Annotated in this window: 46 protein-coding genes and 1 pseudogene; 19 read left to right on the forward strand and 28 right to left on the reverse strand. The window is 60.4% G+C overall.

Translation table 11 applies throughout. From position 1 onward, the window contains the following. Nucleotides 1-77: 77 nt before the first annotated feature. Nucleotides 78-422 (forward strand): annotated as a pseudogene (locus NKH01_RS26690) (transposase); the annotation flags it as partial. Between the two features lie 322 nt (nt 423-744). On the opposite strand, the gene NKH01_RS26695 reads toward NKH01_RS26690, so the two are convergent. The 3 genes from NKH01_RS26695 to NKH01_RS26705 all read right to left on the reverse strand — a co-directional run bounded on the left by NKH01_RS26695 (nt 745) and on the right by NKH01_RS26705 (nt 9,938). After that, entirely contained in the window at nt 745-5,124 is a 4,380-nt protein-coding gene (locus NKH01_RS26695; RefSeq protein WP_353023238.1) for an NACHT domain-containing protein, read from the reverse strand. A 16-nt stretch (nt 5,125-5,140) separates the two neighbouring features. Beyond that, a complete protein-coding gene (locus NKH01_RS26700; protein WP_353023272.1) occupies nt 5,141-8,911 on the reverse strand; it encodes a hypothetical protein in 3,771 nt (1,256 codons plus the stop codon). A gap of 496 nt (nt 8,912-9,407) precedes the next feature. Beyond that, complete coding sequence (locus NKH01_RS26705) at nt 9,408-9,938, reverse strand: gamma-glutamylcyclotransferase (RefSeq protein ID WP_353016608.1); 531 nt, start codon at nt 9,936-9,938, stop codon at nt 9,408-9,410. A 513-nt stretch (nt 9,939-10,451) separates the two neighbouring features. Here NKH01_RS26705 and NKH01_RS26710 point away from each other — a divergent pair. Further along, nucleotides 10,452-14,366 carry an NACHT domain-containing protein gene (locus NKH01_RS26710; RefSeq protein ID WP_353016611.1) on the forward strand — a complete coding sequence of 1,305 codons (3,915 nt, stop codon included), beginning with the start codon at nt 10,452-10,454 and terminating at the stop codon, nt 14,364-14,366. Nucleotides 14,367-14,660: 294 nt separating this feature from the next. Here the strand turns inward: NKH01_RS26710 and NKH01_RS26715 are convergent, their stop codons facing one another. The 13 genes from NKH01_RS26715 to NKH01_RS26780 all read right to left on the reverse strand — a co-directional run bounded on the left by NKH01_RS26715 (nt 14,661) and on the right by NKH01_RS26780 (nt 27,773). Then, nucleotides 14,661-14,933, reverse strand: coding sequence for a DUF2274 domain-containing protein (locus NKH01_RS26715; protein ID WP_353016614.1), 273 nt, complete (start codon nt 14,931-14,933; stop codon nt 14,661-14,663). A gap of 11 nt (nt 14,934-14,944) precedes the next feature. After that, nucleotides 14,945-16,162 carry a TraB/TrbI/VirB10 family type IV secretion system protein gene (locus tag NKH01_RS26720; RefSeq protein WP_352805916.1) on the reverse strand — a complete coding sequence of 406 codons (1,218 nt, stop codon included), beginning with the start codon at nt 16,160-16,162 and terminating at the stop codon, nt 14,945-14,947. 10 nt (nt 16,163-16,172) lie between these two features. Next, nucleotides 16,173-17,201, reverse strand: coding sequence for a P-type conjugative transfer protein TrbG (gene trbG / locus NKH01_RS26725; RefSeq protein WP_352567554.1), 1,029 nt, complete (start codon nt 17,199-17,201; stop codon nt 16,173-16,175). Then, nucleotides 17,191-17,922 (reverse strand): conjugal transfer protein TrbF, encoded by a 732-nt coding sequence (gene trbF, locus NKH01_RS26730; RefSeq protein WP_352567553.1) that lies wholly within the window; start codon nt 17,920-17,922, stop codon nt 17,191-17,193. Before trbF ends, trbG begins: the two co-directional genes overlap by 11 nt. Next, the gene (trbL, locus tag NKH01_RS26735; protein ID WP_352856615.1) at nt 17,923-19,245 is read right to left on the reverse strand and encodes a P-type conjugative transfer protein TrbL; all 1,323 of its coding nucleotides are present in this window, start codon (nt 19,243-19,245) and stop codon (nt 17,923-17,925) included. It lies immediately after the preceding gene. 35 nt (nt 19,246-19,280) lie between these two features. After that, nucleotides 19,281-20,006 carry a P-type conjugative transfer protein TrbJ gene (gene trbJ / locus NKH01_RS26740; RefSeq protein WP_353016618.1) on the reverse strand — a complete coding sequence of 242 codons (726 nt, stop codon included), beginning with the start codon at nt 20,004-20,006 and terminating at the stop codon, nt 19,281-19,283. Further along, entirely contained in the window at nt 20,003-22,453 is a 2,451-nt protein-coding gene (gene trbE, locus NKH01_RS26745) for a conjugal transfer protein TrbE (protein ID WP_353023240.1), read from the reverse strand. Before trbE ends, trbJ begins: the two co-directional genes overlap by 4 nt. Then, entirely contained in the window at nt 22,447-22,719 is a 273-nt protein-coding gene (locus tag NKH01_RS26750) for a VirB3 family type IV secretion system protein (protein WP_353016624.1), read from the reverse strand. The genes trbE and NKH01_RS26750 overlap by 7 nt, the downstream gene beginning before the upstream one ends. After that, entirely contained in the window at nt 22,719-23,027 is a 309-nt protein-coding gene (locus NKH01_RS26755; protein ID WP_352706199.1) for a TrbC/VirB2 family type IV secretion system protein, read from the reverse strand. Before NKH01_RS26755 ends, NKH01_RS26750 begins: the two co-directional genes overlap by 1 nt. 11 nt (nt 23,028-23,038) lie before the next feature. After that, nucleotides 23,039-24,007, reverse strand: coding sequence for a P-type conjugative transfer ATPase TrbB (trbB, locus tag NKH01_RS26760; RefSeq protein WP_353023242.1), 969 nt, complete (start codon nt 24,005-24,007; stop codon nt 23,039-23,041). Then, a complete protein-coding gene (locus NKH01_RS26765; protein WP_353023244.1) occupies nt 24,004-24,417 on the reverse strand; it encodes a CopG family transcriptional regulator in 414 nt (137 codons plus the stop codon). The genes trbB and NKH01_RS26765 overlap by 4 nt, the downstream gene beginning before the upstream one ends. A gap of 119 nt (nt 24,418-24,536) precedes the next feature. Continuing rightward, nucleotides 24,537-26,564, reverse strand: coding sequence for a conjugal transfer protein TraG (locus NKH01_RS26770; RefSeq protein ID WP_353016633.1), 2,028 nt, complete (start codon nt 26,562-26,564; stop codon nt 24,537-24,539). A 975-nt stretch (nt 26,565-27,539) separates the two neighbouring features. Beyond that, nucleotides 27,540-27,773, reverse strand: coding sequence for a hypothetical protein (locus NKH01_RS26780; RefSeq protein ID WP_352467844.1), 234 nt, complete (start codon nt 27,771-27,773; stop codon nt 27,540-27,542). Nucleotides 27,774-28,043: 270 nt separating this feature from the next. Here NKH01_RS26780 and NKH01_RS26785 point away from each other — a divergent pair, with 270 nt between their 5' ends. Further along, nucleotides 28,044-28,262, forward strand: coding sequence for a KTSC domain-containing protein (locus NKH01_RS26785; RefSeq protein ID WP_023722567.1), 219 nt, complete (start codon nt 28,044-28,046; stop codon nt 28,260-28,262). Nucleotides 28,263-28,749: 487 nt separating this feature from the next. Here NKH01_RS26785 and NKH01_RS26790 read toward each other — a convergent pair whose 3' ends face one another. Beyond that, complete coding sequence (locus NKH01_RS26790; RefSeq protein ID WP_353016637.1) at nt 28,750-29,052, reverse strand: hypothetical protein; 303 nt, start codon at nt 29,050-29,052, stop codon at nt 28,750-28,752. 175 nt (nt 29,053-29,227) lie between these two features. On the opposite strand from NKH01_RS26790, the gene NKH01_RS26795 reads away from it, so the two are divergent. Further along, nucleotides 29,228-29,593 carry a hypothetical protein gene (locus NKH01_RS26795; protein WP_352492307.1) on the forward strand — a complete coding sequence of 122 codons (366 nt, stop codon included), beginning with the start codon at nt 29,228-29,230 and terminating at the stop codon, nt 29,591-29,593. 666 nt (nt 29,594-30,259) lie between these two features. Here NKH01_RS26795 and NKH01_RS26800 read toward each other — a convergent pair. After that, on the reverse strand, nt 30,260-31,117 hold the full coding sequence (locus NKH01_RS26800; protein WP_352690959.1) for an alpha/beta fold hydrolase: 858 nt from the start codon (nt 31,115-31,117) through the stop codon (nt 30,260-30,262). Nucleotides 31,118-31,370: 253 nt separating this feature from the next. On the opposite strand from NKH01_RS26800, the gene NKH01_RS26805 reads away from it, so the two are divergent. The 6 genes from NKH01_RS26805 (at nt 31,371) to NKH01_RS26830 (ending at nt 35,655) form a co-directional block, all read left to right on the forward strand. After that, a complete protein-coding gene (locus NKH01_RS26805; RefSeq protein WP_352467848.1) occupies nt 31,371-32,420 on the forward strand; it encodes a YihY/virulence factor BrkB family protein in 1,050 nt (349 codons plus the stop codon). Between the two features lie 308 nt (nt 32,421-32,728). Further along, on the forward strand, nt 32,729-33,028 hold the full coding sequence (locus tag NKH01_RS26810; protein WP_352637597.1) for a transposase: 300 nt from the start codon (nt 32,729-32,731) through the stop codon (nt 33,026-33,028). Nucleotides 33,029-33,265: 237 nt separating this feature from the next. Further along, complete coding sequence (locus NKH01_RS26815) at nt 33,266-33,613, forward strand: hypothetical protein (protein WP_352467850.1); 348 nt, start codon at nt 33,266-33,268, stop codon at nt 33,611-33,613. 4 nt (nt 33,614-33,617) lie between these two features. Continuing rightward, entirely contained in the window at nt 33,618-34,013 is a 396-nt protein-coding gene (locus NKH01_RS26820) for a phage holin family protein (protein ID WP_352690960.1), read from the forward strand. After that, nucleotides 34,010-34,894, forward strand: coding sequence for a hypothetical protein (locus tag NKH01_RS26825; RefSeq protein WP_352690962.1), 885 nt, complete (start codon nt 34,010-34,012; stop codon nt 34,892-34,894). The genes NKH01_RS26820 and NKH01_RS26825 overlap by 4 nt, the downstream gene beginning before the upstream one ends. Continuing rightward, nucleotides 34,891-35,655 (forward strand): hypothetical protein, encoded by a 765-nt coding sequence (locus tag NKH01_RS26830; RefSeq protein WP_352467852.1) that lies wholly within the window; start codon nt 34,891-34,893, stop codon nt 35,653-35,655. The genes NKH01_RS26825 and NKH01_RS26830 overlap by 4 nt, the downstream gene beginning before the upstream one ends. Nucleotides 35,656-36,373: 718 nt before the next feature. Here the strand turns inward: NKH01_RS26830 and NKH01_RS26835 are convergent. Further along, the gene (locus tag NKH01_RS26835; RefSeq protein WP_353023247.1) at nt 36,374-36,883 is read right to left on the reverse strand and encodes a ferritin-like domain-containing protein; all 510 of its coding nucleotides are present in this window, start codon (nt 36,881-36,883) and stop codon (nt 36,374-36,376) included. A 145-nt stretch (nt 36,884-37,028) separates the two neighbouring features. Between NKH01_RS26835 and NKH01_RS26840 the strand changes: the two genes are divergently transcribed. From NKH01_RS26840 to NKH01_RS26865, 6 genes are all read left to right on the forward strand, one after another. Next, nucleotides 37,029-37,409, forward strand: a complete 381-nt coding sequence (locus tag NKH01_RS26840) for a hypothetical protein (protein ID WP_353023249.1) — start codon at nt 37,029-37,031, stop codon at nt 37,407-37,409. A gap of 130 nt (nt 37,410-37,539) precedes the next feature. Then, nucleotides 37,540-37,893 (forward strand): hypothetical protein, encoded by a 354-nt coding sequence (locus NKH01_RS26845; RefSeq protein ID WP_353023251.1) that lies wholly within the window; start codon nt 37,540-37,542, stop codon nt 37,891-37,893. 998 nt (nt 37,894-38,891) lie between these two features. Beyond that, nucleotides 38,892-39,275 (forward strand): hypothetical protein, encoded by a 384-nt coding sequence (locus tag NKH01_RS26850; RefSeq protein ID WP_352778292.1) that lies wholly within the window; start codon nt 38,892-38,894, stop codon nt 39,273-39,275. 394 nt (nt 39,276-39,669) lie between these two features. Continuing rightward, nucleotides 39,670-40,035 carry a hypothetical protein gene (locus tag NKH01_RS26855; protein WP_023677855.1) on the forward strand — a complete coding sequence of 122 codons (366 nt, stop codon included), beginning with the start codon at nt 39,670-39,672 and terminating at the stop codon, nt 40,033-40,035. A gap of 1,091 nt (nt 40,036-41,126) precedes the next feature. Then, nucleotides 41,127-41,651 carry a YciE/YciF ferroxidase family protein gene (locus NKH01_RS26860; protein WP_023677856.1) on the forward strand — a complete coding sequence of 175 codons (525 nt, stop codon included), beginning with the start codon at nt 41,127-41,129 and terminating at the stop codon, nt 41,649-41,651. A gap of 206 nt (nt 41,652-41,857) precedes the next feature. Continuing rightward, nucleotides 41,858-43,024: a glycoside hydrolase family 1 protein gene (locus tag NKH01_RS26865; protein WP_023677857.1), complete on the forward strand. Its 1,167-nt coding sequence runs from the start codon at nt 41,858-41,860 to the stop codon at nt 43,022-43,024. A 139-nt stretch (nt 43,025-43,163) separates the two neighbouring features. On the opposite strand, the gene glf is transcribed toward NKH01_RS26865, so the two are convergent. Both glf and NKH01_RS26875 read right to left on the reverse strand, forming a co-directional pair. Next, complete coding sequence (glf, locus tag NKH01_RS26870; RefSeq protein WP_353023274.1) at nt 43,164-44,306, reverse strand: UDP-galactopyranose mutase; 1,143 nt, start codon at nt 44,304-44,306, stop codon at nt 43,164-43,166. A 2-nt stretch (nt 44,307-44,308) separates the two neighbouring features. Then, nucleotides 44,309-45,481 (reverse strand): glycosyltransferase family 1 protein, encoded by a 1,173-nt coding sequence (locus tag NKH01_RS26875; protein WP_353023253.1) that lies wholly within the window; start codon nt 45,479-45,481, stop codon nt 44,309-44,311. A gap of 399 nt (nt 45,482-45,880) precedes the next feature. On the opposite strand from NKH01_RS26875, the gene NKH01_RS26880 reads away from it, so the two are divergent. Continuing rightward, nucleotides 45,881-46,804, forward strand: a complete 924-nt coding sequence (locus NKH01_RS26880; protein ID WP_353023255.1) for a glycoside hydrolase family protein — start codon at nt 45,881-45,883, stop codon at nt 46,802-46,804. 232 nt (nt 46,805-47,036) lie between these two features. Here the strand turns inward: NKH01_RS26880 and NKH01_RS26885 are convergent, their stop codons facing one another. Both NKH01_RS26885 and NKH01_RS26890 read right to left on the reverse strand, forming a co-directional pair. Further along, on the reverse strand, nt 47,037-47,957 hold the full coding sequence (locus NKH01_RS26885; protein WP_353023257.1) for an ArsR/SmtB family transcription factor: 921 nt from the start codon (nt 47,955-47,957) through the stop codon (nt 47,037-47,039). Between the two features lie 430 nt (nt 47,958-48,387). Next, nucleotides 48,388-48,975 (reverse strand): alpha/beta fold hydrolase, encoded by a 588-nt coding sequence (locus tag NKH01_RS26890; protein WP_352457920.1) that lies wholly within the window; start codon nt 48,973-48,975, stop codon nt 48,388-48,390. Nucleotides 48,976-49,216: 241 nt separating this feature from the next. Here NKH01_RS26890 and NKH01_RS26895 point away from each other — a divergent pair, with 241 nt between their 5' ends. After that, nucleotides 49,217-49,543, forward strand: coding sequence for a hypothetical protein (locus NKH01_RS26895; protein ID WP_352457919.1), 327 nt, complete (start codon nt 49,217-49,219; stop codon nt 49,541-49,543). 83 nt (nt 49,544-49,626) lie between these two features. Here NKH01_RS26895 and NKH01_RS26900 read toward each other — a convergent pair whose 3' ends face one another. The 3 genes from NKH01_RS26900 to NKH01_RS26910 all read right to left on the reverse strand — a co-directional run bounded on the left by NKH01_RS26900 (nt 49,627) and on the right by NKH01_RS26910 (nt 52,775). After that, on the reverse strand, nt 49,627-50,079 hold the full coding sequence (locus NKH01_RS26900; RefSeq protein ID WP_352457918.1) for a YidB family protein: 453 nt from the start codon (nt 50,077-50,079) through the stop codon (nt 49,627-49,629). A gap of 345 nt (nt 50,080-50,424) precedes the next feature. Continuing rightward, nucleotides 50,425-51,294 (reverse strand): MBL fold metallo-hydrolase, encoded by an 870-nt coding sequence (locus NKH01_RS26905; protein ID WP_353016662.1) that lies wholly within the window; start codon nt 51,292-51,294, stop codon nt 50,425-50,427. 1,166 nt (nt 51,295-52,460) lie between these two features. After that, on the reverse strand, nt 52,461-52,775 hold the full coding sequence (locus tag NKH01_RS26910; protein WP_353023259.1) for an alpha/beta fold hydrolase: 315 nt from the start codon (nt 52,773-52,775) through the stop codon (nt 52,461-52,463). Nucleotides 52,776-53,145: 370 nt separating this feature from the next. Between NKH01_RS26910 and NKH01_RS26915 the strand changes: the two genes are divergently transcribed. Then, on the forward strand, nt 53,146-53,784 hold the full coding sequence (locus tag NKH01_RS26915; protein ID WP_353023261.1) for a hypothetical protein: 639 nt from the start codon (nt 53,146-53,148) through the stop codon (nt 53,782-53,784). 21 nt (nt 53,785-53,805) lie between these two features. On the opposite strand, the gene NKH01_RS26920 is transcribed toward NKH01_RS26915, so the two are convergent. Together NKH01_RS26920 and ligD are read right to left on the reverse strand one after the other, a co-directional pair. Next, a complete protein-coding gene (locus NKH01_RS26920) occupies nt 53,806-55,467 on the reverse strand; it encodes a DNA polymerase/3'-5' exonuclease PolX (RefSeq protein ID WP_353016668.1) in 1,662 nt (553 codons plus the stop codon). A 107-nt stretch (nt 55,468-55,574) separates the two neighbouring features. Next, nucleotides 55,575-57,473, reverse strand: a complete 1,899-nt coding sequence (ligD, locus tag NKH01_RS26925; protein WP_353016671.1) for a DNA ligase D — start codon at nt 57,471-57,473, stop codon at nt 55,575-55,577. Nucleotides 57,474-57,671: the final 198 nt, after the last annotated feature.

A 57,671-nucleotide genomic window follows, 5' to 3' on the forward strand; every position in this document is an offset into this window, starting at 1 on the left:
GACCGTGGATGCCGTCTCCGAATTAGGAACGCAAAATGTCGCCATGACGCCCCGACTTGACGTGATGACCCTCATGTGAGGACTACCGCCGCGACGGCGCCGATCGGCAGCAGGTCATGACGCTCGCCACCGACGAGTTCATCCGCCGATTCCTGTTCCACATCCTGCCACGTGGCTTGCACCGCATCCGGCACTACGGCCTGCTCGCCGGCTCTGCTCGCAAGACCAGCCTCGCACGCGCCCGCGAACTGCTGAACGTCGCTGCGCCGTCGGAGGACGACAACTCGGTAGAACCGACTGACTTCCGTCCGCCATGCCGGTGCTGCGGCGGAAGCATGATCATCATCGAGACGTTCGAACGGTGGCGACAGCCGCGCGGACCGCCGGACACCACGGCGACGAACCGGGAGAACTCTCCATGACCCGGCATGGCATGCTCCAGCCTTCAGCCGCAGGCACTCAGCCTCCGGCAACGGACCCACGCGTGTCCATGGTGATTATCGACGCCGAACGGGTCGCGTCCGGCCGCGCGACGAGCCGACAATACCGCGTGGCTGAAACGCGAAACGGTCCGTCCGCATCAAACCCGCCGCTTCCCAGCGGCGGTCGCGCCATCGCCGACACCAGCCGCAAATCGAAATCCCCATAACCATCGCCTGTGGCCCGCGGGTTCCTTCCTCGGGGACTTTCGTACGCCTGCCGGCGCCCGAAGCCGACATTTTGCCTGGATCGTGCGCCTACCGATCAGCTCCCGTCCTCTGCGTCGGGATCGGGCGTCAGGATTGGCCACGAACGCCCTGACGCAAGATCGGGATGGCGCGGTTCCGATTCTGGAGCGCCGTAGTCGTCCCTAAGCTTGTCGATGAGGTTGAGGTAGCGGGCGGCGGGGTCATCCTTCCCACCGCGGCCCGTCTTCGCCAACAACTTCCGGCGCAGCTCGATCGCCGGGACGGGCACGACATTGTAGGCACCTTCCCAGTTCTCCGCCGGGACGTGCTCCGTGACAACGCTTTGGATCGATTGCCACGTCATGAACGAGCGTCCGGTTTTCATCTCGAAATCAATCAGCATCAGCACGCCGTCCTCGCGGGGGGCTTCGGCGACCGCGTTTGCGAGCAAGGCGAGTTGCTTGGAAGTCGGTCCATCCTTCAGGAGGTCGTAGACATAGGCGCGGACCTCGGAGAATTCCGAATTCAAGCCACTCAATTCGCGTTGCCAACGCCACCCGTCGTATGACTTGCCGTCGAGCGCGCCGCTGACGATCAAATCAACGAGGCGGCGCGCGGCGGATATGGTGCCGAGGCGCAACGCCGCCGCGCGCCACTGATAGTTCTGATAGAGCCGCGGGTCTTCTTCGGCGAGCGTGAAGATCACGCCTTCTGCGTCGTCCGAGGACGAGTTGCCGAGGCCGCCGACCATTTCCTCGAGCATGCGCGGATCACGCTGAGCGTCCGGCATGCCGCGCACGATGGCGGGCAGATTGGTGATGGGCGTGGCGAAGGGTAAAAGGCGCAACCACGCGCGGAGCTGATACGCGTCGCTCTGAGTTAGAATCCAAGTCTCTTTCTTGGCCGCCTCAAAGGTCTCTGCGATGCCTTGGGCCACGAGCTTGATGTCGATGTCCTCGCCGGAGAGGATCAGCGACAAGAGCAAGCCTGCGCGCGCCTGCCTCGGCGCGAGAGAAATGAGCCTCTGGATTGTCGGTTCACGCTGGCCATGCGGGAGCCGCGCTCCGACAATGCCAAGCGCAATCCCCAGCTTCATTTGCGCATCCGTCGCACCATCGGCAATCAACGAGTCAATTGCGCCGAAGATTGCTTCCGCCTCGGCAGATGTTCCGGCAGGATCGGCGGCACGGGCCTCGCGACGCGCTTCGACGCGCGAGAAATCTTCGCCACTGCGGAATTTCCTCTCGTCCTTGGGTTCGTTCGCCTCGAACCACCGGAAGGCCAGAACACGTGCCGCCAGCTCGCCAAAATGCTCGTCCGTCAGGTATTCGCCCATCAGTGCGGCGGTTTCCGGGGCATTGATGGCCAAGAACGCGCGTTGATACTCGTGCATATGCGGGTGTTGCGCTTCGTGCACAGCGTCGCGATCTTTCCAGCCGCTCGCGGTCGCTTTCTCGCGGAAGGCCCGATAGCGAAGCAAATTGTCGTCGAGCAGTCTCTTCAATAGCGGAAGATGCGCGACAGATGGAGCATGGCTCAACATCGTTGCAATAGTAGCCACTTGCCAGCGCTTCTCATCGCCAGCGGCGAGCATGCGCTCGCCCCAATCCTGCGCCAGCACTCCAATCGCGGCCAAGCCTTCCTCATTGAAGGGCCGGGCTCGCTCCTCGTCGCCGTAGGTCTCGCGGGAAAACAGCTCGGCCAGTTGGGCGATTTCTTCATTGTCGGCGTTTGCCGCGCGCGCCCGAACGGCGGCCACCAAACTTGCCCCCGGCGTATGGCCAATACGCGCGCGCAGGCCGTGATAGCGATCACCCGACACCTCGCCGTACTTCCCGTTGGCGTCGCGCACAACCTTCCGGGCGGCAAGATACGCGTCGATCATCCGGCCAACGGCGTTTGGCCCCAGCACTGAAGCGGCGGCCTCGGCGCGATCATCGTGGCGGCTTGTCTCTTCGAGAGCGATCCCGAGCAATGTGTCGTCCTCAAGGGTAAACCCGGCGGCCGCGAGAATATTGTCTGCGCCGTAGAAGAGTTCGCGGTGCTCGCGCACGCGGCGCAGCAGCCCGTCAGCGAGCGCCTGCGGGTAGCGCTTTCGCACTTCGTATAACAGGTGCATTTCGCCGTCGCGCTTCCGGTCGATCTCCATTTCGGCGATGATCTCGGCAACTTCGGCGTCGGAGTCTTCTCCGTTCCGCGCGTGGACGAGCGAGCGCAGGCGCTGGAAGTGCGAAACGCCGGCGGTCATGCGTCGTTCGCGCGCTCGCTGGAGTTGTTCCTGCTGAATGGCATTGATCGCAATGTCGTCGAGGTGACCCTTCTCGGCGAGGATGTCGTAAGTCGCGTCGCCCGCATCGGCGAGCAAGTCGGCGACGTGGCGATCCGCCCGCCGAAATGAAAGCGCATCGGCCACCGTCGCTTTCACATCAGGGTCGCTCTCGGTTTTCGCAATTTCGGTCGCGAGGTCGAGGCCGTCAATTGCGCCGCGCGATGCAATTTCATGCAGCACATTCTTTCGGATTTCCGGAGGCAACGCCCCGATCCGCGCGGGGGCGTCGCTGCCGAGCACGGATGGACGAAATCGCTGTGCCGCCCGGAGGGCGGCCAAGTGTACCTGAGTGTTTGCGTGCGAAATTAGGGGCCAAAGAAGATCGCCGAACTCTGGCCTGCCTGAAGCGATCATGAAACGCACGGCGCGATCCACCTTGCCGGGCGCGTGCCACTTTTCGGTGAGGCTGCGAATCTCGGCTCCGATCGGCGCCCAAACGTCGTCGGTGGCGCGGAAGATCATTTCGCCCGCGAGGACGGGGTCGACCTCAAAGGCCGCGAGAATAGCGGCGCTGCATGCGGCCTTCTGCGCGGCGTCGCCGCGAGCGCTCCGTTCGACAGCGAACAGGATTGCTTCTTCCCACGGGCGCTGATCGAGCACGTTGGCCTTCAGTTTATCGCGCGCTGCCGGATCGCTGACGGCCTGTAGCATCAGTCGTTCGACGTGGTGCGATGCGTACCATTCCTGAAATTGCTGGTGCTGGAACGAATAACCCGGCGTGTCGCCGGAGCGCGTCAGAACGTGATTGCTGACAAGCGTGTCAAGCAGCGTGTCGGGCTGTGTGGCGATGGTCATCTGCCCCTCGGCCACCAGGATGCGCGCGGTCTCGGCAACCGATTTGCGCGCGTTGCTGTCCGTGATCGCCGTGTTGGCCGTTGTCGTGGCAAACACGGCGAGATTGTCCAAATAGTCCTGCTGGAAGCCGAGGGCCACGGCATGAAGCGCCGCCGCACCGCGGGCTTCCTGCTCGTGCGCGGCAACGAAGCGCCGTAGCACTTCTTCCTTTGTGGTCGGAAAAGGCGCGCCCTCCGGCAGTGACAGCAGCGCCGTGAGATAGAGGGGGATGGTGACGAGTTCGCGGACGCCCGCTGTCCGCCACGCCTGATCTATGAGCTGTGCGCCAGCCTCGCCACGCATGGCGCGCGCAATCTCCATTTGCTGCTCGTCGTCAAGCGGCAGCAAATCGACCCGCGTCCCGGCGAAAGGAATGTCGAGGGCCTGCCTGCGCGTGGAAATGACGAGACCGAGTTCGGGCAATTCAGTCTTGAGGACCGTGATTTGCACGCGCGCACGTTCGCGTGCTGCGGCATCCAGTTCGTTCCAGCCGTCAAGAAGCAGCACGACGCCGGGCTTCGCCGCGACAGTGCGGAAATCCTGCTCTGAAATTCCGTTGAACGCGGGGCGTTTCAGGATGGATACGAGCAGCGCCTCGCTTTCGGTGGTCCAATCCCCCAACGGCACGATAAGAGGCGTGCCGTTGCCGATCTCCAAAACGCCGTCGGCGACCTGAAAGAGGGTTGTTGTCTTTCCCATTCCGGGTGCCGCGACAAGGATAAGGTCATCCAGCGTGGTCACCGCGTTGGCAAGCGCGCGCGTGCTCAGCGCCTCGTCCAAATGCTTCACCTTTAACGTCAGCGTGAGCGCGACGTTTGTGCTCGGCCATTTGGGCGTTCGACGGAACACGGCCAGGTCGGCTGAGGCCGCTGATCGCAGGCGGCGCCCCAGCTCGTCCGGCGTGGGTGCTTGCATATCAGGCCCGTAGGGCACGTTGTGCATCACGCTGCGCCACGAATCCTCGTTCGTCTGCCTCTTCCACCTGCGCAATTCCTCGACAGTGAATTTCGAATCCTTGCCGTCGACGGCACGCCCGTGCACGTCGCAGAGCCAGATGCCGTTATCGGCGGCCGCGCGCTCGTCAGGAGTCATCTGCTCGTCGTAGCGGGGACCGCCCGGCGCGGCAGCGCAGATGTGCGAGGCTTGGCCGATATTGATTTCATCCGCGCCATCGGACGTGGCGGCGTGGGTCAAACGGCGGCATGCCGGGTTAGAGCAATGGCCGCGCGCTTGCCGCTCAATGGCCCGCTTGGTTGCGGGCGAAAACTCGTCTCTGTTCTTTTTCTTGGCCATTGATGGCTTGCTCGGATTAGGTCGCTTGGACACATTCTGAAATTTGCCCTTCGACTGAAATGCTGCCGATGTTGGCTGACATCAAAAGCAAAGATAAATACCCCATCACCTCGACGATATCGCTGGAAGTTCCGCCAATCGCAGCCTGCGCTTTCGCGGCGAAATCAACATCCCCGGTCCGCAGGTGCTCAATCAATTCCGATACAGCCGTTTGCAGACCCACGTCAAAATCATGAAGTCGCCTGGTCAGTTCATCGCGCTTGCTGGCAAAGTCTATATCCAAATTTCGGCGGGCAGCGATTTCTTCTTCAGGACGTGTCTCAATTCCAAGGCCTTTTTGATCCATTGCGCCAAGTTCGCCGGCCAGACTCATCACCTCCCCGAACAAGGCCGCCGTAGTAGACGGAGCTCGCGGCAATCCGAGTTCTTCAGCCCAGGCGATAGCACCTTCAACGTCAGGAAGGAGAGTCTGGTAACCGGACCTCGCCAGCGCCGGAAACGTGATACCCTCAATGGAAGGCATGATCGTTAGGTGGATCGACCAGTCCACCAATGACCGCACGAGCTCCGCTTGGTCAGTGAGCGCGACCGCCGCATCTGCAATGTCGAGCGCAGGCAATAACGCTAGAACGTCCATCGGAGGCCACGGTAGAGTGCCCTTGGCGTTAACGCGGAGATGGAAATCCACGACGATCCCGGATTCTTCCGCCGAACCTTCAATTTCTGCCCTGCGCCGAGCTAGTCGTCTTTCTCCCGCGGCCTTGGCAGAGAGAGATACAAGTCGCACGGCGTTGCCCACTCGCGCGCCTTTGGCTCGTGCCGCCCAAGTTGCCGCTGGTGGCTCATGTCTCTCATGCGCTTCCCCACCCAGCAGCCGTAGCGCCTCCAAGAGCGTCTTGAGCCGCGTAAGCATTGGAGAAGGCCCATTGCCAAGAAGCTGCCAAGGTTCTTCGGCAACGGCAGTGTCGACATCTGCTATGAGATCGCTCAACCAGGCAATGTATGCGCCAGCTTGATCGGGCAACTTCGCGAACCTCATAAAGAGATTGACGCTCGCGCTGTGCAGGAGGTTCTGAAACTTGGTTACTGCGGTGTTTGTTTCGCTGCTTCCGGCGCCCGAGGCTTCCAATGACGAAACAGCCGGAGGTGTGAGCGCTTCAGTTTCCGCATTAAGTGAATTTAGCCTTTCGGCGAGGCTGCCGAGTGCATCCTTTCCCCGAAAGTGCGCGTCGAAAACCTTCTCCAATGTAGGCACAAGGTCATCAAGGATAGCCACGCCTCGTGCCAGATAATCGCTATAGCTTGGAGAGGCGACACGACGGGAAATCAGATCTCGCCACCGCCGGTTCCATCGAGGAACAGACGGCGGAGGGAGATTTTCTCGAGGTATCCGCTTTGTCCCTAGCGGCAACTGGGTGAGGCCAGCTAATTCGCCGCTTGCGGTAATTGCGTTGGACACCGCAATGTCAGCCGACGGGCACAGGGCCAAGATCAGCTCGCACAAGCTCACAACCGCGTCATGTGGATTTTCTTGAAAAGAGGCGGCGACGTACCAAAGGTCGCAACGGACCATTACTCCGTCGTCCGCATTTGCGGTTGTTACAGGTCCGGCCCAAGCCGTTTCTGCTTGAACCCGCGCGAACAGCGCCTCTTGCCCGACCTCGGCGACCCAGTGCGCAGCAATCTCACGATCCAGGGCGACGAGAGTGCCCATCACCGATCCCACAAGATGTAGATCAGCATCCAACAGGCCTTCTGGAGCCTGCCATAGACTGTTACGTATTGCGTCTGGCAAAGCCATTCCGACCAAGGCCGCGAGGATCTCATCCAAGCTCGCCAGATCCGCTGTCTCGATCAGGGCAGACAAGGCAGAAGGTGAAATACGCTCCATCAACAGGCGTCGGGGGTCATTTTCCGGCGAACCTTTGATCTGCGAAAGTCGATCGGCTGCGGCCTGAACCTCCGGGATGATGCTGAGACTAGCCAGATCGATACCGGCGATGCCGAACATTGCGGCGCTCCCGACCTGCGTTCGCGGGAGCGCGCGCGCTTCGGAAGTGTCCAGCCATTCGTCCACGCCTGAGGAAACACGGCCAGAACCTAGACCCCGGAGCGCTGAGGCCAATGCCCGTGCGTCTGGATCGCCCTCCAAGCGGACAATCAAGCTATCGAGCACTGCCGCGACCGTCAGGCGTCGCGCCGATAACGTGTCGGCGACCAAGGGCTCGAGATCGGTGGCCGTCACGCTTGCGACCGTCCGTTCGAAACTCGTTTCGAGCGTGGGCAATGCCGTCTCATGCGTCAGCCGCAACAATTCTTCAGATCGAAGCTGGTGTAGGCCGGTGACCGCGCCCGGAGCAGGCGAGCGCACCAGATGTTCCTCGATGAGGCGCTGTAGTGCGCGTGACAGATCGGCCTCGCTGACCGAGAGCGTGCGCGCCAGTCGCGACGCATCGACTTCAGCATTCGCTGCGCCCGCCCAAGCGCCGGATCGCAGAGTATCGAGTTCAAGGGAACGCTTCGGATCTGAAATCCTGGCCGCGACCTGATCGGCGAGGAGTTCGTGCATTCGTTGTCCGCGTGTGAGGATATGGACGTATTCGAGAAGGAGACCATCGCTCATCTTCCACGGCTCGCGCCAACCCGCCCAGTTCGTCTTTCCGGCTTCGCGCAGTTCCCGCCAGAGCCGCTCCGCGAGTTCATCATCGGGATCGGCGCGTATTTCGGCGGCACGGGCACGCTCGGCAATCAACGTTACATCTTCTTCCCGGATCGAACCGAGCAGGACGACGCCGGGTACGGACATCGCTTCTTTGAGCAAGGCGCCCCAGCTTTCCGGTCCGTTTCGGCCAATGTCATCCATGACGAAGCCCAAGGGACTGTCTTCCGAGGCGCGGAACGTGCGGATCAACTGGCGCAGAGATGGAATATCCGCCGCGCTCAGACGACGAATTCGAAACCACCGCACCGTATGGCGCAATGTGTTGGCGGCTTCCCACATCAAAGCGGATTTGCCGGCCCCTGATGGGCCGACGATCAGCGCCGCGCGGTGTTGTTCAATACCTTTCACCAATGCCGATCTGCTTCGGGGCCGCTCGGATACCAGTCCTGCCGCGATGTGGCCGGGTTCTACATCGACCCCGAGATAGAAATTCGAATCGTTGAGAGGTGTGAGGAAATCGATCGGTTCGCAGACGCCTTCCTTGAGGGCGCGTTCGATCGCGTCAACGTCGACAGCAGCCAGAACATCGCGGATTGACGTTTCGGTGTCGGAGATCGAAAGGCCGCGATAGCTCTCCGGCGCTAACCGGCCATTGGCGTCTGCCAAAGCCCCTACGCGAACAAGCAGTTCGGCAAAACACATCTGCGCTGCGATCGGAGCACAGTTCGCCCGATCCGCGATCAGGTTGATCGCCCATTCCTGCGGTGATGTCGCCACGATGATCGACGTTCTCGGGAGAAGATCGAAGGCCCCACTGAACTTTGAAAGCCTGGCGCTAATCGGACCTTCGATTGAGCGCACTGCGGGTTGGTCCTCGACGGGTGTGAGACCCACCACCTCCTGCTCGAGAATAAGCTCCAATCGCTCCGGTCGCGGCACGGAGCCAAGCGATCGGTTCCATAAATCTTCTACGTGTTCTGCTGTCTCGCCTTCCGCATAGTGCCCGAGGTGTTCACGCCGGCTTTTGACTTGCACAAAGCTCGTTGCTTCGCCGCGCAGTTCAACATCATCGCCACCTTCCGGGATCACGATGGCCGGCGCTCGCTGGCCAACCCATATTTCCACCGCCAACCAAGCGGACACGGCATCCTGATAACGAAAGCCTCGACCGGCGTTTGATCCTGCCCTGGACGCGGCCTTGATTGGTTTAGACGACGGCTTTGGGTCGCGGCGCCGCTCTCTATTTTTTGCTCTCTTAGCCAAGTATACCCCTCTGAAGTTCCGTTGCCACTACTGCGAGCCTACGAGGCTTAGGCAGCTTTACCTGGTCATGTGCACTTGCGCGCGGTTATCGTATTAAGCCTCTGATTCTCAGCATTCCTCTTAATCATTCTCGTTGCACAACAGATCATGAATTGTATAGTAACCAGTGCTAGACAGAGTTCAGCCACATCCAAGAAACCTGCAGTGTGCAGTTGGCTCGCTTCCAACCTAAACTATTGGGCAATAACTAGGATCAGCGGTTCGCCATACCGATCCCTAGCGCAAAAATGGGGTGTGCCGCCCCCGCTCACTGCCGCTGGGCTAGTCGATTGCGAGCAGCAATCTCTCTAGCAACACGCTAACTATCAGATTGTTGAGCACTCCTGATAGCTGCCGCGAACGCGATGACGGTAGGATCCTCGACGCCAATGGCGTGAAGCTTTTCGGCAATGTTGAGCGCGTATTCGGAAGCCTTGCCGTCTCTTCCAACGGCTGCCAGCGCCATTGCAACCAGTTCGTCGAGAGTTTTTCCTGTGATGACGTTTCTTCCCACGTAGACTGGTAGACGCGCCTCAACGTTGCGGCCATCGCTCAGTTTGATCGTCATCTTTCGTAGAGGGAAGTTCCTGCCTTCGCGACGTTCTAGGTCAGCGAGCACTTCGGCCTGTTTTGAGTCGTTAAACTCAAACGCATAGCCGACGCAGGCGCCATCGGCCTTTTCGACCAAGTTCAACGTGGGACCAGGAGTGGCATCGGTCCCCCAATTCACTTTCGAAGCTTTGTTGAAAGCGCGTTCGTAGCCCTTCAATTCCGCCAGCACGCCGTTCGCGCCGCCATGTGCCGTTTGCCAGTCGTCCCACATGAGGGACCCATATCCGAACACCCACATTTTGTTTCCTCCACTTTCTGTATAGTGAGGGTATCCTCATACAGCCAACCGTTTGTGCTCAGAACCTAGAAAAGGTGCCATGGCAGGCCGCGAGGAACCTTTCGTCGTGCGTTGGGTGACGCGTCCGTTGTCCGACGCAAATGGTCCGCGGCAATTCATAGATCGGATGTCCGCTTGTGGAGGCGCTCTCCCGCGCAGCGGGTTCGTTCGACGCCCCCCAATTACAGCCGAAAACTGCTCCGAAATTGGGCGGCGTCGCTCTCTAGGCGCTGCGGCGCTCTGGCGACGTATCGGTCGGGTTGGATTCCAAGCTTGCTCTTTAGGAAAAAGATATAAAAGCTGTCGCTTTCGACATTAGGAATCATAGCGGTTTACCAGCCGATTCTCGACGGCCTATCCCGTACGTTCCCCGGTTGGTGTTGCCGCCACGCGGGCGAGGAAAGCAAGTCTCTCGGAGGATATTGGTTGGGCAGCAAAGTACGGCGAGCGGGGGGATCGGCTACAGGCGGCGGAATGAATTTCCAGGCTGCAGTGACCGCAATTGCAACCGTATACATGGCGCGTGGCCGACCGCTGATGTGGCTGGACAAACTCATAGACGACACGCCGGTTGCGGTGGACGCCGAGACTGGAGGCGCTGGCGACGACATTCGTCTGTTCCTCAAGGGTGGCAAGACGATCGAGGTTCAAGCGAAGAAGGGCCTGCGATCGGGCGACGATCTTTGGGAGGCGCTTCTCAAACTCGCGAGTGCAGTCACAACAGGGGCAGCCGATTTCGGTGTTTTGGCTGTGTCGCCGACCAGTAGCAACACGATCAAAGACGACCTGGCGAACGACCTAGTCAGGATCGGCGATGGCCGCATCGACGGGCTATCCGCCATTGCCAAGATCCTGATGGGCAAACTGGCAGCCGCAAACATCAGCGCAGAGAATGCCTGCGCACGCCTGCGCATCCAAACCGTACCTGCGCTGGCAGCAGACCAAGCGGCCATACAAGCGGCACGCGCGGAACTCGCGCATGTATGCGCGACGGATGCCGACACCGGTGCTGCGTGGAAGGCAATTTATGCTGACGCCTCGGCACTGATCGAGCAGAGGGGCCGCCGTGACGTTGCATCCGTCCTGCGCCTGATCAATGCAGAGGGGATTGCTGTTGCGGCAACGGCGAATGCGTCGCCGATCCAGCTTTTGTCCGAGCTATCTCAGTGGACGCTGGCGACGCATGCCACATTTACGATCTTTGGCGTCGATACGCCGCTCAAGACGGATGAGGACTGGATACCGCTCAGCGCTGTCGTTCGCGACGACAAGGCAAACGAGAACACCAGCCTCGAAGAGGCGCTGCGCCGCTATCAGGAGTGGGAGACCCGGTCGGCTCCGCGAGATGCCCGGTCGGTCAATCCCGAGACACTCGGACGCTTCGTCACGAGAGTTGTCCTGGTCGCTGGACCGGGCATGGGCAAGACGACGCTGCTCAAGCGTGTTGCGCGACGCTACAGCGAGCATCAAATCCCGGTGCTGCGGGTGCGCCTCTCGGCCGTTGCGGCGCGCATGCGGGCCGGTTTCGGTTTCGAAGAGGCTATATTTGAGCTGGGCCTGGACGGGAGTGGCATCTCGGTCGCCGAGGCCCGCGATGCCCGATTTCCGAACTGGATGCTTCTTTGCGACGGCCTGGACGAGTGCGGCGCGTTGCAAGAACAGGTTGCAGCGGGTTTGGCCCGATTTGCCCAGGGACATCCTGACAGTCGCATCCTGATCACCACTCGCCCGATCGGCTACAACGCTGCTCACTTCAAGGACTGGCGCCACTACGACATTTTCGCGCTCGACACGTCCGCTGCTCATCGGACGGCTGCACAGCTCATCCAAGCGATCGCTCCGCCTGGGTCGGAGCTGTCCGAGAATGCATTCGAAATCTGCCGGCGCGAACTGAGCGACAGACCGATTGCCCAGGTTGTCGGCCGCACACCGTTGCTGATTGGCTTGTCGGTTGCAATCCTTCTGCGCGGACGAGAGCTCGGTGCCACCCGAGAAAAAGTCTTCGCGCAAATCTTCGACCTCATCGGCGAAACGCCCAACGCACGTACCCCAGAGCCTCCCGCACCGGCTGTGTTGTTGCGACGGTTCCTTGACATCCTTGGCTGGCAGGTCACATCGCATCCGCTTGCGACAATCAGGGAAACAATTGATCGTTGCGCTGTCGACCTAGCCGCCGACATGGACACCACGCGGATTGCTGCGGCCGCCAACGCGGAACGCTTTCTCGACTACTGGCAGAATGTCGGCGTCGTTGAACGGGTTGGCCAAGGCGGTCAGCAGACTCTTGCATTCATTCACAAGAGCTTCGGCGAGTTTGCGGCGGCGCATTATCTGCGCACATTGCCTGAGACGCAACAGCCGCAGGTCGTCGGGGTGATCGCCGATTCCGAAGCTTGGGCCGAGGTGCTCCGTCTCGCCGGAATGCTAGGCATGGCAGATATTCTCGCGGCCCAGTTGCTATTGGCGTCGCCCGAGCGGCTCGTTCTGGCTACCGAATTGGTAGCGGAGGCAGATCCTGCACCGAGCGCACCGCTGCGAGTGAAGCTTCTTGAGCAGGCATTCGCCATTGTAGGCGGTACCCGACAGCGGCTCGCATTCGACATCGGGAAACCGTTGATCGCCTCAGCGCGGCGCTTTCCCGACGAGGTTGGCGCCATCGCTGCCACGTACCTTGAGGCGAGGGAGCCCTGGAGCAGGCTTATCGCGTGGGCATGTGCCGTCGCAGCCGGGCCCAAGTTTTACGATCTTGACGACTTGGTCGGCACGCTGCGCGACAACATCAATGCCGCCGGACCCACGATCAGCCCGTCGCTCGGTGGGGGTGTTGTTCTGGCCCGCGGCAATCAGCACGCTCTGGCTGAAGCGTTCGTTCTGAAGGCGAGTGAGGAGATCCTCGATAGAGCTCCAGCCCAAGTGGCAGATGCGCTGCTGCCTGAGGTTTTCAATCACGACAGCCTCGGGAGCGCGGGGTTCATCTCCAAGGCGATGGAACTCGCACATGCGAAAGGTCGGAACTATCAGATCGGCACTCCGGAATGGTCCAACGCCGCCGCATCTTGGCTCAACCTTCCGCCTGGTTTCCATGAAGCGGGCCGTAACCTCTATCAACTGATCTTCGAAGCGCTCGACCTGCCGCCAGATACTGCGGGCGCCGACGCCGAGCCTTTACCGCCGCCCCTGTTGCATCTTAGCGCGTTCATGGATGCCAGCGGAATGAACAAGGTGGCCGCAGGTGACTTTTGGAGCTGGTCGGAACCATTCGATCGTAGCTCGATCATAGCAGCACTACGCGGCTTCGTCGCAGCAACTGGTTTGGACCGGGACAAGCTTCGCCAGGATGCAGTGCATGCGCGGAGATATCTCGAGACCAAGACAGATAGCTTTATTTACGACATCACGACGGATGTAGACCCGCAGCCGATGGATTGGACGCGCGCACGATCGCTTGGACTCGACGCCATTCAGATCGAGACCGCTGTCACCCACCCGTCGCATTGGCTGAAATGGATCGCCGCGAACCTTCTTGGTGTGTTGCTCGACCCGGCAGAGCTCCAGAAGGCGGTCGAACGCTTATTCGCTACCGGTCGTAGGCGGACATTGTGGGCGGCTGCCGCTCTGGCCGAGGAACTGGGGCGCGATCGTGCCCTGCCGATGGTGTTCGATCGGCTTGGCAAGCCGCTGGTGCCGGGCTGCGAGTATCTGTTCGAACTACTCGAAGACCTGAAAGAGCCGTGGTCGCCCGATGTAGAGGCAGCCATTCGAACAGGGCTGTTCGCCGCTGACGTCGACACTGCTGAAGCGGCCGCGAAACTGGCGCTCGCACTAGCTCACCCAGGAATTCCAAAGCTCGCTGACGTGCTCGATCAGGCATATGCGTATTGGCTGAAGCATGAAGAGCCCTATCCAACAAAGGGTGGAGTTATTATCCCTACGAGCCCGCGTGCGAAGCTTGCAAAAGCTGGAGCCAGGTTGAGATTACCTTCATACGAAACCATCAAGAATTACCTTTGCGACACACGTTCAGATATCTACGACATCGGTGCCAGGCTTCTGGTTGAGCGGCTTCAACAGCCCCACGGGGAGCGACTACAGTTCTTCAATGAAGTTGAGGCAGGGGACGTGCCAGGTCGCGCCGTCGACAAGGTGCTCGCTAGCGGCGTGCGGCTCGATGTCGAAGAGCTGACCGCTGCGGAACGGCTGCTTGTGAGCCCGGACAAGGTCGTTCGGTATTGTGCGATGGCCCTGCTGAACGAGCGCTACATGGGCACCGAATGTATCCAGCAACATGCGGAAAGGATGTCTGCAGATAGTGAGCATCAGATTAGAAACAGGGCGCTATCGAAAGCGGGCGACGGTGGATCGCCGCAAGGCAGCTTGAGAGTGAGGTGAGATCCGGCCTCAGCGCGCTAGGGATCTCGCCTCGTGAGGTTTTTCCTGTATGCGAGAGGAAGTGCCATGTCTGCTATAACGCAACGGAGACCTCCAGCGTAGCCCCCGTTATGTCCGCTTTCAGGAAGCGGCAAGGCTGATCTCAATGACCGACATGAGGCGCAGAGCCGGCATTGGTTCGGGGCAGATCAGCTCGTCTTTTGTGCCCTGTGTTTCGGCTTGCCGCCGGCAAATTGCTTCAATGCATTTGCCCGCCTAGAAAGGTGCCCCCTCGGATTCACTGGTCGCTGTCACTTATTCGGACCCTGAAATTGGCTGCCGCCGCGATTTCTCTGACTTGTCGACGACAGGGAGCCCTTCCTTTCTGGCCTTGGCAAACGCTCGATCGCTCTCCAGGAACTCCGCCAGCATGAACGGGATCAGTTCCGCTACCGATTCGGACTCGCCATAGGTCTGACGATAAAGCGCCGCATAGTCCTTCAGTGCTTGGTTCATGTCTGCACTTACGGTTATGGTGATCTTCGAAGGTGTCCGATCCGGAAGTTTGCCGAGCTTCAGATTGGTCATGATGACTCCAGTCAATTCGGGTACGGCCGTAGCACAAGATCCTTGTGCACGATGACGCGCAGTGGCCAACCAGGGCGGACGGTGATCGTGGGCTGAATATTGAGGTTCTTCTCGGTGATGCGCTGGCCAGCTCGACTGACGTTCTGCTGAGCGGATTCGCGGATTGCTTTGACCAGGTCGCTTTCCTCTTCCCCGAGGCTCAGCTCCGTGCCGACCCCTAGCAACGTGGCCAGCGCAACGCCTTTGATCAGCTGCCAGGTGTGGAAATCCACCTTGTCCTCAAGCCCGGCATAGCCGGCGGTGTCCGTCGCCGGCAGATTGTCGATTTCGATCGAAGAGCCGTCGGGCAGCAGTATCCGTTGCCAGACCAGCAGCGCGCGCCTTTGTCCAAAGGCAACAACGCTGTCATATGTGCCAATCAGGCGAGAGCCTTGCGGAATGAGCAAGGTGCTGCCGGTGACTGTGTCGTGCACATTCTCGGTGACCTGTGCGACGACGAGGCCGGGCAAGTCGGAATTGATGCCAGTGATCAGGCTCGCTGCGATGACGCTGCCGGCCATCAGCTGATACGGCGAAGCCGGCGTCTGCAGTGCATGCAGATTGTAGATCCCACTTGTGTTCCGCTGGCTGACAAAATCGAGCTTGCGCTGTTGATTGTTTGGGTCGCCCTCGGCCGGTGCTACCGAAGCTGAATCGCGTGCGGCATCGGATTGTGGAGCCGTTGCCTCAAAGGGTGGACGCCCGCCCTGCCCGTTGCCGGCGGCATCCGCTTGCCGGGATCGATTTTCGATCCGGAAGAAGACTTGCGATTCGCGCGCCTCGACCGCCTGCTGTGCAAGGCGCTGCTCCTCCGCCGAAACCTCCTGGCCCGGCGCGATGCCCAGCTGGCGTTGGTGCTCAAGGATGGGGCGGCCGAGGTCGCCGGGCAGCGGTGGTCCAAGCACCGGAGGCTTGGGCTTGATCCCGGAATAGTCCTTAGGCAGCCTTTCAATTGCCTCCGCGGTTGGCTTCCGCTCGGTGTTGTAAAGCTCTTCAGCCTGCTCTTTGATGCGCAGTGCCGGTCCTTGCAGCGCCATCATGGTGACGGCTAGAACGGTCCCGGAACCAACAGCAGCAATGGCGACAATAATGCCGCGCTTGAAGCGCACAGCGCGGCGAGGCGAGGCCCGCAGCTGCAGCTGTTCTGGATCGAGTTTCGGTGGAGCATCGGAGCGGGAAGTATCCGTCATGGGCCGTCCCTCACCTGCTGGAACGCGAAAAGAGCAATATCCGCCGCGGCGCTTGCCTGCCGTCGGTCCTCGTGATGCGCACCACCTGCTGCTGCTTGGCGCCGAGGCGCAGTTCGGCCGCGGCGAAGAGGCGATCGACGATGTAATAGTTGCCCCGTACGCGGTAGTTGACGAGCTGGTTGTCCCCGTCAGCACCGACGATGAAGAGCGGCGGGGCCTCGCCCTGATCGATGCGGCGCGGAAACTCGATGTAGACCTTGCTGCCATCATCGAACGCGCGCGTCGGCCTCCAGGGCGGCATGTCGCCGGTAATCGAATAGCGGAAGCGAATATTTTCGAGAGCCACATTCGACGCCACTGGCATAGCGGCGTCGGCCTGCGCATTGCGCCGGCGTAGCGCGATGATCTGGTCCTCGCTGTAAGTCCAGGAGATGGCCGCCATGGCGGTCTTATCCGTGCTTTGAAGCTGCAGGTGATAGCTTCGCCGGTCCGTGGTGATCACCAGATTGGTGGCAAGTCCTGGCGCGAAGGGCTTCACCAGCACATGGGTGCGCTGGTCATCGCCGGAGCCACTGACGGTGTCGCCAATTACCCAGCGCACTGTGTCGCCGGCCGACACGGATTGGAGTTTCTCGCCTGACTGCAGAGCGATATCGCTGACGCGCTCCGGTGCGGCATAGAGCTGGTAGAGCGCGCCTTCGGCAAAAGGGTAAACCTGCACCGCATTCACATAGCCATATTTGGTGGGTTGCTGCGTCGCCGCCTTGTTGGCATCGGCGACACGTTCTTCAGGCGAGCGCCTGTCTTCAGCAGCCTTGCCCGGCTCGGGCTGCAACTGGCCGGGCAGCGGCAGCGGTGTCGGCACTTCCACGACCTTGACGGGCTTCTCCGGCGCCTTCTCGATTGCCGCCGGTTGGAACTTGGCAGCATCATAGGAAATCTGAGGTGGCGGCACCGGCTTCGAGGCACAGGCGGAGATGACCGCAGCCGACGTCGACAGGACCAGCGCAGTGCGGAGCGACGAGAGTCTATTTATCATTGGCGGACTCCTTTGGGGGAACGGAAGTCTGCGCGGCACTGTCGAGCTCGCGCGACCAGTCGATGGCATTGATGAAGACGCCGAGCGGGTTTTTGCGCAGCTGATCGGTATTGTTCGGCGGCCGGATCACAATGGTGAGGATCCCGGTCCAACGCGTTGTGCTGGCGAGGCTGCCGCGCTCAAAGACCTGCTCGGTCCATTTGACTTGAAAGGAGCTCTCGGACGCTCGAACCACGCTCGTCACCTGCACCGAGACGCTGCGCGTGCCGATCTTGCCGAACGGATCATTGGCCTTAGCGTACTCGTTGAGAAAGAGGGCTGCACGGTCGGTGGCAAAGTCGTAGGCCGAGAGCCAATTCTGCCGCACCAACACCGCATCGGTGGAGACGGAGCGGACATTCTGGATGAAGCGGCCGAGATGCCAGGCAATCTGGGCATCGTCGGGCTCGTAGGTTTGGATTGCCGGCGCGACAGCCCGTGTCTCACCGAAGCGGTCGACCTCGACGACATAGGGCACGACGCGGCCCTGCATCGACTGCCACAAGAGTCCACCAGAAAGCCCGATGGCCAGAGCGAGGCAGCCAAAGGCGATCAGGCGCCAGTTCCTTGCCTGCACGCGCGCAGTGCCGATGCGCTCGTCCCAAAGTTGGGCGGCCTTCTGGTATGGTGTGACGGGGTGGGGCGTCTTCCCGTAACGCTGAACAGGTCGCTTGAAGAGCATCTAGTCTTCCTTATCGTTGAGAGAGGGGTTGGCGCCGCTTCCACCCCGATCGCCATCGCGGACGGCCTGCGTGGCGGCGTGGCGATGGGCGCGCGCGGTCTGTTCGGAACGCAAGCGCCTCGCCCACGCCGGCGCGGCATTGGCACCTGACGCGGCAGGGTTTCCGGTCATTGATGCGGTCGGCGTGCCGCCCGTCGCGGTCCAGGCGGCATCGCGGCCGGCATCGGCGCTGCGCCGGAATGGTTCTGTTGCAGATCGCATTCCCCGCATCGCGGCGCCGCCAGCTGCGCCGGCAACGCCCTGCAGTCCAGCAGCTACGCCGGAGAGGCCGGACTCGGGCGATGTTGCACGCCCCATCTGCCAAGCTGTGGAAGCAGCCGATCCCATGGCCGTGCCGGCTCGAACGGCGGCGAGACCGCCGCCGGTTGCCATGCGCGCGCCGGCAAGCGCCGCACCTCCGGCAACGAGCGTTGATCCGGCGGCCGCCGCGGTGGTTCCGAGTGCGGCTCCCGCGCCAAGCTGCGGCGCGCCCGAGACAAGACCCGAGGCAATTCCCGGTCCGAAAATGCCGAGCCCAAGCAGCGCCAACGCGCCCAGTACCTGTGACATGGCCGCGGCCAAGTCCGGCTCCTTGCCTTGCAGGGCGGAAGCGAACTCGCCGAAGAGCGTGGAGCCGATGCCGACGATGACGGCAAGCACCATCACCTTAATGCCCGACGAGATCACATTGCCGAGCACGCGCTCGGCCAGAAACGCCGAGCGGTTCCAGAGCGCGAAGGGCACCAGAACAAAGCCGGCCAATGTGGTGAGTTTGAACTCCAGGATGGTGATGAAAAGCTGGATGGAAAGGATGAAGAAGGCGATGAGGACCAGGAACCAGGCGAGAAGCAGCACGAAGATGGTCAGCGCGTTGCCAAAGATCTCGGGGAAGCCGACTAGCTGGCTCGCTTGATTGAGCAGCGGCCAGGCGCCCTCGAAGCCGGCCGCGGCAATGCGGCCTGGCCGCAGGAGACTGTCGGCGGACAGATTGCCGGACGAAGCGTTGATGCCGAGCCCGGCAAAGGAGCGGTAGATAATGTCGGCAAGGCTTCTGAAATTGTTCAGGATGAACGCGAAGGCGCCGACATAGAGCACCTTTCGGACGAGCCGACCGAGAATATTGGGTTCGCCGCCGAACGCCCAGACCAGGCCCGCCAGCGTGATGTCAATGCCGATCAGGATGGTAGTGAGAAAGGCGACGTCGCCCGAAAGCAGACCGAACCCGCTGTCGATATACCGGATGAAGGTCTGCATAAAGCGATCGATGACGCCGAGGTCATTCATGTCGCCGTCTTCCTCGTTGTCTTGAAGACTGCTGATCAGTTGCCGGGATAGGCCGTACCGGAGCCCAGGAAACGCTTCGTCGTCTCGCGGGCGGCTTCCTCAGACTGCGCCTTGCGGGCAGCATCTTCGGCTTCAGCCCGGAACTGGGTCGCGAGCAGCGTCTGGATCTGCATCTGCTGCTTGGTCGAAAGCGCGATCAGCTGATTGGTGGCCTGGCTTGCCTCAAGGGCACCTGCCGCGCCCTGACTGCGGTTGACGAGATCGGTAAGCAGGTCGCCGTCGGCCCGCACGTTCTCCACGATCTGCGACTGCGCGCTCATGGTTTGGCGGAACGCCTGCATGGCGTTTTGCCAGCGCTCGCGCGCGGCGCTCGCCACATCGTTGACCTCGATTGTGGCGTCGTAGCTTTCCGGATATTGCACACGCCACTGGTTCTGAAGCTTGTCGAGATCGAAGCTCAGGCCGCTGGCCTGGGTCATCAGGCCGTCGATCCGTTGGAGCGAACCTGTGAGCTGGCCCACGGAAGAAAAATCCAGGCGCTGAAGGTGCCGCGCCATGTTCTGCAGCATCGTCGCCTGGTTCTGAAGCGACTGGATCTGGTTGTTTATCTGCTCCAGGGAACGTGCCGCTGTCAGCACGTTCTGCGCATAATTCGACGGATCGAACACGATCAGGGCGTGGGCCGGCTGGACGTAGTCGGCCATTGGTTTTGCGATCAGGGAAACGGTGATCAGGCTGGTGAGAAGGCGGCGCCGCATCATGACGATTGCTCCTTGTCTGGTTGAGGGAATTGCTGGAGAAGCTCGGCAGCCCAATCGAGGCCGCGCGCAATCAGAAACCGGGCGGCAAAGCCCTCCTGTCCGTGCTCTGACAGCACCTTGTCGATCAGGGTCTGCGTGGCCGGATCAGAGGCGCCGCAGAGCGCAAGAGCGATCGGGCCGAGCCCGAGCTCGAAGAGGCGGTTGCCGCGGCGCGACTGCAGATAATACTGGCGCTTCGGTGTGGCACGGGCGACCAATTCGATTTGCCGCTCGTTCAGGCCGAAGCACTCATAGGCTGCCCGCACCTGCGGTTCCACGGCACGGTCATTGGGAAGAAAAATGCGCTGTGGGCAGCTCTCGATGATTGCCGGCGCGATCGACGAGGTAGCGATGTCTGCAAGTGACTGCGTGGCGAAAATGACGGAGACGTTCTTCTTTCGCAGCACCTTCAGCCATTCGCGGATGCGGGCGGCAAAGAGAGGGTTGTCGAGATAGACCCACGCCTCGTCGAGCATCAGCAGCGTCGGCCGTCCGTCGAACCGCTCCTCGAGACGATGGAACAGATAGGTGAGCACCGGGAGCACAGCGCCTTGGCTGTGCATCAGCTCTTCGGTCTCGAAACACTGCACATCCGACAAAGCCAGCCGATCTTCATCGGCATCGAGCAGCCGGCCGAAGGGACCGTCGAGCGTGTAGGGCATCAACGCGGCCTTGAGCCCATTGGACTGAAGCAGAACCGACAGGCCCGTCAGCGTGCGTTCCTGCACCGGCGCAGTCGCAAGGCTGATGAGTGCCGACCAGATCGCCTCCTTTACCTCCGGCGTTACGGTGACATTCTCATGGGCGATGAGGCCGGCGATCCATTCGGCTGCCCAGCTGCGGACAGCCTGGTCACTGATATTGCGCAGCGGTTGGAAGGCAAGCGCACCGTCCGCGCCCAGAGCGTGGTGTTCTCCGCCCATGGCCAGTGTCGCCGCACGAGCCGAATTGCCCTTGTCGAAGACATAGACCTGCGCCCCGGCATAGCGTCGAAACTGCAGAGCGACTAGCGCAAGCAGAACCGACTTGCCGGCACCGGTCGGCCCAACGACCAGCATGTGGCCGACATCGCCGACGTGGGTAGAAAGCCGAAACGGTGTCGACCCGCTGGTCTCTGCGAAGAGAAGCGGCGGGGATTCGGTCCCAGTCACATTGGCGAGATGCTCGTTATCCACCGGACCGGCCCACGCCGACGACAGCGGCATGACGTGGGCAAGGTTCAGCGTGTGAATGAGCGGCTGGCGAACGTTAGCGTAGACATGACCGGGCAACGAGCCGAGCCACGCCTCGACCGCATTGATGCTTTCACGGATCGTGGTGAAGCCGAGCCCGCTGACGATGCGCTCAACCGCTCGGAGCTTTTCCGCGGCGGCCTGCCGGTGCTTGTCCCATACCGTCACCGTTGTGGTGAGATAGCCGAAGCCGACGTGATCGCCGCCCAACGCCTGAAGGGCGGCATCCGCGTCCAGGGCCTTGTTGTTGGCGTCACTATCGACGAGAGGGACGGGTTCGTTGGTCACGACCTCGCGCAGGATGGCGGCGACCGATTTGCGCTTGGCAAACCACTGACGGCGCAACCGTGTCATCGTCTTGGTGGCTTCCGTCTTGTCGAGCGGGATGAAGCGCGTCATCCAGCGATAGGCGAAATCCTGATGGTTGAGCGCGTCGAGGATCCCTGGCCGGGTGACGTTCGGGAAACCAAGGATGGTGAGGGTGCACAGATGCTGCTCACCCAGCATCGGCTCCAGGCCGCCGGTAAGCGGCGCGTCAACCAGAACACCGTCGAGATACATTGGCGTTTCCGGCATGGCGACCGGATGGCGGTAGGTCGAGATTGTGCCGTGCAGATAGGTTAGCGTCTCGGCATCATCGAGGGCGCGCACTTCCGGGATGAAGCCGGACAGCAAATCCAGGACGCGGTCGGTCTCGTCGCGAAACCACGCCAGCTCCTGGCGCCAGTCTCTAGCCCCTCCCGAGTGATGCGAGTCGATCAGTGCGCTTTCCGCCCGCGCCTGGCCATCTGGCGCCGGCATGAAGACCAAGGTCAGATGATAGCGACTCTCGAAGTGCGCGACCTTGCCCTCGAATGCCGCGCGCCGTTCCTCATCCACCAGCCATGAGGCAGCATCGGGAAAAGCCGAGCTCGGATAGCCCAGCGCTTCAACGCGCTCGGCCTCGAAAAACAACCCCCATCCGGAGCCCAACCTTCGTAGCGCATTGTTGGCTCGTGCGCAGATGCCGACCAATTCGGCTTCGGTCGCGCTTTCAAGGTCGGGGCCACGGAACCGGAAGGTTCGCTGGAAGCTACCGTCTTTATTGAGCACGATGCCGGGCGCGACCAAAGCGGCCCAGGGCAAATGATCGGCAAGCCGATCGGCTTTGCCGCGATACTCCGAAAGGTTCAGCATGCTAGCCACCCCTTCAGGCGAAGATGACGGACAAGCACGCTGGCGAAGTCCGGATCGCGGCGAGCGGCAAAGACCGCGAGCGTGTGGCCGGCGATCCAGAGCGCCAGTCCGGCGATCCACTGCTGCAGGCCAAGGCCTATTGCCGCGGCCACCGTGCCGTTGAGGATCGCCACCGCTCGCGGCGCGCCGCCCAGCAGGATCGGCTCAGTCAATGCCCTGTGAACGGGGACTTCGAAACCCTCGATATGCAGCTCTCCGGTGGCCATCAGACGAGTGCCCCGCCGCCGAAGGAGAAGAAGGAGAGAAAGAAGCTCGATGCCGCGAAGGCGATCGAAAGGCCGAAGACAATCTGGATCAGCCGGCGAAAACCGCCTGCCGTGTCACCGAAAGCAAGGGTCAGGCCGGTGGTGATGATGATGATCACCGCGACGATCTTGGCGACCGGTCCCTGCACCGACTCAAGGATCTGCTGCAGCGGCTGTTCCCAAGGCATGCCGGAGCCCGCTGCGTGGGCCGGGACGGTGAGAAGAAACGCGAGCGCGATGGACGAAAGGAAGCGAAGCTTCTTGCGCATGAGGTGACCTTTCAAAACTGCTGGAGTTGCGGAAGCGTGAGCGGGGTGACGGCGTAATCACCGGTGCTGTCGAGACCGGTGACCTCAGCGATCGCGTCAATGCGGCGTGAGGATCCGCGCCCAGCGATGAAGACGATCAGATCTACCGCATCAGCGATGAGGCGGCGGGGAACGGTGACGACGGCTTCCTGGGCGAGCTGCTCGATACGGTAGAGAGCGGAGCGCGCCGAATTGGCGTGAACCGTCGCGATGCCGCCGGGATGCCCGGTGTTCCATGCCTTCAGCATGTCCAGGGCTTCCGCGCCCCTGACTTCGCCCACGATGATGCGGTCGGGTCTGAGCCGCAGGGTCGAGCGCACGAGATCGGCGAGCGTGACCGACCCCCGCCTCGTCCTCAAGGCAACGCAATCCTTCGCCGCGCATTGCAGTTCGCGCGTGTCCTCGATCAGGATCACCCGCTCGTCGCAATCGGCGGCTTGTGCCAGCAGCGCATTGGCAAGTGTTGTCTTGCCCGACGACGTGCCGCCGGCGACCAGGATGTTGCGCCGCTCGCGGACCGCCTTCTTCAGCGCATCGGCCTGCAGCGGCAGCATGACGCGGTCGGCGACATAGTCGGCCAACGTGTAGAGTTTCGCCGCAGGCTTTCGGATGGCGAAGCATGGCCCCAGCACGACAGGCGGCAGCAGACCCTCGAAGCGCTCGCCCGATGGCAATTCGGCGCTGACAATCGGATTGTCAGCATGCGCCTCGGCGCGCACGTGGGAGGCGACCAGGCGGATGATGCGTTCGGCCTCAGAAGGATGCATGTGCACGCCGGTGTCGACCCGGCCTTCACCCAACCGGTCGAGCCGCAGCGCACCGTCGGGATTGACCATCACCTCAATGACGGTCGGATCGGCAAGGGCTTCGGTGATCGCCGGACCCATGGCGGTGCGCAGCATGACGCGGCGGCGATGGTCGGCTTCCGGATGAGAACTCATCCTTCCCTTCCCCTGCGATCGTCGGTGCCAAGTGACCGTTTCCCGGAAGCGATTTGGCGGCCGACCTGTTCGACGAATTTGTCGAAGCGCTCCTGGGCAATTGCTTGCGTGGCCCTGTCCGGCACCGGCGTGTGAGCATGAAGCGTGATCGAAAAGCGGATGAAGAGCGCCAGGCTCTCCAGGATCATCTCGACATCGCGCCTGACATGTCCGAGGTCGCGGGAAAGACGGTCGAGCCTCTTGCCGTAGCGCTGGTCGAGTTCATTCTCCCCACGCCGCTCGATAAAGGCCTCGACCGCGTGCGCCACAATGGCCGATTTGGTGGTCGATGGATTGCGGCTGAGGTTCTCCAGCTTCTCGCTCAACTCGGGTTCAAGCAAAAACTGGTGACGAATGCGGTTGGGCTTCATGCTGCTCGTTCCTCTGACCGGCGCTGATGCACCGGCGACGGGAACGAGCATCGTCGAGATCCTCGAAATCGCTTACGGCCGTTATTTACGCTGAGATGCGCCCGCGTATGGCGCGCCGTTCAGAAGCCGGGCACGATGTCCTTGTCGTCGCCCATTCCCTCATTGAGGCCGTACGCACGTGCTGCGGTGGAAATCCGATCCATGACGCGCTTGTCGGCGAGCGTCTCGCAGTCATCGTCTGCGGGCGTGAACAGATCGCCATGATCAGGCTCTTGGGCGACGAGGGTCCGTTCTTCGGGCAGGCCCGGATGGCGCTGCTGCTGGACACCTCCGTCTTCGATTGCCGCGCCGGCACTGTCGTCGTCGCCAGCAAGACGCCGATCCACGCCGCGCACCTGTCCGCTCCAATCGTCCGGGCGCGACGTGGGCCGATCCGCGTAGGCACCGTCGCGCAGCACCGGCGAAGGCAGCACTCGCTCCGTGAAATTCGGATCCTGGTAATAACGCAACTTCTTGGCGCGAATCGGCGGCAATCCCGAAACCAGGATTAGTTCGTCAGCCTGCGGCAACTGCATCACCTCACCCGGCGTCAGCAGGGGGCGAGCGGTCTCTTGGCGGCTTACCATGACGTGGGACAACCAGGGCGCCAACCGATGGCCGGCATAGTTACGCATCGATCTGAGTTCCGTCGCGGTACCGAGCGCGTCCGAGATGCGTTTGGCCGTGCGCTCGTCATTTGAGGAAAAGGCAATCCGCACATGGCAATTGTCGAGAATGGCGTTGTTCTCGCCATAGGCCTTGGAGATTTGGTTCAACGATTGCGCTATCAGATAAGCGCGGATGCCGTAGCCTGCCATGAAGGCGAGCGCAGTCTCGAAGAAGTCGAGCCGACCGAGCGCCGGAAATTCATCCAGCATCATCAGGAGCTGATGCTTGCGGCTCTTCTTTGGATCGCCCTCCAGGCGCTCTGTCAGCCGCCGGCCGATTTGATTGAGCACCAATCGCACCAGGGGCTTAGTGCGCGAGATATCCGACGGCGGCACGACCAGATACAGCGACATCGGTCGCTCGGCATCCACAAGGTCGGCAATGCGCCAGTCGCAGGCCGATGTTGCCGCGGCCACCGTTGGATCACGATAGAGCCCGAGAAACGACATGGCGGTCGAGAGAACGCCTGAGCGCTCGTTCTCTGACTTGTTCAGCACCTCACGAGCCGCCGAGGCCACGACCGGATGGACCTGGGGCTTGTCCACCGTGCCGAGGTGGTTGGTGGTCATCATCCGCTGCAGTGTCGCAGCGAATGAGCGTTGCGGGTCCGACAGGAAGGTGGCGACACGGGCGAGTGTCTTTTCCTCTTCGGCGTAGAGCACGTGCAAGATGGCGCCAACTAGAAGTGAATGACTGGTCTTCTCCCAATGGTTCCGCCGCTCCAGCGCGCCTTCCGGATCGACGAGAATGTCGGCGATATTCTGAACGTCGCGGACCTCATCTGGACCTTTGCGCACTTCCAGAAGCGGGTTGTACCGCGCCGATCTCGGATCGGTCGGATTGAACAAGAGACAGTGCGAGAACTTCGACCTCCAGCCAGAGGTCAGCTGCCAGTTCTCGCCTTTGATGTCGTGAATGACGGCCGAGCCGGTCCAGGAAAGAAGGGTTGGAACAACGAGTCCGACGCCCTTGCCCGAACGTGTCGGCGCAAAGGCCATGACGTGTTCCGGTCCGTCATGGCGCAGATAGCGACAATTCAGTCCGCCAAGGAAAACGCCGGCCGGCTGAAACAGCCCCGCCTTCTCGATTTCCAGCTTCATGGCCCATCGTGAGGACCCATAGGTGGTGACCAACCCCCGCTGCCGTGCGCGCCAGAGGGACCCAGCTATCGCGGCGGCACAGCCCAGGAACCCACTGGCTCCGGCAAGTATGCCAGCCTTGTCAAAGACCTCAGGCGCATAGGCGTCAAATTGGAACCACCATTCGAACAGCTTCCACGGCTGGTAGATCGGCCAGCCGACTGTCACAAACCATGGTGCGCCGAGTGACGGCTGATAGGAGAGCATGTGGGCGCACCATTGGGTTGCAGTCCACACGCCAAGAATGACAATTGCGAATACGACAGCGATCTGCCCAATCAGCAACTTCGTGGGTGTCAATGGCTTGCTCCGCTCTTCTGGCCAGACGGACCAAACATCGCGCCGAGCGATGAGAATTCGAACGGCCGCTACATGCGACTAGGTGCGATGACAAGGTTGATAGGCATTGTTCAGCTGCGAACAGCGAAAATCCGCCGCAGCAACCGATCGGCGGTGCCAGGTACGCGGTTTGGTCGCAGAAGATGTTGGGGCTTCAGGCGCGGGCACATTGAAGATGTGCTGACAGACAAACCTTTGGAGCCGACGCGTTTGTGCGAGTAGCGAGCTGAAGGGCTCGGCGAGAAGTCGTCGTTCTCAATCGGGCGACGGGGGATACATCGGCGAAGACGGCATAAGGGAGGATGGGCCAGACCGAGCCGACGGAAAGGTCGTAGCCAAGGCGGCCTTGGAGCGCATAGCGCCTGGCCGGGAGGCCGCCGCCAGCCAAGCTTACGCGGCGCGTCGTTGAGCGAGGTGAAGACCCGAACGGGCTCGACGAGGGTCCACGGCGGTCACAATGTGGTGGTGGTGATCGCAGTAGACGCGATCCGGCGAAGTTGGCCCAGCACAAAAACGATAACCGCCGGGTACTGACGGGTCTTCGCTCACCGGGAACCGGCACTGATAGAGGCCTAGCTGAATGAGGGGGACATCTCTCGAAGTTAATCTGATATTTTCAGGCATGATGGTTTCCTAGTTCATGGCAATTGCCGGCTGACGGCCGCAGTGCGACCCGTCGGGGCGAGCTTGTCTCGTTTTGGAGGGCTATGGATCACCATATGGTGTTGGTAGCACCGTCAATGAAGCCCGACGTCCTGCTTCTGAAGCCAATAGTTTGCGACTTAAGGCCACACGCGCGAACGCATTGGCAATCTACCATCGTGTCCCCGAGGCACCCGCCCGCCGGGGGTTGTCGGCGGGGGGTGGCACTGGCTTGTGGGGCCCTAGGCCCACTCGCGGCGCTCGCACTGGATCTCGGTGCGGGTTTCCCTTGTCTCATCGCCCTGTCAGCGCCTTGCAAATGAGCGAAACCAAGCTGTCGCGCGCTCGCTCGTGGAGTGCGCCTTTCGGCCGCCATGCAAGGAAATCATCAACGCTCATCCAATCAGCCGGGTTTGTGTCGGCGTCTGGCTGGCTGAATTCCACATACAGATGCAGTTCGTCCGGCACGAAGACGACCCTCCACAATCCTTTGATGTCATTGGCAAGGTTGTAGGCGAGGACGGTCATGGCGGGGCACTCCTTTCGCCGTGGAGCGTGCCTATCTCACGGGAAAATTCCATCACCAGAAGTTAGTATTGACGCTCGCGCTTTCTCAGAAATCCAACGTCCGCGTGATGCCGAAAGGTGCAGCTAGCTTTTTGTGTATCTCGATTGGGAACACGGGACCGCCGCGAAAGTTCGGTGCACGCAGCGAATCCTCCCCCTCCAGGTATTGCTGCAGATCGGTATCCCGATCGGCCCGCGCTCCCCGCAAGGGCGCGGGCCTTGGCCTGTCTCATGCCATCTACTTCGATCCGCAAGATGGAATATGATCTGGATAGAAGGACCCTCTCGGTGTGGTTCGTCGCCAGCGGTAAACGGTACGAGTTTGAGGGGGTACCGCCGGAAACCTTTGCCGCGTTCCGGGCCGCGTTCGCCAAGGGCCGCTATTTCAACGACCACATCCGCAACAATTTCCGCTACCGTCTGGTTGCGAGCGATAGCGACCCGGGATGACCTGACCTGCCGGCGGCTCAATCGTCCTGTCGCTCCAACCGGCGGTTGGTGGACGCGTTGCCGCTGTGGCGCTTAGGGTTGGTTACGGTCCGCGCTCACTTGGCAAGCCCACCCCCCGCATCCCCCCGCCTGGTGCAAAGCGTTTGATCGGTCCCGCCGTTCTGGCAGTGCGGCGGGACTTTTTTGCGGTCCAGGTGGAGCATCGGCGCGCGGGGAAGGCGCGGTGCACGCAGCACCCTTTCCTCATCCAACGTACGTCGGTGGCGCGCTGAAGGGTCTGAACGGTCTGCCGCCGGAGCTCAACTAGCTGGACTATTGCTCGACCGGAAGCGGCTCGTGCTGGGGCTCAGCGTGGTGGAAGACCTGTCCAAGATCGCGCGCGTCGAACGTTTGGCCGCAGACTGGGCAGTAGACCAAGTGCTTCGACTCGTCCTCTACCGGCCCGTCATGCGGCCTGCCCACATAGCCCGTCGCGATGTTGTCGGTTCTAATCCGGGGCAACGACAAGTGCCTTTCGTCGTTTTGGCGGCCTATATTTCTCCACCAACCGGACCTTGTCACGGTCGACCGTGACCAGCGGCCCGAGGTCGATCGTCACGGTGTCCTCGTCGATGCGCGTGACCTCGCCTTTCAGGTCGATTTGCTGGCCTCGGTTCACCTTGGTGTGGTCGATGATGGAATGTGGGAAGTCGTAACCTGGGATAGAGACGCTTACGCGGTCCTCTGTTATCCGCCTTCGAACCGTGGCAGTAATCGCCACCTGGTCACCAATGCCTATTCCCCGAGCCATGCCATGGATTCTGGTGCGGGCAGTGTCTTCTTCAAGAGGTTTCTAATATACGCCGGCCATCCTAAGGCTGACCTACGGCCAGAGTTACAAAGTTGAACTTCATCGGGGAACACTCCTTCTGTCTGCCTGTTCAATTTGCCAGGCGCATCCCGCGCATTCAGACAGGAGAAAGAAGATGAAACGCATCCTTTTGGCTTCGGCCGTGCTGGCGGTGTCGGCCGGGCTTTCCTTTGCCCAGGCGACGAGCGGAACTTCGAGCGGAACTTCGAGCGGAACCTCGACGAGCGGAACCTCGACCACGACAACCATGCCCAGCACGACGGATCAGGGCACCGGCACGACGAGCAGCGGCACCAACATGTCCGGCGATCAGGGCACCGACACGACCACCACCAGCGGCACCACGAATCCGAACTCGGCCAGGGACTGCGCGCCCGGCCAGCAGACTGGCAGCGCTCAGCAGGCTGCGCCAGGTCAGCAGGACACGACAGCCAACACCGCCGCGCCAGGCCAGGTGAAAAAGACCGACGAAGGTTGCTGATTGGCACATCGGCACAGGTTGGAATCACCAGCGTGTGGCTGGCCAGTCTCCCCCCACCATCGCCTGAACTCAACTCGGCTGGCGAGCAAGTTCCCGCCAGCTCAACGCTCTGATGCTGAAAATACTGGACCAGATCTATGCGGTCTCACCGTTAGCGCCAGCGAAGCGATGACACCGGGGCGGGACAGGCGAGGCCGCTACAGCTCCAGGCTTGCGCACGGCGTCGACGACTTCGCGCATCGAGTCGAGGACGAGCTGCCGACGATCCGCATGCGGATCAGCAACTCAGGGTCGATCGAGGGACGGCCGATCGGGCAGGCCGCACCATAATACCCAAGCGGAAAGGCCACGCCCACGCCTGGACACTGCCAGTGTATATCGGCGGGCTGCTTGCCAATGAGCTCTAGTGATGTCGAGCGCCCGCTGCGCCGATATGAGCGTGGAGGCCATGAACAGGCGTATCAAAGGCGGGGGTCCGTCGCCTCTCCTTGCTGACGGCGGGCTCCGCAAAGCGCGGTGTTGGTCGGAGACAATAGAACCTTATACCGCAATCCAACTTAGCTAGTTGTAATGTCCCCTCCTCTTTTGCAGCAGCCAGGAATGCCCTGCAGGCCTCCTCCGGCTCCATCTGACGCTCCCCCCAGTTTCTATCCATTTTTGAGTTCCTCAGCCCTCCAGGAATGCCAGAAGCGCCGCATTCACCGCGTTGCTCTCTTCGCGTTGAACCCAATGCGTCCCTTTCTCGAAAGTCTGCACGCGGCCATCGTCGCAAAGGGCGAGACTGCGCTTGGCCAGCCCGGATTCCAGAGCCTGGTCCTGCATCCCCCACATAACAAGAGTGGGCGTCGTGATCCGCTCCTTCAAGCTCGGGCGAAAGGGCAAGGCGCGATACCAGTTGAGCATGTTGGTCAGCGCCCCCGGCCGCTCCCAAGCCTGCCGATATTCTGCAATCTCCTCTTCTTCGAAGGCGCCTTCCCGGCTGGATGTCCTAAGTGCTCGTGCGAGCAAGGCGGAGCGCCGCGCACCCAAAACGGCTTCGGGCAGCAATGGGATCTGGAAGAAAACCACGTAACTGCTCCGCAGAAACTGCGTCGGAGATCGCAGGGCATGGGTCAACAGCACCTCGGGATGGGGCGCATTCAGGATGACGAGCTTGTCCAGGCGATGAGGCAACTTTGCCCCGGCGGCCCAAGCGACGATGCCGCCCCAGTCATGTCCGACGAGGTGAAACCTTCCGATGCCGAGCGCGTCGGCCAGGGCGAATACATCGCCGAGCAGCTTGGGGAGCGTGTACTCGCTGATACCCTCTGGCTTGTCGCTGGTGTTGTAGCCCCTCTGGTCGGGAACGATGACCCGATATCCGGCGGAAGCGAGCGTACCGATCTGCCGTCTCCAGCCGATCCAGAAGTCCGGGAAGCCGTGCAGGAGCATGACCGGCTTACCCAGAGCAGGCCCGGCCTGAACGACGTGAAGCCGAATGCTTCCGGCGTTGACGAACTGATGTTCAGGCGCCAGCGAGATCATGGCTGGTAACGTGGGTGTCGTTAAAGTGATCCAGCGCAATGAGGATTTAGATCAGGCTGCGTCGTCCCGACAAGATGCACGCTCAGCCGTCGCATCCCCCGCCAGATGAGCATGGGAGCCGAAGGGCCAAGTGGGGATGGCGCAGGTGTTGCTGCAGGCGGCGGATGTTTATTTGTAAGCGCAGGTCTGCACCTGCATCCTTTGGCGCTATTATACGTTTGCCCCGCGAAGAAGATGCTCCGGACCGGCAGCCATGTCGAAGAAAACAACCGAGGACGCTTACGAAGGTCAAGTGCAACTTGAGCGGCGGGCCGAACGGGAGAGCCGCGGACGCAATGCCGAATGGCCGTCAGAGATTCCCAGCCGCGGCTGGAAGGACGTGCTGTGGCGGGTCTTTGCTGAGGTAACCGAGGACCGTGTTATGCTGATCGCGGCGGGGGCTGCATTCTATCTGCTTCTTGCCCTCTTTCCAGCGCTTGCCGCGTTCGTGTCCATCTATGGTTTCGTCGCCGATCCTCAGACCATCGCTGAGCACATTGCGTTCCTTGGCGGCGTACTGCCTTCGGGAGGTCTGGATATTATCAGATCTCAGCTTGCGTCCTTGGCCGCTCAGAAGGCTGGCGCGCTCAGCTTCGGCTTCATCTTCGGCCTTGCCGTCGCACTGTGGAGCGCCAGTAACGGCATAAAGACGCTATTCGAAGCCATGAACATCGCCTACGAGGAGAGTGAAAAGCGCGGCTTCATCCATCTGAATCTCCTGGCCTTGGGCTTCACACTTGGCGCCATCCTCATTGGTATCGGCTTTATCATCTCGGTGGGGATTGTGCCGGCCGTGCTTGCGCTGCTGAACCTCGGCGGCTGGACCGAAGCCCTTGTGCGGATCTTTCGGTGGCCGATGATGCTGATCATGGTGGGCGTCGGGATCACGCTGATTTACCGCTACGGACCCAGCCGGGAAAGGGCAAAGTGGCAATGGGCGACATGGGGCGCCTTCCTCGCCGCTGTGGTCTGGATCGCAGTCTCGATAGGCTTCTCCTATTATCTTGAAAACTTCGCCAACTACAACGCCACGTATGGAGCTCTTGGGGCAGTCATCGGCTTGATGATGTGGACTTGGATTTCTGTGATTATCCTGGTTGTAGGTGCGGAGCTGAATTCCGAGATGGAGCATCAGACAGCGATGGACACCACCACAGGTGCGCAGCAGCCGATGGGTGCGCGAGGTGCCACGGTTGCCGACACGCTGGGCGGATCGGCCGATGCCGCCGACCAGCAGTCGCGTTTTGACGAGCGCAACGAGTAGCGCGCAGATCACTTTGGACGCCATGGTCAAGCGGCTGTAACCAACGCCGCGGCGCGTAGCCCAGAACGGCTCAAGGCGCTGGTCGCCCGGCTTGCCCAAGTGACTGGCGATCTCACCATCCAGAAGCAACGCAAAAGCGCCGTCGCCGATGCCGAACCCCTCGCCAGCCTCGACGAGGTCATGTTCTGCTCAAGCGTCAGAGCCGCCGACTTGAAGGTCGAGATCGCCTCGCTAGCGACGACGACCCGCTGTGGGCCTGTCTCGATTAGGTCTTCCGTTCGGTCAACGGTGTCGCCCGCGTACTCCTGATGGCCGAGTTGCCCGAGATTGGCACCCTTTCCAATAAGGCCATCGCCAAACTCGTAGGGTTGGCGCCGATCGCCAGTGACAGCGGCAGGCGCAGCGGTCGAAGACCGGTGCGCGGCGGCCGTGAAGGTCCGCGCTCCAGCCTCTCCTCGTCGCGCTCACCGTCGCCAGATATGATCCCCTCGCGCCTTCAGACAGGAAAGGAAAAGATGACCATTCGCATTGCGCCCGCCCGCAAGCTACCCATCATTCCCAATGCAAAAGCACGCGATGCGCGCCTCGAGTTCGCAAACGCAACTTGAAACCCCAGATAGTCACTCATTGGGAACCAACGGGCCTTACCTCCGTTTGCTCCTCGAATGGAGGAAACCATGAACAACCGGAATTCTGAACGGCGTCCCCCGACTGCGGTAAGAGTTGGTGACGGTACCTCGGAAGACATAGGAGCGACCGTAAGCGGCACGTTATCCAAAGCGTCCGACATAGCGCAAGGGGCAGCGGAAACCGCCAAACGGGCGGCCGTTGGTGGCGCGTCCACCGTGACCAATCAGGTGAAGGAGATGTTGGACCGTCAGGTCGGCAGCGGCGCCGAGGTGATGGGCCAACTGGCGAGTTCGACCAAGCGTGCGGCCGAGGACCTCGACGCAAACGCACCGATAGTCGCTGGGGTCGTGCGCACCTTCGCGAATAGGCTTGATGGATACGCAGACGACCTGCGAGACAGGTCCGTCGATCAGCTGGTTCTTGCAGCGTCCGATTTCGCGAGGCGCAAGCCGGGTTTGGTGTTTGGGCTGGCCGCCGTAGCGGGCTTTTTGACGTTCCGCACACTGAAGAGCGCGCCTCCCGCACCAGAGTCCATCAAGGGAAGGCGGCAGGGAGCGAACTGATCTGATGGCACCGGAACAACTGAAGAATTCGCCTCTCCCTCAAGCACTGTCGGCAGTGTTGGCGGACGTCGCGGACCTCTTTCAAAAAGAGTTGCGCCTGGCGCATGCGGAGCTGTCCGCCAACGTCTCAACGAAGCTCCAAGCAGGTGTGTGGATGTCTGCTGCTGGCGTGCTGGGAGTGGTCGCCGCTCTGCTTCTAGTGCAAGCCCTCGTACTTGGAATAGCCAGCTTAGGGATGGCCCTGCACTGGTCGTGTCTGATCGTCGCGGCCGCAACGGCCCTCGCCGCTGCTTTCGCCTACTATCGGGGCCGCGCTGATGCGCAAAAAGAACTTCTGCCGACACACTCCATAAGCCAAATAAAGCAGGATGTTGCGACAACCAAGGAGCAATTAACATGAGCCGCAATTCACAGGTCCAGGATTTTGGAACGAAAGAATGGCTTCTCAGCTCCGCTAGGAACAATCCCGAAGGCCTTCTGCTCGTCGCAGCAGGGTGCGCGCTGCTAATGCGCAGCCGCAGTTCAAGTGCCGGGCATCGCGAGCAATCCGGTGCAACCGACGGGCGCCAAAATGCTCCGCACGTACGCACCGCCAGCGGCGGGGCGTCCAAAGCGCAGGAAGAGGCTAGCGAGACAGCAGAGGCCATGCGCGACAATTTAGCCGGCATTGGGGAGAAGGTGAGTGAAACCGCAAGTCAGTACGCATCATCCGCCGCGTTATACGCAGAACGGGCCGGTCGCTCCGTATCCGAGAAGTCAGGGCGCGTGGTGCAGCAAGCCCAATCATCGTTCCAAGACACGATTGGCCGCATGGTGGAAGAACAGCCATTGGCTTTTGTTCTGGCCGGCTTCGCAGCCGGTGCCGCTATAGCTGCTGCTTTGCCGGCCAGCGATGTCGAGAGGCGCACGCTCGGCCCAGCAGGAGAGCGATTGACGGATGCTGCTGAAAAAGCTGGGGACCGCTTGAAGTCCTCGACAGCAAAGGCGGGCGAACGGCTCAAAAGCGCCGCCGAGGAACATGGGCTGAATTCGGACGGACTCAAGGAGGTCGCAAGGGACGTTGCGGGCGCCTTTGGAAGCGCCTTGTCAAAAGAGCAATCAAGTGAACCCGTGCAGCCGCCTTCGCCAAGCCCAAGTGGATCGAGCGGTTCATCCACTCCGGCCGCCAAGCTGCAACCGGGCAGCGCCACCCCTTCGGAAGGAATAACGGCCAAATCGCAGCGGTCGGGCAACGCTCGGTCGAGCAAACCTGCCCGCCCCGGTGGCAAGAGAGATTTATGATGGCCGATCCGCAACTTGAGCATCTTGAATACGAAGTTGAGGCTGCCCGGGCTAAGCTCGCCGAGGACTTGTCGACACTTCGGTCGCCAAACACGCTCTCCGAATTTACCGATGATTTGAAACACGAAGCGCTTGAGGCAAAGGATGCCCTGGTGGAGAAAGCAAGAGCCTCAATGCAATCGGTGGCGCAGGCGATTATTGACGATCTCAAGGCCAAGGCGGCTGCCAATCCGAGCGCTGCTTTGGCGATTGGGGCCGGTTTGGGGTGGCGTTTCCTCCGCCATCCGCCGATCGCAACCGCACTCGTCGGAGCGGGATTGATCAGCTTGTTGCGGACCAATTCAGCCCGGCCACCCGGCGAGCAGCAGGTTGATCACCTATCGTACGCCAAGGAGCGCCTGAAGGAGCAATCTAGCGATTTGGCGGAAAGCGTCAGTGATTTCGCTCTTGAAACGGCTGGCAAAATAAAACGCGAAGCTGCCGAGTTGACCGGCGTGGCCAAGGAAACTGTTAAAGAGAAGACAGAACGTCTGGCTGCGGGTATCCGCCATAGCGGCGTTGGGCCGCACCAGGGCGAGACTGTCGCAAAAGCATCCGCACCCTTCGATGAAGCTTCGTTAGCTGTTCAAGACGCATCGGGCAATGAGCATACCGAGGACAAACTCCTTCTGGCGGCGGCGGGTTTGGCAGTCGCCGCGGCTGTCGGCTTTGCCTATCAACGACGTCTGAATGAGCAGATGGACACCGACCGAACTGGATGAGCGTAGACAGAGGTCATTGCAGAGAAACAGTCGTCCTGAAGGCAAAGTATGATGCCGCGCTCACATTTATCGAGTCCCGACGAGTTCAGCCATCGGATTGCATATTCTGGAACCACGGACGGCGCGATGACGATGCGCACGGCGGAGAAGATCGGACAAAGCGGTCAACCCCTTCGAGCATGATGATCGTCGGCCGGTCGGTCACGGCCTTCAGCGAAACCGCCAGCGACCGGCTGAGCGGAATTCACCCCGAAAACCGTGCAAGTGCTGCCGACCCCATAACGTGAGCGCAACGGCGCGCTCTGTCCGCTGTCAGGACGAACTTTCTTCGATCCGGCTTGGCGCTGCCGGTGCCCGCGCACGCACTGCTCAGTGATCAGGGACGAGTGTTCTCGGGCATTCCGCTATCGCGACCTCGTTTCGAACGTTTTAACACGCCCCCTCAAGCTTGATCTCGCCGAGCGCTGCGCTAGACTAGCCCTTCCGATCTTGGCTAGACTAGTGCCAATGCGTATTCGACCAGGCTTGCGCAAACGAACGCTTCAACTCTCTAAGTGACGACGCCGCAATATTAGCATCGCTCGTCGTTGCAATTTCTCGAAATGCGCAGCTCGACGACCGCCTGCTAGGCGTGTTCGTTGCCCAGCGTTCACGAAGGGGGACGCGCTAGCGGACGAATCCCGATCACCCAGTTCACGGTCACTACGTTCCTACCCGATCACCGCTTGGCGCTGTCGCTGTCCGCTTCGGCCCGCGCAAGGAACTGCTCGGTCGTGGAGGGAAGACGGGATTTCAGCCAATCCGCCATCGCGACTTCCTCTCGCAGATTCTCTTCGCAAACCCGAAGAGCCTCCGTTTCGCCGAGCGATCGAGCAGCGGCAATCAGGATCGTGTAGGAGGCGATTTCCATGTGCTCGAACGTGTAGCTCGCGAGCGATCCTTTCATCACCTCGTCTCCAGCGAAGACGCCGCTCAGCGATTGCGCCATCGCCGTCAGCTTACCGCCAGCGTCCTTCATCGTGGATGAACCCTCGTCCATCTGATCGAGACAAGTCTTCAGCCGGGCAGCCTGCTGCTTCGTCTCGTCGAGGTGCTGTCGGATCCGGTCGCTCAGTTCGGGATAGTTCTCGATGCGACCCAACTGCCCGTTCAACATCGTTTCGGCCTGCTCTTCCATGGCATGGGCATCTCTAAGCCATTGGACAAACCATTCGCGGCTTTCTGACATCTCGAATCTCCTTTGCTACTTAAGGAAAAACTTTCGGAAGAAGACATTGTTCCGGAGCAAAGCCCGCCGAACGGCCCTTGACCGTCGCAGAGATCAGCGTCGTGGCGGGTCTCAATTCACCTCGCGAAAAATCCTGCAGCGATGCGTGGAAAAGGCCAAGATCGCGGAAGATCGGCGCAAGGAAAACGGCCCGTGGACGCTCGCCGCTGCGCCGCTCCATCACAAAGTCCAACTGGCACTGGCCGCTTCCTGGCCATCCGACGCGGCGACATACGGCGACATATTGAAGGTCCGCATGGCATACTGCGACCGCTGCATGTCGTTCCCGGCAAGTAAGAACGGCAAGCAGATGAAGCTACCAGCGCTCGGCGAAGCTGAAGTGGATTCTCGACGAGGCGCTGATCGCGGCCGCTGGCGCTCCGCATTGAGCCTTGTGCCTCACCGCGCCACCGCAGTCACAAGGAACGCGACGGCCTCTCCGCTCGTTGATTGCTTTTCGACTCGAGCCGCCGTCATGAGGTTCTAATATACGCCGGCCATCCTAAGGCTGACCTACGACCAGAGTTACAAAAGTTGAGCTTCTTGGGGGAACACTCTTTCTATCTGCCTGTTGGATTTGCCAGGCGCATCCCGCGCATTCAGACAGGAGAAAGAAGATGAAACGCATCCTTTTGGCTTCGGCCGTGCTGGCGGTGTCGGCCGGGCTTTCCTTTGCCCAGACGACCAGCGGAACTTCGAGCGGAACCTCGACGAGCGGAACCTCGACCACGACGACCATGCCCAGCACGACGGATCAGGGCACCGGCACGACGAGCAGCGGGACCAACATGTCCGGCGATCAGGGCACCGACACGACCACCACCAGCGGCACCACAAATCCGAACTCGGCCAGAGACTGCGCGCCCGGCCAGCAGACTGGCAGCGCTCAGCAGACGGCGCCAGGTCAGCAGGACACGGCAGCCAACACCGCCGCGCCAGGCCAGGTCAAAAAGACCGACGAAGGTTGCTGATTGGCACATCGGCAAAGGTTGGAATCACCAGCGTGTGGCTGGCTGATCTCCCCCGACCACCGCCTGAACTCAACTCGGCTGGCGAGCAAGTTCCCGCCAGCCGAGCATCAGTTTAGGAACCTTTGCGCTTGCTTGTGCTTTCAGTGGGGCACGCGTGGTTTCTTTTGCTTTCGGTCAGATAGTTATCCGTCTGCTCGCGCATCTTGCCTGAAGGGAGCTGCGGTCGCGCTCAGAGGAGAGCCGCGCTGTATTGCCGATAGCGCTAGAGCGAAGAAGCCCTACGGCAACCGGCAGTTGGACTGACACCAAGTTGGCTCCGAGAGCGTTGGGAACAGCCTGGCACGGCACGTTGCTCAGTTTGGACCTTCGCAAAGGATGCATGGAATGGCGAAAGACGTTTCTCGCGAGGAAGAGCAACGCGGCACCGGAAAGGTCCTCATCTGGGGCGCCGCGATCGCCCTTGTTCTCTTTGTTGCCCTGCTGGCCATATTCGTTCTGGGATAGTCCTGACTGCTGCAGCAGGATCTAACTTGGGTGCACGACGTTCTGAGCCTAGAGAGCTGCAGAGCCTACTTGGATCTTGAGCACCGTGGGGTTGAATGCAAGCTCCCGTGTGGTGCAAGTGACTGCTAGGCTTTCGCGGTTTTGGTGTCCTCTTCGGTTTAGATGCCGCGGGCCGACGTCACAGCAAGTGCGGCCTTCAGGCGCTGCTCCCGAAGCCGCGGTCTTTGCGTCTCGTGCCGCACGCTCAATGTCGGTCAATCCTCGTGCAGCATCCGAGGCGCGCTCGTCTCTGGCTTGTCTTTCTTTCTCGGTAGGCAACTTCCTACACTCCGATGTGCCAGCACAGTCGGCTGTCGGCACCCAACCATGGTCGCCATATCGTATTCCACGCCAACAGAAAAAACCCGCCTCGACTGCCGCTGAGCGCGCGCATCCCCGCCTCTGGAACGCTTCAAACACTTTGCTGTTGTTAAAGGCACCTGCAGGAGCCAGGCATGAGAGTATTCCAACGAATTTTGCCGCTCGCCGTGTTCGCGTTGCAACTCTTTGCCGTGCAGTCATTTGCTCAGACCGAGCAGCAAGATCTTCCGGGGCAAGGCGCATCATCGACAACCGAAGATGCCGAGGATGTCGGCGTCGACGTTTCGCTTGGCAGGCACGAAGTGAAACAGCAGATCGCACGGGAGCTTGGAATCTCCGAGGTGGAAGTGCCTCTGGCAGTTCATGTGCCTATCGAGCTCGCCAAGCGGGTCTGCGAGAAAGAGGTACTCGACGCACGCGCCAATGTGAACCGAAGCTGCACCGCGACGAAATACATCCCGGAAATTGCCGAAGCAGCACGAAATCGTCCGCAAACCTCTGCCGTTCCGGAGCAATAGTCGAAGACGAATACTATGGGATACAGAAGGGGTGCTTGGCTACTCTGGTCGATCGACAAAGCGCCCCCCGAAAGTGTGGAGCGCTTGCGCGTAAGTTTTCAGGCAGCGTCGATACCGCTTGGCTTCCCCAGAGGACGAATCAGTTTGGGGCCGTATGCTTCGACAAAAGGCGCACACCAGATTGCGAAGGCAACCTTCGACCGGTAGAGGCGGACACTGCTTGTTAGCAGCATCTTGATGATCGCCAGACTGACGAGCTTCTCTGGTCAGCATAGTAGCTTTTTGAGACTCCCCGCCCTTTTAGGTATACTTTCCCCTGACTGTCGACAATTGTTAGGGCGTCGTCAGCTGTGAGCGACCATCGCCCTTCCGCCCCGATCGGGAGACAGCGCAGATGGAAACCTCGTTCAAGAACGAACTGTTGCGGCGCCTGAGCGCACCGGATCTGACGTTGCTGCAGCCTCACCTCGAAGCCCGTCACTTGGGACTGAGGACGCACCTGGAGCAGACCTCGGTCCCGATTGACACCGTCGATTTCTTCGAGAGCGGTCTCGGGTTAATGGTGGCGAAGCTTCGGGCTGAGGTCGAGGCCGAGGTTGGCCTTATTGGCTTTGACGGTATGACCGGGGCAGCCCTGGTCATGGGTGAGGACCGGTCCCCACACGATTGCTTTGTTCAATTGAAGGCTGAAGCTATTGCTATAGACGCGCGTTGGCGGATCGTTCTTATGGGCAGCCCGAGGCGGAATACATCCGACTGATCGGGACGCCCCCGTTGCTCATGATGTCACCCGTGCTGCCCTCTCTCCCGTCGCTGACCACATTCGGGAGGTGGCGATTGGCACCTGTCAGGACGTTCTGGCAAGGGTTGTCCAACGGTATGAAACCGCAGTGGCGATCCAGGACAGGATCGTTGAACATTGCAAGGAGGTCGGATTAACACCGCAAGCAGATGAAGCTTTTTTGCAGGCCTTGTGGTTGTCGCTGGCGAAGGCCAGGACGGCCTTGGAGCGTGAGGTCCCCCCGGCACCGCTGCACCTGGCCAGCCGCTCTAGTCCTGGACAATTGCCGACCTCGTCGCGGTCAGCATGCCAGAATGTCGATGGCGGAAGCCATGAGGACCCCGATTGAATGTTCTCATTCGTTTGTGATCGGGGGTGCAAGTCAATCCGGCTCCAGCGCATGTTGGCCTCAGGAACAAACCGCCGTCGCATCCGTTCAGCATCGCGAAGGACGACACGGCTGTCCACGGCCTTTCCGGTACTGCAAAGGAGACATGACATGCTCGGTCCGCAGAGGGGGTTTTCGAAGACCATCTGAGGCTTCGCGCCGCTGGCGACATCGAGGAGGATCTTAGGTGCAACTATGCTGTGGACGTGGTCCTCTTGACCTCGAATTCGAATTTAGAGGCCATGATGCCGTCCGCCTGTCGTCCAAACGCCTGCGCGAGCAGCTGCCTCAAGGTGAGTTCAACTACATCGCAAAACAGGTCCGCGGCCCCTATACACTGCTGATCTGGTCGGCAACTTCGTCCAGGTTCGACGCCATTGGGGGCCCGAGAAGAGATCGGGAACCTTGATCAGGTGCGGGCAAAGGTCCCGTTGCGAAAAATGCGGCCGCAAGGACTCGATGACAGCGGAAACCCATCAGGCAGACGATCCTCATTCCGGAACTTCCGCAATGGAGCGCAGCCGAGATGCTCAAGCCGCTGCTGGCGCGGCGGACTGAAATCAGCGGTCAACCCGACCGTCGCTCGCTGTTGGCTGCCGGTGTGCCGTCGCCGAAGGAACAACAAGAGACTGGTCCAGTTAGAGCCATGCATGCGTCGATAGAAATGAAAGAGGAGATGACAATGGCGACAAAAAAAAGCTCTCAGGGCAGCTCCAAGGGCTTGGAAGACCTTTTCTATGATGGTCTGAAAGACATCTACTACGCCGAACGCAAGATTCTGACGGCGCTCCGGAAAATGGCAAAGGGCGCGGAGTCCGAAGAGTTGAAGGCGGCGTTCGAAAAACATCGTGACGAGACGGAAGGTCAGATCGAGCGTCTGCAGCAAGTTTTCGACGCCTTTGGCAAGAGAGCCCAAGGGAAAACGTGCCCGGCGATCGACGGCATCATCGAAGAAGGACAGGAGATTTTGGAGGAATTCGAGGAGGCTCCGGCATTGGACGCGGGTCTCGTGGCTGCAGCCCAGTCCGTCGAACATTATGAAATAGCGCGCTACGGGACTCTTGTCACATGGGCCGGGTTACTTGGCTTGAAAGACGCCGTCCCGCTACTCGAACAGACGCTCAAGGAAGAAAAAGCAACCGATGAGGCGCTCACCCGACTAGGCGAAACAGGCGTCAACGAACGGGCGATGCAACAGGCCGCATAACTTCGGATCGAATCGACGCGACCGCGGCCCCCGGCAGACGGGATTGGAGCTTGGTTGTATTCGCCAATCCAGGCACACGTGTACACCGCAGCCGCCGAGCCGTCGACGTGGTGGTGGCCGACCGGTTTCGACTAGGCCACCGGAACTGACAATGGGGGACTGCGAATGCGATTACTTGCCCACGCCTTGGGCGACAGGATGTTGGTATGAACGAGGATACCGCTCGTCGGCCCACGGCAGGCTCTTCCGGGTTCGACAGCTTTTTCATGGCTGGTTTCGAGTGTTCCTCCCACAGGCGCGCCGACGGGGCCCGTCTTGATCTGATCCGCGCGACCTCACATGACATCCATGCACATGCCGACTATCGCCGTTGTGCCGAGCTTGGGCTTCGCACGATCCGCGACGGCTTGCGCTGGCACCTGATTGAAACAGCGCCCGGAGTCTTCGACTGGTCGAGTTGGACGTCGGCGATCGAAGCAGCCCAGGCGGCCGGGGTGCAGATTATCTGGGATATCTTCCACTATGGCTCGCCAGACCATATCGACCAAGGTGGCCCGGGGTTTATCAAGGCCTACGTCCGTTTCGCCGCGGAAGCTGTTCGGGTTCATCGCTCCGCTACCGGGGTGGCTCCCCTGGTGTGCCCGATTAACGAGATTTCGTTTTTTGCATGGGCTGTGGAGGTCGGCTATTTCCCCCGCGTCGGGCCGAACAAGCGTGGATGGTTCAAACGACATCTTGTCAGGGCAGCGGTCGCCGGCGTGAGGGCCATGCGGGAGGCCGAACCCGGCTGCAGGTTCATCTGGGCTGAACCGCTGATCCATATTGCTCCTCGTGACCGTACTCACCCCGAGCGGCGGCGCGCCGAAAATGCTCGCCAGGGCCAATTCGAGGCGTATGACATGCTGATCGGGCGCGTGGAACCGGAGTTGGGCGGCAGCGAGGACGTTGTGGACGTCATCGGCCTCAACTTCTATCCGCACAACCAATGGTACTTGAATGGCCCAACGATACCGATGGGGCACCACGAATACCGTGCACTTTCGGAATTGCTGGTCGAGGTCGCCGAACGATACAAGAAGCCGATGTTCATCGCCGAGACCGGCGCCGAAGGTTCAGGCCGGCCAGCCTGGCTTCACTACGTTTGCGACGAAGTGCGCGATGCGACGAGCCTCGGTGCACCTGTTCAGGGTATATGCCTGTACCCGGTGACGGCCTACCCAGGTTGGGACAATTCGCGCCACGCCGAAGTCGGCTTGTTCTCCACCATTCATGCGGACGGCTCGCGCACTGTTCGCAAGCCACTTGCGGACGAGTTGGAGCGCCAGCGCCAATCGTTCTTGGCGTTTGAGGAACAACAAGCAAGCGCGCTATAGCCTCGCTGATACGAACAGTGCGCGCTTTTCAGCTGCATCAACAGCACAGCATATCTAGAGCTGTTCGCCGAGAAGCCGAGAAACATCGTTGGTCTCTTTGGCCGTGGGTCGCCCGACGCCGGTCAGGCCGGCGCATCATTCACTCGGCCGCCTCGCGCTGCGTCGGCGTGACGAGCATCCCGTTTGCTGGCAGGCGTGTCTGAATGCGCCCGAACGTAGCCAATGCCTGGCCGACCACCTGATCCATATTGTAATAGCGATATGTTGCAAGACGTCCGACGAACCAGACCTCCGGGCACGCCGCGGCCAAAGCTTCGTATCGTTTGTACAAAGCCTCGTTTTCGGCCCGCGGCACCGGGTAATAAGGATCTCCGACGTCGGTGGGGTATTCGTAGGTGAGGCTGGTCTTCGGACTCTGCTGACCGGTCAGATGCTTGTACTCGGTGATCCGTGTGTATTTTTCCGTCTGCGGATAGTTGACGACGGCGACCGGTTGAAACTGCTCGCAATCAAGCGTCGTGTGCTCAAAGCGCAGCGAACGGTAGGGCAAGCGACCAAGCTTCCAGTCGAAATACTCGTCGATCGGACCGGTATAGATCATCTGCTGGAAGGGGATCTTGTCGCGAATTTCGCGGTAGTCGGTCTGCAGCATGATCTTGATCTTGGGACTATCCAGCATGCGCTGAAACATGCGCGTATACCCGCCTGCCGGCATGTTCTGGAAGCTGTCGCCAAAATACCGATCGTCGCGATCGGTCCGGGTCGGGACTCGCGCCGTCACTGACTTGCTCAACTGGGAAGGGTCGACACCCCACTGCTTCCTCGTGTAGCCGCGGAAGAATTTCTCGTAGAGCTCTCTGCCTACTGTGCTCACCACGACGTCCTCGGCGGTGCGGACTTCTTTGACCGTTTCGCGTCGGAAAGCGAAGAAGTCCTGCAGCTGCTCGGACGTCAATTCAAGGCCGTAGAGGCGGTTTATGGTGTCGAGATTAATCGGTATCGGCAGCAGCTGTCCATCGACAAGCGACAGCACGCGATGTTCGTAAGGCCGCCATTGCGTGAATTGCGACAGATAGTCGACGATCGATTGGGCGTTGGTGTGAAAGATGTGAGGCCCGTAACGGTGAATTAGTATTCCCGCCTCGTCGTAGCAGTCATAGGCATTGCCGCCGACGTGATTTCGTCGGTCTATGATCAGGACGCTTTCCTGCCGTTGCGATGCGATACGCTCGGCCAGCACACTGCCGGCGAAACCGGCCCCTACGATCAACCAGTCGAACACGCTCACGCCCTCCTCAGGAATGGGACGACGCTCTTCATCGCATGGGCGCGCTCGATGTGGGCAGCCATCGCGCTCCAGGTCTTCTCCCAGGACATGTCGGCGAGGTAGGCGTCGGCCTTCTTCACCAGGAAATCGCGGGGGTGGGCCAGGATCGAGCGAAGCTTGGCCTCGATGTCCTCCGCCTCGACAATCTCGACAAGGCCTTCGACGCCGTAGGTACGCACAACGTCGACGATCGCCGTGGACAACACCGGCAGTCCTGCCGCAAGAAACTCGGGAGTCTTGGTCGGGCTGATGTAGCGGGTCGCTTCGTTGAGCGCGAACGGCATCCAGCCGACACTCCAATGCCGGAGGTAGCGTGGCAGGTCGGCATAGGACTTGCCGCCCAGCCAATGCAGGTTGCTTGCCGTGGGCAGCCTCGCCGGATCGATCTTGACCACAGGGCCGAGCATGACGAATTGCACGTCCGGCATTGCTGCAGCCGTCTCCGCTACCAATTCGACGTCGAGCCGCTCGTCAATGACCCCGAAATACCCCACTCTCGGGTGAGGTATGTTGGCCTGGTCGAGTGGGTCCTCACCCGGCTCTCTCGCCTGATGGAAATGTGCAACGTCGATGCTGCTTGGAAAAGCAAAGATCGAACGATGCAGGCTTCGCTTGGCCTCGTAAAGGCTCTGCCCGCCCGTGAAGACGACATCGGCACGTTGCAACAGCGCCTTTTCCAACTGCGTCAACTCTGCGGGAGCGTCTTTGAACGCGGAGAGTTCATCCATGCAGTCGTAGACGCAGACGTCACAGGCGAGATGATCGCTGAAGCGTAGCGCCATGGGCGTGTAATACCAGGTCGTCAATCGGTCATGCGGCGTGGAGGCGAGGATCTGATCGACGAACCTGCGCTGGATTGCGTCCGCCCTGGTCGCGGAAGTACCAACTGGGATCAGCGGCGTCACTATTCTGATCTTGGGGGTAATATTGTGCACCCGCATCGAAGGGTGGCGCCTCTCATCGAAGATCGGCTCTTCGAAGTAAATTAGCTGTTGCTGTTTTGACGCCAGGGTCAGAATGTGTTGTGGTCTCTGATATACGAAGTTCCATCGGAGGTGGGAAAAGCAAATTAAAATAGACGGTTGTACAGGGTTTTTTGGTGTTTTGGCCCGGCCCGCCGCCATTTCCATGTAGATTATCCTTTGATATAGTTACAAAATGCCTCGACTAACAAAAGTCAATCGAGGCAGCTTTGACATGAAGTTCGCAGCCTTCTATATAACTTCCATCCCGATAAGTTGTTCCATAGCTCCAAACTGTCTCGGGCGAGACCAGCCGTCCGCTCCACTTGCGACGGCTCAACAGAGAAGGGGCGAGCCGGCCGCCCTCATTCGATCCACATGATGAAGCCCCTCGCGTCAGGTCGGGCTCCCCAAATGTGGCCCTTTGCCACAGAGCGGTTCAAATCCTTCAATCGTTCAACAACCGTTCATCAGCGGAGCTATAAATACGCTTGGAATCGATTCATCTGAGTCGCGCCGGTGGTTCATTTGAATGGAGACCGAGACGAATCGAGGGATGGCTGGCGAATGAAGATCGACTTTGAAACCAACGTCTTTCCATTGTTTCACCCGCAGGCCGTGGATGATCTGAAGGACCCTTGTCCGGTGTTCGACGGCACGCTCTGGCACGTCTTCGGCTCCAGCGGCACCGTCACAACAGAGAGCTGGAAAATCCTCCACGCCACAGCGCCGGATCTTTATGGACCCTGGACAGAGCACGAGGCGATCGTTTTGCCGGTAACCGGATCTGGCATTGCGGCGCCCGGCGTCATTCATGAGTGCGGCGTCTTCCACATGTTTATCCAGACCGAATTCATGAAGTCCGGCGGACGTTGCGAGCACGCGGTGTCCAATGACGGCTTTCATTGGGTGGTGCTCAATCCGGCGATATTGTCGCTGCCCGACACCGATGAGGATGGCATCTACGATCCCCACCCCGCAATCGTCGGAGGCAAGCGCTATATCGTCTATTCAGGCATGCCCAAATTCACCAGGGTGCCCCAGCCTGATGTCTATCTGGCGCGCAGCCAATCCGATTCCTGGTTCGGGCCATGGAAACGTCTCGGCAAGATACTCGATCATCTCGACGTGCCACATCACAATGCGCGCGAGCACCCCGATTACGAATGGGGGATCGAAGGCGCGCAGCTCGTCGAGCTGCCGGACGGTCGTGTGCTTCTCAACGCCACCTGCTTCCTCCCCGAAGGTCCGCGCGGCAGCCGGCAGCGCGTCTTCTTCGCCATCGCCGATGACGTCAAGGGTCCCTACGTTTCCGTTGGCCCCGTTCTCGACCCTGGTGAGCCCGGCGAGAATGGCCATTCGACGGTGATGATCGACGGCCGGCAACTGACCTTGTTCTACCAGAGCAGGCGTGAGGCTACGAACCATCGCTGGCGGTTCGGGTTGGCTAAGTGTGACCTGGATCGGCATATACTTTCGAGAGTTGCCTAGATGGTAAGTTCCGGCATTTGCCGGAACGGAGGATGCTCTGGCTGTTGGTTGGTGGGACGGATCCCTTTGTACTGGTGATTGAGGGTAGCAGGGGATTCGCAGCCAGTGGGCAAAGCTTGCGACGAGGGATCTATACACGTCAGCCAAGCCGGTCGCCTCATGGACCGCGGTGCCAGCTGCAAGCCTAGCCTAGCATGAACTGTAACTGAGCGCAGCAACGCGGCCAGTCGATTCACGCGGTTTTGATCCTGAGCACAATGTCCTGATCGTAATTTCCAAAGCCCTTGCCGAAAATATTGATCCCGCCGGGGCGCTTGGCATCGTCCTTGACGCCGATACGGACGCGGATTGAATGATGGCTCTTCAGATCGAGTGCGGCGAGGCCGGTTTCGGAAATCCTGAGGCCGTCGACATAGGCGCCGTCATTGGCAATTCGCCAGTTCTTCAGCTTACCGTATTGCGAGCCCTTGAGCTTCCACCAGGAGGGCGTGAAGACGCCGCGCTTGTCACCGAAATCCCCCGGCGACGTCCAGGTGCCGACATCGACGCCATTGATCGTCAGCGTGATGTCCGACGGCCAATCGGCGCTGGTGCCCGGCACTTCCGAAGACAGCTCTATCGCCACTTCGAGTTCGGTGATCTCGGCATTAGCGAGCTTGGCATTATTGGGAAACTGGTATTCGACAAAACCGCGGGTGAACCATAGAAGCCCGGCTTTCATGCGGTCCGGATCGAGGAAAGTGTTCGGCACATCGAGCAGACCGATTATGCCGTCCGGCGAACAAAGGCCGCAGGGCGCGGTAACCTCGAAGCCGGTATAAAGCCCGATCGGCATCGACACTTCGATCGCGTCGTTCTTGACCGCACGATATTCGCTCTTGAACACGACGAGCACTTTTTCGGCGGTCGGATAGCAGATTTTCCGGTTGCCTTTCTTCGCTCTCTCGGTGCGGATCAGCCCCGCATCCTCCAGCACCTGGATGTTGGTCGAGACGGTCGACTGCGGTAGCGACAGCACGGCGGCGATTTCGTTGACATTCATCGGCCCCTTCTCATGCAGCAGTTTCAGCATCGAAATCCGCGCCGAGGAGGCAAGCCCCTTGAGCACGGCAATGCCTTCCTCAGGTTCAATCACCAGAAAATTGCGACTCATGAAATCGCCAGTCTATGCTCGTGACAGAGGTTATGGCTTCGCTCATTGCAACGGCGCTGACCGAAACGCCGAGCCGTTGATTTGGTTACATTAAGCCCTCGACCGTCAGTATGCATCGCAAGCCGTACCCGCAAGGATGGTGCGACATGTCTACATTTGTTCTCCGACCGCCAGCTCCTTGTAGTGCGGGGGTGCTTGTCAGTCCGTGGCCTCGATTTGCAGACGACTAGATACTGGCAGCCACAAAGAGAGGCAGAAGCCGAACACGGAATTGGGGCCGTTCCCCTGGCCAAATCCCCAAGATACGGGACCTCGACGTCGATGTTAGCCGAACCGGCGCGGATGGATGCACAGGATGCGGTTCGCTGAAGTGCGTGCCGCCGTGAAGTAAATCATCGGATTCGCCACCCGATAGAGTCGGGACGGGGTTCTACCTATTGCTTTTGAGCATGATCTTTTCCGAAAATCGCGATTCCACTTCTTCGGGATCGCGCCAGTGCCGGCCTACTTCACTGCTGGCCGCGGCAGCGACCCTGTCCACCATGGCGAGAACAGCTAGCGGTGCGGTGTGGTGGACCATGTGGCCGGCCTGCGGGATGATATCGACAAAGGAACCAGGAATCTCCGATTGTAGTCTAAGAGCCTCGGCTTTCGCATCGAACAACCGGTCGCCGGCCCCGGCAATAATGCCGGCAGGCATCAACAGATCATTGTAGCGGGTGAAGCGGCCGCCGGCCAGCGCGTCGGCCAGCATCAATCCCGATTCGGCCGCGATCGACCGCAGCTGTGAGGCCAGCTGGCGATGTCCTTTGCCGACGAAGCAAACCCCGCAGAGACGATGCCGGGGCGAAATACTTGCCCATGGCGAGCGGCCAGGTGAGCAGCACAAGCAGCGGCAGCAAAATGTGGGGGAAAACACCACCGGCGACAGGCAAGGGTGGCAGCCCGCCAGTGCAAGGCCCAGGCGCGGCGGCACCGATGAAGACTTCCGATCGAATCGTCGTCCGATCGAGCTCATCGACTCGCCCGCCTGCCATCGAACCCAAACTCAGGCCGCTGAGCGGCCGAGTAGTAGATGCGACTTCGCTGCTTCATGGCTCACACTCCACTTTCAGAAAAGAGCGTGTGTTGCTGCGATCCGTTGAATCCGCCACCCAAAGCGGACGCGCCGCGAACGCGGCTGCTAGGCAGGCCGAAGCCTGTGCAAGTACAGCTGTGCGTCACAAGCCAAGTGAACCAAGAAGCTGCACGAACCGCGGGTGATCGCGAATGGCGTCGAAATCGACTTCGTGACGGATTCGTTCCAATACGTTCTGACTCATGCTTCCTCCGACGGCTCTTTCCAGGTACCGCACCGCTGCTCCACTTCCCCGAGCACGGAATACATGCAAGCGGCGTTGTACTGCGTCACGAAGTCGTCCGGATCGATCGCCAGCGCTCTGGCCAGCCAGGAACGCGCCCTTCTTCCGCTCACCGATATACGCGAGCGCGAGGGCGCCGCGATGCAGCGGTGCCGCATTTTCAGGATGGCGGCCAGTTGCGCGTTCGGCGCGCTCGAACCAGATCCTTGGTTCCCGAGCGGATGAAGGCGATCGCGCAGGAGCGTCCCCGAGTGTAGAGTTGCCACCCCGGATCTCGCCTTGGCCGGCTGCATTCCTGGCTGTGTCTCCTAGGATACATTGTCGAGCAGGGTCGACTCATCCAAGCCTTGTCTCGGCTCAGGCGGCCATTCACCATTCGGCGTCATCTCGTTGACTGCCTCGGGTAGATCCCGCGCAATCCTTCTGATTAGCTCCTCGCGCGAAAGGCCCGTCTGCATCGAAATGGACGTGAGTGTACCTTCGTCCATTGCCGCTTCGACGTCCCTTGGCTCGATCGGTTGGTTTGGCCCGCTGCCAACCCACGAGTCGACCTTCGATCCTGCCCCCACCTCCCTGAACCGGTCGAGGATCTCACCAAGGTCAGCCCTCGACACGCCATTCGTTATCTGAGCCAGAATTCTGCGTTGCGGGTCGTTTGGGTTAAGATACCCCGCTCCCGGAATCAATTCACAGAGCTTGTCGCGATTTTGGTATGCCAGAACGCCAAGCATCGCGATCGCCAATCTTCCCAGATTTGCCATTTGGTCTCCTCCACGGTTTGGCCGATGAGCGAAACGAAGCCAAGTCTTGGCGGATGCCGACGCGTGTGGGCTCGAACAACTTCTTGCCGGTCGGCTCACCGGCGGAGAGGACGCGTCCTTCGGGGTACTCGTTTTCCATCTGACGTCTTCTCCTGACGCAGAACTTCGGGGCGCTTGGCCGCAGTCGCCCTGCGCCGATCGAACGACCTAACCGGCGCTTCTCGGGTTTGTTCCGCTTGTCAGAGTTTGTGACGATGGGGCGCGATCGGACGGTAACTCTACCGGCTCGAGAGATGGAGTCTGCGCAACTTGACCATATTCAGAACGACGGCGGCTCGGTTAGTCTCAGCCATCTTGGACTGCCGCCGGCTCGCGCACAAATTTCAATTTCGGCGGGACGGCGAACACCCTGAACCGCTCAGCCAGGCTGTCAAGAGCGTGACGCATTCCCACTCCCGCAGCAGCCGCACCGTGTCCACTGATGACTATCTGCGGGTTCAGGGCAGCCAAGTGCTTCACGGATCTTTCCGCCGCATCCCAGTCCGGCGTGAAGTAGCGCGGCGGACCGTGCATCTCGAGACCCTGGACGGCGACTTCATAGACTGACTCCTGACCGGTGGTGATGAAAGCGTCCCCTACGATCAGCGAACGGTCCTTCTCGCGCCAGAGCGAGATATGCCCAGGGGCGTGCCCGGGTGTGTGTAACCATCGCCATCCGGGCATTCCGGGGATCGATCCGTCGGCAGGTAAGAGTTCCAAACGGTTGCCAAGGTCAATTGGCCCGCGTGGAAAAAGCGGCGACAGCAGTGCCATCAGTCCACCCCCGACCCAGGGATCGGGTGGCGGATAGGATGCGGTTCCGTCCAAATAGGGGCGCTCGAGTGGATGCGCGAAGACAGGCACGTCCCATTTATTTGCGAGGTCTAGAACCGTTCCCACATGGTCGAAATGGCCGTGGGTCAGGATGATCGCGGCCGGCCGTGCGTTCGTGCCAAACCGCCTTTCCGCGACCGCAAGAATGCTGCTGCGGGACGTCGGCAACCCCGTATCGATCAGCACCCAGTTCCGATTTCCGCTGCCGGGTGCGCCGCAGAACACGACATTGACGATGGCTAGCCGCAAGTAACCCAAGTCCGGTGCGATGCTCCAAGCGCCGTCGCCACGATCCTCGCGCCTAGCGTGGTCGATCTCGGAAAGTCGAATCTGAACGGTCATGTGATCCCGTGCCTCTTTTGTTGCTGAGCAGCCGCCGATCGGCGGCGGTGGTACATCGCCCCGAACTTGGCACGGCCCTCCTTGTTCCTCCTTCGCCACCCAGCTCCGGACAGTCCACCACAGGAACAAAGGCTCGACCAAATCGGTTCGGCATTACCCGGTCACGCCAGGACGAGCTGGACTGAGCAACGAAGATGGCGCGCGCCCCATTGGATGCGGTATTTCGCCAACGCGGTTCCCGGTCCTAACAAGGCGGCCGAGTTCGAAGGCGACTGCTGAAAGAAGACGTCGAATGAGCGAAGTGGGGCGTATGGACGAGCACCAGGTGGAGGCTCCGGTTCCGCAAGCTTCGCCTATGACTGGTCAAGTTGGGCGCCAATGGTCGAGGCGGCCCGATCGGCAGGTGTCCAGGTTATCTGGGACATCTTCCATTACGGATCTCCAGACCATGTCGATCAGGGATCGCTGCATTTCATCGATGCCTATGCCTCGTTCGCGGCAGAAGCCGTGAGGGTACAGCGTTCGATCGCCGGAACACCGCCTCTGTTGTGTCCCATCAACTAGATCTCCTTTTTCGCATGGGCTGTTGAGGTCGGCTATTTCCCGCGTGGGGCCGAACAAACGTGCTGGTTCAAGCGGCATCTCGTGAAGGCTGCCATCGCGGGTGTTCGTGCAATGCGGGAGATCGACCCCGCCTGCAGATTTGTCTGGGCCGAGCCCCTTATCCAAATCGCTCCTCGTGACCGGACCCGCAGCGAACGAGGTCGGGCCGAAAACGCCCGTCAGGGGCAGTTCGAAGCTTACGACATGTTGCTGGGCCGCGTCGAACCTGAGTTGGGCGGGAGCGAAGATGTTGTCGATTGTCGTGGGCCTGAATTTCTAACCGCACGATCAATGGTAAATAAACGGGCCGACGATATCGATGGGACACCATGAGTACCGCGCTTTGTCGGAAATGTTGCTCGAGGTTGCTCATCGGTACGGTAAGCCGATGTTCATTGCCGAGACCGGCTCAGAGGGATCCGGCGGGCCGGCTTGGCTCCACTATGTATGCCGCGACGAGGTGCGTGCCGCTATGGGTGTCGGAGCATCGATTCGAGGGTATTTGCCTGTACCCGATAACGGCCTACCCGGGCTGGGACAATTCGCGTCATGCAGAGGTGGGGTTATTTTCGGCCATCCAGCCGAATGGCACACGCCGCCTCCGTCAGCCCGTCGCGGACGAACTGGTGCATCAGCAAGATCTGTTCACGGCAAACCGGACGCGCTGATTGTGTTGCGACACACCGCAAGGGCGAGCACCGAAGACCAGGGCAAATTACGGTGTATTCCTCAGCCAAAATCGGCGCCACGCGATGCCAAGTGGCATGGGTGCGAGGATGACCGTGCAGCATCAGGAAGCGGTGGCCCCTTCCACCAACCCGCACTCTGAGCGTCGCTTCCGGAAGTTTGATCTGCTCCAGCGAGAAACCTTCAAACATGCAACTCCCTCCATTCGCAACATTTGCCAAACATGTAAACGGAGAGGCAGTTCAATGTCGGCTTCCGCGGGATCTGAACTTGCCTCGTATTCCGCGAAGAGGTCGTGAGCCGAACGGCGGCTTACTGGTCCCTCGGCAATAACCGGACGGACAGCAAACGGCCCCCAAAAAGCCGCCAGGCGGCGACGCGCCTGATATCGCACTTCGAGATCAACTCTGCCGTTTCCTGTTAGCCGAAGTTGCAAACGGCCCCGCTCACAATCGTGGTTGCGCCTTTGGGCATCTGGTTCAGACCGCTGGCGGATTAGAACTCTGTTGGCTTTGCGATGGGCTCATCGCTGCCGACAATCGGTGACCTATATAAAGGGGCATGTCCACGCGCCGAAAAATCAATGCAACAGCGAAGCTGATTGGAGAGTGGCCTTTAACCCCGGCTGCAACGTTTGGATCGTCCGTCAGAGCGAGGGGTATTTTTCTCGAAATACGCGCCCGCCTTCCAACGGAGTTCAGGAAATTGCTCAATATCGAGTCCCGCGTGCTTACCCTGCGCCTGTCTGAGGGCGCCGAGAACGATGTGCAGGTGGTATTCGGGATCGTATCCAAAGCACTGCAGAATATCGAAGACCTGCCCGTAATCCCCCGTGAAATCGAGGACATTCTGACGATCTCGACGGCCGAACGGCACCGCTGGCTGAAAGATGGTCGCTTGCAGAGCGCCGGGACGAAAACGGTGAAACTCCGCGGGCGGGCAAGGAACATCACCTTTCACGTGTTCGACCCGCAGCACGTGGAGGATGTGCTTGACCGCGACCTGGTTACGGTCTGGCGCGAACAGGACGCAGCGACAGCTGCAGAGAATAGGCGGCGAGCCGCAGGGAAGGCCGCTATGAAACGCGCTCAAAGAAGCGGTCGCGGAACTGCAGCTTCAGCTGGCTACGGCCCCGATGAGAACGCGCACTCCAGTTTGCGCGGCTGGGAAGATTTTGAGAATGACGGACTCCTGCGCTGATAGGCCGGGCGCACAAGCAGGTTAGGACGTTTGCCTGCGCCGTGCGAGATGCGCAAGGAGGGCCGTCAAACGCATCGCGTTCAGGACCCGCTTCGCAGGAACACCGCCCTTGCGCGCCATCTCGACACCCCAATGCATGTGGTCGAGCTCGCGGATCGAATGAGCGTCCGGATTGATGCTGAAGATGCAGCCCTGATCGAGTGCCTTTTGATGCCAGCGCCAGTCGAGGTCGAGTCGCCACGGATGTGCGTTGATTTCGACAGCGACGCCGTGTTTCGCACACGCTTTGAGGACTTTGTCGACGTCGAGGTCATAACCGGGCCGGCGCAACAGCTGGCGACCGGTCATGTGCCCGATGATTGTCGTCCGAGGATTTCCGATCGCCTCAATGATACGCTCCGTCTGTTCCTTCTTGGTCAACTTGAAGCGGCTGTGCACGCTCGCGACGACGAAATCGAACTGCTCCAAGATATGATTCGGGTAATCGAGCGAGCCATCCGCCAGGATGTCCGCCTCGATGCCCTTCAGTATGCGAAATTTTCCATTGTATGCCTTGTTCAGCCGGTCAGCTTCGCGGTGCTGTTCAGCAATCTCCTGCACCGAAAGGCCGCCTGCGTAGTGAGCGGACTGCGAATGATCGGCGACACCATAGTATTCGAAACCGCGCCTACGCGTGGCTTCAGCCATTGCCTCAAGCGTTTCGGTGCCATCGGATGCGGTCGTGTGAGAATGCAGGATGCCATGCAGATCTTCATCCCGAATGAGGGCGGCTAGCTTCTGCTTTGCCGCTCGCTCAATCTCGTCCCTGCCTTCGCGCAATTCAGGCTCGATAAACTGCAAGTCTAAAGCTTGGTAGATTTCTTCTTCTGTCGCTGACGCGATCAGCTTTCTCCCGCGATGAAGCCCGTCGGCGTTTAGGGTGAATCCCTTGTCGGCCGCGAACGTCTTCAGTTGCTCAAGGTGGTCTGCCGAACCGGTTGCTTCGAGCAGGCTCGCGCCAAAGTGCTTCCTGTCCGTGACAACAAGCCTGAGGGTCATATCCTCGATTCCAGTCGACTTTCTGCCCTGCGCTACCAGGGCGAAGTCGGAAACGAGCTCGCAACCGCGTCGGAAGTCACCTGCAATTTCCACGCGCGAAAACTCTGGATGCTGTTGCTTTACCGATATGACCGCATGGTCGAGAAGAGCGGCGGCCTTGTGCAGGTGAAGTTGCGTTTCGCCGCTTCGCACAATGGCCAGGTTCTGCAGCAGCTTTGTCTGAAGCGCGGCGCCGAGGCCTTTGACTGGGCGGATGCGGTCTTCTCTCGCTGCGGCCTCGAGCTCCGCCAGCGAGTTCACGCCGAGCGCCTGATGAAGCTTCAGTATCTTATCGGGACGAAGCCCGGGTATGGCAAACAGCTCCATCACGCCCGCTGGAACATCCTCGCGCAGCTTCTCAAGGCTTGGGTGCGTGCCGGTTTGGTAAAGCTTGGTCACGATGTCTGCGATCGCGTCACCGATCCCCGGGATCTTGGTGAGGGCGCCGGCGGCGATGATCCGATCAAGCGGCTGCGACAGCGCCATCAGACTGTCTGCCGCGCGCAAGTATGCCTTTGTGCGATAGGGATTGTCGCCGCGCATAGACGCCCGTTGCGCGTATTCCCTTAAAAGACTGGCGACGGTCCTAGGATCGATTTTTGCCATGGCTTCAGCCAAACGAGACCGATCTCCGCAGGTTCCAATCAGGCAAGGCCGTGAGCGCCGCGTTGCCCTTTGAATCCCGGCTTTACTGCCTCTTCCCGCGTCGGACGCTACAGATTGGGCAAGGATTGGTCAGCGCGACCCCATCCAGCCAGAGTTTTGGAGACTGCGCGTTTCTTTAATTCAGGAGCATCGCCCACATGGAAATGAGAGGGCGCGTCTATTGTCTTCATCTCCGCCCACGTGATCGGTGCCGCGACAGGAGCGCCCGGACGTGATCTCGCGCTGTAAGGCATGATCGCGGTCGCCCCGCGCTGATTGCGTAGATAGTCCACAAAGATGCGACCCTTGCGGCGCGCCTTTGACAACACGGCCGTGAAATGGGCCGGATCGCTCTGGGCGACCGCCTGCGCCAGGCGAGACGCGAAGTCCTTCACCTCTGGCCACTCGGCGCCAGGGGTGAGCGGCGCGATGACGTGCACTCCTTTGCCTCCCGTCAGCATCGGGAAAGTCGTAAGTCCCAGCGATTTAAGGATTGCGCGGAACTGAAAGGCAGCGGCGCGGACGGCCTCAAAATCGAGATCTTCATCGGGGTCGAGGTCGAACACGAGGCGGTCGGCCTTTTCGACATCCTCGATCCGAGCCCCCCATCCATGCAGCTCGATCGTTCCCATCTGGACGCAAGTCATGAGTCCGTCGGCATCGTCGACATAGAGATATGGTTCCTCGTGCCCGTCCTTCTCCGTGATGCCGACGTGGTGGACTTTGTCGCCAAAGCTGCCGGCGTCGTGTTTTTGGAAGAAGCACTTCTTCGCGCGGCCCTGTGGGCATCGAACCAGACTGATCGGCCGGCTGCCAACCCAAGGAAGCATGATCGCCGCGACCGCTGCGTAATAGTCGGCAAGCTGTCCCTTGGTGATGTTGGACTCCGGATAGATGACGCGGTCACGGTTACTTATCGCGATGGCGGTTGTCGCAGACGCGGCGAGATCGGCTGCATGACGTTCCGTCTCGAGCACGACCGCCTCCGGCTTCTTGTCTTCACGGAGACCAAGATAGCTCGGATGTCGTAACGTCCCTTCATTTGTCATTTCGGTGAAGGCAATCTCAGCGACCAGTTTCGGACGGAGCCAGTGTGCGCCGCGCACTTCGGCGCGTGGTGCGTCGACGGTGGCGGCCTTCTGCTCGAGCGGCGCCATGATCTTCAAGAGACGAAGAAGTTCAGCGGTATCGAAGCCGGTGCCGACTTTCCCGGCGTAACGCAGCTTGCCGCGGTCATGAACGCCAAGGATCAAGGACCGAAACGCGCGGACCTTGTCGGACGGCGTCCAGCCGACAATCACAAATTCCTGCCGCCTGATGCATTTGATCTTCAGCCAGCTTGCGCCGCGGGCCGCCACATAACTCGAATCCGCGAGCTTTGAGATGACGCCCTCAAGGCCGGCAGCGCAGAAGCGATCGAGCAGCTCTTCTCCGCGGCCGAGGATATGGTCGGAGTAACGAAGGACCGGATTTTTCGCAGGCAAGATCGCCTCCAGCTTCGCCTTGCGCTCAACAAGAGGAAGCCTTGTCAGATCTTCGCCGTCGAGCTGCAGCAGATCGAACGCATAAAAGTCGATAGTCGCCGGGGCACCCTTCAATGCATTTTGAAGCGCTTGGAAGTTAGATCTTCCTTCCGCATCGACAACCACGGCCTCGCCGTCAATCAGGGCGGAGCGCACCTTGAGGTTGCGAGCCTCGGAGAGGACCGAGGGAAAACGGCTAGACCAGTCCAGACCAGATCGTGTGTAGGCTCGCGCCTCGCCTCCGCCGACGGCAACGAGAATACGATAGCCGTCGTATTTCATTTCATGGATCCAACGATCGCCGGCAGGGACCGTGTCCACGAGCGTTGCGAGCTGGACCGGCCGGAAAGCGGGCGGCGCTAAAGTGACCTCGTCACGAGCGGGCGACTTCGCTTGACTAGCGCTCGACGCATTGATTGCCTTACGCGACGTTGGCTTGACCACCCTGACCTAAACCATACTCAGAGACGAAACAGCGGTATCCGCCGTCCAACGCGCGACTACTTCTTTAGTTTCGCTGCCGGCCGTGTTGAGCTTTTCGCGATCATTGCCGACCCGCTTGGTTAGCGCCTCGGCCTGAGGCCGTGCTTCCTGCCTCCGGCCCTTCCATTCCCGATTTTCGCACACAGCTCACAGGCAATA

It is taken from the genome of Mesorhizobium sp. M1403, assembly GCF_040317695.1.
In the GTDB taxonomy this organism is placed as follows: domain Bacteria; phylum Pseudomonadota; class Alphaproteobacteria; order Rhizobiales; family Rhizobiaceae; genus Mesorhizobium.

What these genes read in the sequence shown, in the direction of transcription:
- NKH01_RS26915 (WP_353023261.1), top strand. Translation starts at nt 53,146, where the DNA reads ATGTCCACGCGCCGAAAAATCAATGCAACAGCGAAGCTGATTGGAGAG.
- NKH01_RS26720 (WP_352805916.1), bottom strand. Translation starts at nt 16,162, where the DNA reads ATGACGGATACTTCCCGCTCCGATGCTCCACCGAAACTCGATCCAGAA.
- NKH01_RS26820 (WP_352690960.1), top strand. Translation starts at nt 33,618, where the DNA reads ATGGCACCGGAACAACTGAAGAATTCGCCTCTCCCTCAAGCACTGTCG.
- trbF (WP_352567553.1), bottom strand. Translation starts at nt 17,922, where the DNA reads ATGCTCTTCAAGCGACCTGTTCAGCGTTACGGGAAGACGCCCCACCCC.
- NKH01_RS26845 (WP_353023251.1), top strand. Translation starts at nt 37,540, where the DNA reads ATGAAACGCATCCTTTTGGCTTCGGCCGTGCTGGCGGTGTCGGCCGGG.
- NKH01_RS26790 (WP_353016637.1), bottom strand. Translation starts at nt 29,052, where the DNA reads ATGGCTCGGGGAATAGGCATTGGTGACCAGGTGGCGATTACTGCCACG.
- NKH01_RS26880 (WP_353023255.1), top strand. Translation starts at nt 45,881, where the DNA reads ATGAAGATCGACTTTGAAACCAACGTCTTTCCATTGTTTCACCCGCAG.
- NKH01_RS26800 (WP_352690959.1), bottom strand. Translation starts at nt 31,117, where the DNA reads ATGATCTCGCTGGCGCCTGAACATCAGTTCGTCAACGCCGGAAGCATT.
- NKH01_RS26860 (WP_023677856.1), top strand. Translation starts at nt 41,127, where the DNA reads ATGGCGACAAAAAAAAGCTCTCAGGGCAGCTCCAAGGGCTTGGAAGAC.
- NKH01_RS26755 (WP_352706199.1), bottom strand. Translation starts at nt 23,027, where the DNA reads ATGCGCAAGAAGCTTCGCTTCCTTTCGTCCATCGCGCTCGCGTTTCTT.
- NKH01_RS26825 (WP_352690962.1), top strand. Translation starts at nt 34,010, where the DNA reads ATGAGCCGCAATTCACAGGTCCAGGATTTTGGAACGAAAGAATGGCTT.
- trbE (WP_353023240.1), bottom strand. Translation starts at nt 22,453, where the DNA reads ATGCTGAACCTTTCGGAGTATCGCGGCAAAGCCGATCGGCTTGCCGAT.
- NKH01_RS26885 (WP_353023257.1), bottom strand. Translation starts at nt 47,957, where the DNA reads ATGAGTCGCAATTTTCTGGTGATTGAACCTGAGGAAGGCATTGCCGTG.
- NKH01_RS26780 (WP_352467844.1), bottom strand. Translation starts at nt 27,773, where the DNA reads ATGACCGTCCTCGCCTACAACCTTGCCAATGACATCAAAGGATTGTGG.
- trbL (WP_352856615.1), bottom strand. Translation starts at nt 19,245, where the DNA reads ATGAATGACCTCGGCGTCATCGATCGCTTTATGCAGACCTTCATCCGG.
- NKH01_RS26830 (WP_352467852.1), top strand. Translation starts at nt 34,891, where the DNA reads ATGATGGCCGATCCGCAACTTGAGCATCTTGAATACGAAGTTGAGGCT.
- NKH01_RS26765 (WP_353023244.1), bottom strand. Translation starts at nt 24,417, where the DNA reads ATGAAGCCCAACCGCATTCGTCACCAGTTTTTGCTTGAACCCGAGTTG.
- NKH01_RS26750 (WP_353016624.1), bottom strand. Translation starts at nt 22,719, where the DNA reads ATGGCCACCGGAGAGCTGCATATCGAGGGTTTCGAAGTCCCCGTTCAC.
- NKH01_RS26910 (WP_353023259.1), bottom strand. Translation starts at nt 52,775, where the DNA reads ATGTTTGAAGGTTTCTCGCTGGAGCAGATCAAACTTCCGGAAGCGACG.
- NKH01_RS26810 (WP_352637597.1), top strand. Translation starts at nt 32,729, where the DNA reads ATGGCCGAGTTGCCCGAGATTGGCACCCTTTCCAATAAGGCCATCGCC.
- NKH01_RS26890 (WP_352457920.1), bottom strand. Translation starts at nt 48,975, where the DNA reads ATGAGCTCGATCGGACGACGATTCGATCGGAAGTCTTCATCGGTGCCG.
- NKH01_RS26710 (WP_353016611.1), top strand. Translation starts at nt 10,452, where the DNA reads ATGAATTTCCAGGCTGCAGTGACCGCAATTGCAACCGTATACATGGCG.
- NKH01_RS26805 (WP_352467848.1), top strand. Translation starts at nt 31,371, where the DNA reads ATGTCGAAGAAAACAACCGAGGACGCTTACGAAGGTCAAGTGCAACTT.
- NKH01_RS26905 (WP_353016662.1), bottom strand. Translation starts at nt 51,294, where the DNA reads ATGACCGTTCAGATTCGACTTTCCGAGATCGACCACGCTAGGCGCGAG.
- trbJ (WP_353016618.1), bottom strand. Translation starts at nt 20,006, where the DNA reads ATGATGCGGCGCCGCCTTCTCACCAGCCTGATCACCGTTTCCCTGATC.
- trbB (WP_353023242.1), bottom strand. Translation starts at nt 24,007, where the DNA reads ATGAGTTCTCATCCGGAAGCCGACCATCGCCGCCGCGTCATGCTGCGC.
- NKH01_RS26785 (WP_023722567.1), top strand. Translation starts at nt 28,044, where the DNA reads ATGCCATCTACTTCGATCCGCAAGATGGAATATGATCTGGATAGAAGG.
- NKH01_RS26795 (WP_352492307.1), top strand. Translation starts at nt 29,228, where the DNA reads ATGAAACGCATCCTTTTGGCTTCGGCCGTGCTGGCGGTGTCGGCCGGG.
- NKH01_RS26855 (WP_023677855.1), top strand. Translation starts at nt 39,670, where the DNA reads ATGGAAACCTCGTTCAAGAACGAACTGTTGCGGCGCCTGAGCGCACCG.
- NKH01_RS26695 (WP_353023238.1), bottom strand. Translation starts at nt 5,124, where the DNA reads ATGGCCAAGAAAAAGAACAGAGACGAGTTTTCGCCCGCAACCAAGCGG.
- NKH01_RS26850 (WP_352778292.1), top strand. Translation starts at nt 38,892, where the DNA reads ATGAGAGTATTCCAACGAATTTTGCCGCTCGCCGTGTTCGCGTTGCAA.
- NKH01_RS26705 (WP_353016608.1), bottom strand. Translation starts at nt 9,938, where the DNA reads ATGTGGGTGTTCGGATATGGGTCCCTCATGTGGGACGACTGGCAAACG.
- NKH01_RS26920 (WP_353016668.1), bottom strand. Translation starts at nt 55,467, where the DNA reads ATGGCAAAAATCGATCCTAGGACCGTCGCCAGTCTTTTAAGGGAATAC.
- NKH01_RS26875 (WP_353023253.1), bottom strand. Translation starts at nt 45,481, where the DNA reads ATGGAAATGGCGGCGGGCCGGGCCAAAACACCAAAAAACCCTGTACAA.
- trbG (WP_352567554.1), bottom strand. Translation starts at nt 17,201, where the DNA reads ATGATAAATAGACTCTCGTCGCTCCGCACTGCGCTGGTCCTGTCGACG.
- NKH01_RS26715 (WP_353016614.1), bottom strand. Translation starts at nt 14,933, where the DNA reads ATGACCAATCTGAAGCTCGGCAAACTTCCGGATCGGACACCTTCGAAG.
- NKH01_RS26865 (WP_023677857.1), top strand. Translation starts at nt 41,858, where the DNA reads ATGAACGAGGATACCGCTCGTCGGCCCACGGCAGGCTCTTCCGGGTTC.
- NKH01_RS26900 (WP_352457918.1), bottom strand. Translation starts at nt 50,079, where the DNA reads ATGGCAAATCTGGGAAGATTGGCGATCGCGATGCTTGGCGTTCTGGCA.
- NKH01_RS26835 (WP_353023247.1), bottom strand. Translation starts at nt 36,883, where the DNA reads ATGTCAGAAAGCCGCGAATGGTTTGTCCAATGGCTTAGAGATGCCCAT.